The organism is Ruegeria sp. BE1, assembly GCF_056538885.1.
In genome coordinates this window covers 501,975-555,110 of record NZ_JBQFTY010000002.1, presented here as the reverse complement: position 1 = coordinate 555,110, position 53,136 = coordinate 501,975, and the positions used below count along the sequence as shown (strand labels likewise).

Genomic DNA, 53,136 nt, shown 5'->3' with positions numbered 1-53,136 from the left:
AAGGCGCTGGGCCTGCGCCTGCCGCTGCTGTGGCGCTGGGCCGAGGAACGACATTCTTTCCACAACCACCAGTTGGGCCCGGCCACGCGGCACGGCTATCACGCCATGGCGCTGGATGAGACCCGCGAAGTGTTCGAGCCGGTGCTGTGGAAATGTACCCCGGATTTCAAAGGCCATGTGGAACAAGTCTGGTTCCGCGGCACCCACGGAGACGTCGGCGGCCAGTTGAACGGGTTCGAAGAGGCGCGCCCGCTCAGCAACATTTCCCTGATCTGGATGCTGGACAAGGCCGAGATGCACGGTCTGCCTCTGCCCGATGGTTGGCGTGACCGTTTCCCGACCGCCACAACCGGCCCCTCGGTCGGAACATGGCGCGGCTGGGGCAAGATTTTCCTTCTGCGCAAGCACCGGAAAGTAGGGCGTGACCGGTCCGAGAGGCTGCATGTCTCAGTCTCACCTGATGATCTGCCGGGCTGGGTGCCAATGCCGGATTTGCCCTCGCATCCGGCGCAATAGGTTAATCGAACAGAACTGTGGGCTGGCCCTGCGTATAGGCCTGAAATGCGGCCGAAATGTCGGCGTGAATATTTCTGGTCAATGATAGCTCGGGCATTGCATCCTCGGCAAAAAAGGCGGCCTCGCTGGTTTCAACCCCCGGCTGCGGAGTGTCTGCACCAACCTCATTACACAGGAAAAACAGCTTATAGAAATCCCGCGCGTCAGGCGGGTAGGGATGCCGTGCCTTGTGACGCAGGGCGTAAAGGTACCTCGCCCGGACGTGCAGCCCGGCTTCTTCTAAGACCTCACGCTCGATGTTCTCCGCCGGTGAGCTGCCGATATCTGCAAACCCGCCAGGCATGGCCCATTTGCCGTCGCTGTGTTCGCGTACAAGCAGGATGCGCCCCTCACGAATGACCGCACCGCGGATGTCGATGCTGGGCGTGGCATAGCCACCCGTATGCGGTGGGAACAGTCCGATGATTTTGGAAAGTGGCACGTTGCCGAGATCCGCCAGCATGGCCCGCGCCATCCCGGCGATCTCATCATAACGTTCGCGGTCAAACGGGTCTTTGGAAAAGTGCTGGCCGGTTTCGGCCAGCGCCAACAGGCGTTTCGCACGGGTCAGCCAGGTATCCTCTGTCGCAGCCGGATCCTGGTGCACAGCCTTTACCGCCGCCGATCCCGGCGCGAACTCATCGGTTGGAAGGCCACGCCGACATGCGCCTCGCAATAGGGTTTACCTGCTTCAACCGGCAGGCCACAGAACCAGAAATCCTCGGTCGCGGGGTCGCCGACGGGCCATTTGCAGGTTTTCTCGGTCAGCTCCATCAGTGTCAACTTCTTGGCCTTTTTCTCGATCTCGTTGACCTTGGCCAGCGCCTCGGGGCTGATTTCGTTGGCCGAAGGCTGTGGCGGCAGGGGCTGACCAGCCGGGATGATCTGACGGCGGGCAGGCACGGCAGGCTTGGTTTCGGCCGCCGGCGCAGGGGCCGGGCGCGCGGGTTCGGTTTTGGGCGCGGGTTTGGGCTTGGCCTCGGCCTTGGGCGCGGGCGCCGGTTTTTCCTTGGGCTCGGCCTTGGAGGGTGATGCGCCCGTGGCGCGGTTCGACAGGCCCAGACGGTGCACCTTGCCGATCACCGCGTTGCGGGTCACACCGCCCAGTTCCTTGGCGATCTGGCTGGCCGACTGGCCCTCGCCCCACATTTTTTTCAGCAGCTCTACACGCTCGTCAGTCCAGGACATCATTTGCCTTTCAAAAGCGGAAAGCGGCCCCGGATTCGGGCCGCCTTGGGAATTCGTCTCAGCCCCCTATTCTAATCACTGCCGCCCGAGTTACAAGCGGTCTTCGAATCAGGTATGGGGCTCCTATGCAGAATCTTACGGATCAGGATGCGCGCCGGTTTGGTGCGGTGAATTGGCTGGGGCTTTTTACGCTGGCTCAACGCGAAACGATGCGGTTTATGTCCGTGTGGACACAGACTGTTATGGCCCCTCTGGTCACGGCAGGATTGTTCCTGATGATCTTCACGATCGCCGTGGGGCCGGGCCGACCGGATGTCATGGGGGTGCCGTTTCTGATCTTTCTGGCCCCGGGGATCATGATGATGACGGTGATCCAAAATGCATTTGCCAACACGTCTTCGTCGATCATCGTGGCCAAGGTGCAGGGCAATATCGTTGACACGCTGATGCCGCCGCTGTCGCCGCTGGAAATCCTGCTGGGCTATCTGGCGGGGGGTATTGTCCGCAGCTCTTTGATTGCCTTTGTGTTGGGGGCGGCCTTGCTGGTGTTCTTCTCGATCGTGCCGCAGAATCTGTTCATCACCCTGGTTTTTGTTGTTCTCGGCGCCGCATTCATGGGCGCGCTGGGCGTATTCGCCGGTATTTTCGCCAACAAATTCGACCAGATGGCAGCAATCACCAATTTCATCGTCACGCCGTTGGCCTTTCTGTCGGGGACGTTCTACTCGGTCCAGGCCCTGCCGCCGGTGTTGAATTGGCTCAGCCATCTGAACCCGGTTTTCTATCTGATTGACGGTTTGCGCTATGGGATGATCGGGGTATCTGACAGCTCGCCCTATCTGGGCATGGCAATCTGCGGCGTGTCGACCGTGCTGATCGGCGCTGTGACCTGGCAGATGTTGCGCTCGGGCTATCGGCTCAAGCCGTGACGCTGGCGCGCTTCGCGCCAGACCAGAACCATCCCTCCGGTCAGGATGATGGCCGAACCGATCATGCTGATGCTGTCCGGGACCACGAAGAAGACCACAAAGTCGTAGAAGGCCGCGAAGACCAGCGTGGCATAGCTGATCGGCGCAACAAATGAGGCATCCGCCCGGGCCATTCCGTTGACGAAACACGCCTGCGCGCAGGCCATCAGAACGCCGATGCCGGCCAGTGCCGCCCATTGCGGCGCGGTGGGCATCTGGAACACAAAGCTGACCGCGATGGTCGCAATCGTCAGGCCCATCGCGTTGTTGATCAGCAAAATCTGCAGCGGGATTTCGCGACCCGACAGCTTCTTGATGAATATCAGCTCCATCCCGATCGAGACCGCCGCCGCCAGGGCCAGCAGTGCGGCGGGCTGAAAGCTGTCGGGCGTCGGGCGCAGCAGGATCAGCGCACCGGTCAGCGCGACCCCGGCGGCCAGCCATCGCCAAGGGCCCACGCCCTCTTTCAACAGCGGGACGGCCAGAACCATGGCAAAAACCGGGTTGAGGAAGGAAATCGCGGTGGCATCGGCAAGCGGGATGAACGCGACCGAGGCGAACATCAGCGTGATCCCAACCCACCCGAAACTGGTCCGCCCGATATGCAGCCCCCAATGCGGACGGCTGAACCGCGGGCGCAAAACACCTACTGCGCTGACGATCACCAGAAACGCGAACAGAAATCGCCCATGGCTGATCTGCATCGGATGCAGGGCAGGGCCCAACACATCTGTCCCCAGCGCTTTGGCGAGCAGGGTAGTTCCCGCCATCAGGGCGCTGGCCGCAAGGATCAAAGCAGCGGCAAGGGGCGGGTTGTGCTGAGCAGGCGTCATGCCCAAGCGGTGCGCCAGCCTGAACTGAATAGCAAGCGGCAAATGGACCAGGGCGCAAAAATAGCCCCGCGCAAAATTTCAGGCTTTTCAGAACAGGCGCGGCCCGTTATACGCGCGGCATGATCAAAACCGCTCATATCCTGCGAGTCCGACGCCGACGCTTTGCTGCGTAACCGGCCCGTTTGATCCATTGCGCGCTGTAAATGCGCGTGAACCCCACCAAATCAGTTGACGAACCCGGCCTTCGTGTATCACTCACGGGGCTTAACATATCGAAAAGGATGATCCGATGATCCCGTCCGTTCTGCCGACCTATAACCGCGCGCCCCTGACGTTTGTGAAGGGCGAAGGCGCTTGGCTGACCGAGGCGGATGGCCGACGTTTTCTGGACCTCGGCGCCGGGATCGCCGTGAACGCGCTGGGCCACGCCCATCCCGCGCTGGTCAACGCCCTGACCGAACAAGCCCATGCCCTGTGGCACGTGTCGAACCTCTATCACATCCCGCAGCAACAGGCGCTGGCCGACAAGCTGGTGGAACACACTTTTGCCGACACGGTGTTCTTTACGAACTCCGGCACGGAATCCTGCGAGCTGGCCGTGAAAATGGCCCGCAAGTATTTCTATGACAAAGACCAGCCTGAGCGGGTTGAGATCATCACCTTCGACGGTTCGTTCCATGGCCGGTCCTCGGCCGGGATCGCCGCCGCCGGGTCCGAGAAGATGACCAAAGGCTTCGGCCCGCTGCTGCCCGGCTTCGTGCATCTGACCTTCGGCGATCTCGACGGTGTCACCAATGCCATCACCGAGAACACCGCAGCCATCATGATCGAACCGGTTCAGGGCGAAGGCGGCATCCGCCCGGTCCCCGATGCTGACCTCAAAATCCTGCGCCAGATCTGCGACGAACATGGCCTGCTCTTGATTTTGGATGAGGTCCAATGCGGTGTCGGCCGTACCGGCAAGCTGTTTGCCCATGAATGGGCGGGCATCACCCCCGACATCATGATGGTCGCCAAAGGTATCGGCGGCGGATTTCCCCTGGGCGCGGTGCTCGCCACCGAAGAGGCCGCCAGCGGCATGACCGCAGGCACCCATGGATCGACCTATGGGGGCAACCCTCTGGGCTGCGCCGTTGGCTGCGCGGTGATCGATCAGGTCGCGGCACCTGCGTTTCTCGAAGGCGTCAACCGCAAGGCGGGCCTGCTGCGCCAAAAACTCGAAGGGTTGATCTCCGATCATCCCGACGTGTTCGAAGAGGTGCGCGGCGCGGGCCTGATGCTGGGTCTGAAATGCAAACCCACCAATCTCGACGTGGTGAATGCAGGCTATGACAATCAGGTCATCACCGTCCCCGCCGCCGACAATGTCGTCCGCCTGTTGCCGCCGCTGACCCTGACCGAGGACGACATTGCACAAGCGGTGATCCGTCTGGAAAAAGCAGCGCAACAGGTCGAAGCCAAACTCGAAACCGCCTGATCCTTCTTCTTGTCCCAAATACGGCGGGGGTGTGGGGGCTGGCCCCCACCTGCAACCAGATAAAAGTGAAACGATATGAAACACTTCCTTGATATCCATAAAACTGACGCGGGCGATCTGCGCGGCATGATCGATCAGGCAAGCGCCATGAAACAGGCCCGCCTTGGGCAGCCCAAAGCGGCGCTGGACGCGGAACAGCCACTTAAGGACCGGATGGTGGCACTGATCTTTGAAAAACCGTCCACCCGGACCCGCGTCTCGTTTGACGTCGGCGTGCGCCAGATGGGCGGGCAAACCATGGTGCTGTCCGGCAAGGACATGCAACTGGGCCATGGGGAAACGATCGCCGACACCGCCCGCGTCCTGTCGCGCTATGTTGACATGATTATGATCCGTACCTTTGATGAGACGATCCTGACCGAGATGGCGGAATATTCCGACGTTCCCGTGATCAACGGCCTGACCGATCGCACCCATCCCTGCCAGATCATGGCCGATGTGCTGACATTCGAGGAACACCGCGGCCCCATCGCGGGCAAAAAGGTGGTCTGGACCGGTGACGGCAACAATGTCTGCGCCTCGTTTCTGCACGCGGCGGGGCAGTTCGGGTTCGATCTGACCTTTACCGGCCCCGCACAGTTTGACCCCGAGGAAGAATTCATGGGCTTCGCACGGCAGAAGGGCTCAACAATTGTGGTTGAGCGTGACCCGTTCAAAGCGGTTGAAGGGGCTGATCTGGTGGTGGCGGACACCTGGGTGTCGATGCACGATTCCCAATCCGCCAAGGAACGCCGCCATAACCTGCTGCGCCCCTATCAGGTCAATACCGAACTGATGTCGCACGCCAAACCCGACGCGTTGTTCATGCACTGCCTGCCCGCCCACCGCGAAGAAGAAGCCACATCCGAGGTCATGGATGGCCCGAACTCAGTCATCTTTGATGAGGCTGAAAACCGTCTGCACGCCCAAAAGGCGGTGATGCGCTGGTGCCTTGGGCTTTAACGCCTGCGCACATCCCAAACCCGCAACTTGGTGAGCGCCCGTGCGCTCGCCAACAAAACCAGTATGCAGAGGGCGGTTTTGGTCATAATCTCCATCGTGCCCTCGATCAGCATGGCATGCACAACGCTGCCGATGACGGTGACCAGCGCTAGGCTGGTGTGCCCCAGCCGCCAAACCCGGAACCGCAGCTTTAGACGCTGGCGGTAAATCCCCAGCGCAGCCGCCGCAAAGGCCGCCCACATGGCGGTAACACCCCAGGCCGAAAATGGGGTGGGTGAAACGAACAGCAACGCATCGACAACATCTGGCGGGCTGGTGATCCACAACCCAATCAGATGCACCAGCACGGCCACAACCAGTGTTACACCGACCCGGCGATGCCACCGACGGCTGTTTAGCGGAGACAGCCCGGGCAAATCCCGCGCAGCCAGAAGCGGTTGCAGCAACAGGAGCCCCATGCAGATCACGCCTGCAAATCCTGCGATGATGTAAATGGGATCACGCCATTGCAGCAACGGGCTGTAGGCCGCCGCAATCACAGGAACGGTCAGCGCCAGAGCCAAACCGCTCCAGATCAAAAAGCTGCGCGTCACGAAAGGTCAGATGGGCTGCAGCACAAAATGCGCAGCAAGGGTTGTGTCTTTGGAACTTGCCATAAGGGGCCGCAGAAAGACCGTTTGAAACTCTCCGCTGTCATAGGCCAAATGTGCATGTGGCTGTCCAAAGGCGGGCACGATCTGAGGCATTTCAAGGCGAAACTCACCCTTGGCATCCGTCAGCGTCGCGCCATGGCTTTGCGGGTCACGCTCGTGCCCCTCGGTCGTGTGGGCCCAAATCTGGATACGTTGATTGGGCAGGGGGGCGCCATCCCCCGCGCGGCGCACAGTGCCGGTCATCCAGAACCCACCGCCACCGATCCGCTCTACGATGGGCGCGCCGGGGCGATAGTTGTTGGACCCGCCCCGCATGGACGGCGTCGGCGCAAGCCCCGCTGCGCTTGCAGGGGTCAACAGGCCGGCCGAACCGGTGGCCAGAACGGCACCGCCCAGTGCGATCACAGACCGGCGGGAAAGCGGGGATTGCGTCATGTCAGAACCTCTTGCTGTGCGAAGCCTTTCGTCGGGTTTCCTTAAAGATAGCATGTTCCGCCCCGTTTCCGAGGTCATCCTCACGCGTCTGTGAACGCTGTGGGCGCCCACGATTTATTTTGACGCCGCGCCGAGACGGATGCCATCCTTCCGGCATCGATCTGAAAGGTTGAGATATGGACAATATGCAAACAGTGTCTCCCGAAGAAATCGCAGCTTTCCAACGTGACGGGGCTGTTGTTTTGCGGTCCAAGTTCTCGGGCGATTGGCTGTCTGCGCTGCGTCAGGGGATTGATGCTGATCTTGCCAACCCGACCGATAACTTCACCCGCCACACCAAAGACCCCGACGTACCGGCGTATTTCGAGGATTTTTGGGCGTGGCAGAAAATCCCGCAATTCAAGGATTTCGTCCATAATTCCCCCTGCGCCCCGCTGGCCGCGCAGCTTTTGGGCGCACCGTCGATCAACCTTGTTATGGACAACTGGTTCCTGCGTCAGGCCGGATCGACCTCACGCCCGCCTTTCCATCAGGACCTGGCCTATTTCGATTTCGAAGGCACCATGTGTGTCCTCTGGCTGCCGCTGGAGCCCGTAAGGAAAGAGAATGGTATCGCTTTCGTCAAAGGCTCTCATCTGTGGGACAAGCTGTTCATGCGGGTCCGGTTTGCCGATGGGCATCCCAGCTATGACCCGACAGAGGTTGCCGGGCAGACCTATCATCCACCTCCGGATATCAACGCTGATCCCGGCGCTTATGAGTTGCTGCAGTGGGATATGGAGCCCGGAGATTGCATCTTTTTCGACATGCGGACCCTGCATGGGGGGCTGTCCTCGGTCACGCCCAGTGAAACGGTCCGGCGGTTCACACTGCGGATGACAGCGCCCGACGGGATCATCCGCTATCGCGGTGACTGGGCAAAAGACGAGCGCGCGCAGTTCGAAGCGGCGGGGTATCGGGAAGGGGACCGTATCGACGGTCCGTTTTTTCCAAGGCTTTGGCCACGGGGTTAGGAATAGAAAGCGCGCTGCACCGTTTGTGTGCAAAAATACGGATAACAGTGCGGAAATTCGATCTATATCCTGCATCAGTGAACTGAAGCCATTGAAAGCAGGAGAGCCGGAATGAGTTGGAATCCCACGCACAGCCCCGAATGCCTTTCGGAAAACGCGGCCCTTGAAACCCTGATCATTCCGCGCGCGCGGGACCTTGGCGGGTTCGAAGTGCGCCGCGCGCTGCCTTCGCTCAAACGTCAATTGGTGGGCCCGTTCATCTTTTTGAAGTATAATCGTAAAAACCCTACCACTAAGTAGGCCCGAGGTTGCTTGGTGTGTGCATGAGGTGGTTCGATCTCCTCTTTCGTTCATGTCCTTTCCTGCGTCCTCGGTCAAAGACTTAAACCAAGGGTAACATCGCAGGTACACTTGACCATGATAGGCCTCATCTCCAATAGATCACGCGGAGATATAGGGCCGATCATCTAGGGTGAGCCTGCAGGGATAGCAAAGGCGAAGAACAATGAACGACGGATACGATAGACCTATTGCGTTCAGTTACGTGCGCTGGTCATCTGACCAACAGCGCGACGGTGACAGCTTGCGCCGACAGACTGCAGCGGCAGAGAAATGGTGTGTTGAGAACGGCTACACGCTTTCGTCGTCCAATTTCGTTGATGACGGTGTGTCGGCTTTCGCTGGTCGGAATGCCGGTGCTGACGGTAAGCTAGGAGCCTTTCTGGAAGCCGTGAGGGCGGGGGCAATCCCCAAAAGGTCCACACTCCTAATCGAGAACCTTGACCGTCTTTCTCGAGACAAGATCAGACGAGCGCGGAATACTCTCGAGAACATCCTCGATCTCGACATTGACATCGTCACACTGAGTGATGGAAAAGTCTATACTCGAAAAGACCTCGATTAAGACCCCTTGGTCTCTGTGATGATCCTTTTGACTTTCACTCGGGCAAGAGAAGAGTCCGTGATGAAGTCGAAGCGCCTTACCGCTGCTTGGTCCACGAATACCCAAGATACCATTACTGGCACCCGTGTGCGCTCGTCTCAGACACCGGCATGGATCAAGGTAATTGGTGACCCCAAGACATCCAGAGAGTTCGAGGTGATCGACGACAAGGCTGATCTGGTCCGTGACGTATTCGAGAGATTTGCCAACGGTGACCGCCCTGTCGGTATTGCCCGTGATCTGGCCGCTCAGGGTACCCGCCCGCGTCTTGCCCGCTGACCAAACGTCAGGGGGCCTTGCCCGGCGCGCCTATCCCGGCGATCCTTTGGGTCAAGGAGGGGTGCTATGAAGATCGTGATCGCAGGCGCAGGCAGCATAGGTTGCTATTGCGGGGCGCTGCTGGCCCATGCGGGGCATGATGTGACCCTGCTGGGCCGCGCGCGTGTGCTCGACCCTATTCGGGATCGAGGCCTGACGGTTACGGATTTCGCGAGCCTGAAACGTCACGTACCGGCGCAGACCCTGACCCTCAGCGAAGATCCGGCCAGTCTGGGGGATGCCGAACTGGTCATCGTGACCGTCAAAACCGGCGCGACGGCTGAAATTGCCGCGCAGATAGCCAAAAACGCGCCTGGCTTGGTCCCAGTGCTGTCCTGGCAAAACGGCATGGAGAATGCCCGCATTCTGCGCGCGGCCCTTGCAGGCCATGATGTGCGGGCCGGAATGGTGCCGTTCAATGTGGTTCCGACGGACCCGGGGAGTTTCCACCGGGCGACCTCGGGCGAGATCGTGATCCAAAGCGGGCCGGGGGCGCTGGGGCAAAGCCTGAGCAGCGATGATCTGCCGGTTGTCGAAAGCGATGAGATCGACGCCGTGCAATGGGGCAAGCTGGTGATCAACCTCAACAACGCGCTGAATGCGTTGTCGGGGCTGACGTTGAAACAGCAATTGCTGGATCGGAACTGGCGGTGCCTGATGGCGGATCAGATGGCCGAGGCTCTGGCTGTTCTCAGGGCGGCAGGGCATCCGGTGGCGTCGACTACGCCTCTGCCAGCCTGGATGACACCGCATATCCTGCGGTTGCCGACGCCGGTGTTCACCCGGATCGCGGCACGGATGCTGACTATCGACCCCAACGCGCGGACCTCGATGGCCTATGACCTGATGGCCGGGCGAGCCACCGAAATTGGCAGCTTGCAAGGCGAAGTTGTCCGCTTGGGTGCCGAGGTCAGCGTGGCGACCCCGATCTGTGCCAAAGTCCTCAGGTTGGTGGAACAGGCCCCCAGCGTCGGAATGTCCCCTGATCAGATCGCGCGAAAGGTCAGATAAAGGCCGTCAGGAACAGGAAAATAGTCGCTGACATCGCTGCGGCTGCCGGAACAGTAATGACCCATGCGGCAACGATTGTCATGAAGTGTGAGCGACGGACCAATTTGCGGCGCTGATGCTCTTCGCGGGCCAGCCGCATTTGGGGGGGACGCTGTTGATTTGACTGTTTCCAGCGCCGATCCGAATGCCATTCCCGATAGAACCCAACCCCGAAAACCGCGCCCACCGCGATATGGGTTGAGCTGACCGGAAGGCCCAGCCAACTGGCCACGATCACGGTGATCGCCGCCGACAGCGCCACGCAAAAGGCGCGCATCGGGTTCAGTTTGGTGATCTGACTGCCCACCATGCGGATCAGCTTGGGGCCAAACAGGAACAGGCCAAAAGAAATCCCAAAGGCTCCGATCACCATGACCCATGTCGGGATTGCCACCTTGGATGCGAAATCCCCGAATTCGGCTGTATGGACGATGGCGGCCAGCGGCCCCACCGCGTTGGCCACGTCATTGGCCCCATGCGCAAAGCTCAGAAACGCGGCCGAGATCACCAACGGCAGGCCAAACAGCGTTTTCAGCGATTTGGTGCGGTTCTCCAACCCTTCGGACTTGCGCCGCACCCAGGGCACCGTCACCGACCAGACCAACAGGCCCGAGGCGAGACCGATCAGCAGCGCCATCTCAAGCTCGATCTTGACGATCCGCTTCAAGCCCTTGACCGAGAGATAGGTGGCAAAAGCCGCAGCCATCACGGCCACAAGGATCGGCACCCAGCGCCGTGCTGCGGCGATCTTGTCGTCCTGATACTGGATCTTGGCCTTGATCAGCGCCAGAAACCCCGCGGCAATTACGCCGCCCAGAACGGGCGAGATCACCCAGCTTGCGGCGATCGCGCTCATGGTGCCCCAGCTGACAGCGCTTATCCCTGCTGCCGCGATCCCTGCGCCCATGACACCGCCCACGACGGAATGAGTGGTCGAGACAGGCGCGCCGAACCATGTGGCGATATTGACCCACATCGCAGATGAGATCAGCGCCGCCATCATCGCCCAGATGAACACAGTACTGTTTTGAACCGAGGCAGGGTCGATGATCCCTTTTGAAATGGTCGAGACCACATCGCCCCCGGCCAACAGCGCCCCTGCGCTTTCGGCAATGGCCGCGATGACAATCGCACCACCCATCGTCAGGGCGTTCGCGCCAACGGCAGGGCCCATATTGTTCGCCACGTCGTTGGCGCCGATATTGATCGCCATATAGGCCCCGAACGCTGCAGCTGCGACCACGATCAACCCGCCGTCAGCGCGCCCAAAAAAAACAGCAGCAGCCAGGCCCGCCAGCACGATAAACGCCAGCGCGATGCCAGGGGCCAGCATCGGACGCGACACATAGGCATTGGCGCTTTCAACGCGGGAAATTCGGTGAAGGTCGCTGTCCAGCGCCTGCCAACGGTTTTTTAAGGTCATATTCGAAGGTTTTCACGCAGCTTGGTAGATGACATGGGCCGCTAGAGGGTTTCACCGCGTTAGGCAACAGCATTGCCGTCAGATTGTTGCGGAACCGTTACAATTGCCGCAGCAGGTCGCGCAATTCCGGCTCGGCGACGCGTTCGGCTGCCGTTTGGGGCGTGACCCATTCCCGTCTGCGCTGACCGACCTCGGGGTAGTCTTCTGCCAGTGCCTGAACCTCGACCCGGTAGACAGTTGTCAAGACCGGCTGGGCCGAGCCGTCCTTGAGGATCTTGTCATAGGTGAAGTGGCCGACCGGCGCTTTGGCAGGGCTGGATGCGCGTACGCCAGCCTCTTCCCACGCTTCTTGCAGGGCAGTTTCAGCCCCGTCCTTGCCGTCGATGGGCCAACCTTTGGGAATGATCCAGCGCCCGGTATCGCGGCTGGTGATCAGTAGGACCTGCAGGCCATTTTCACTTTGTCGCGTGCACAAAGCTGCAAACTGCACCCGGCGGGGGCGCAGGAAGATCGGTCTGCCAACCTTTTCCCAGAGTTTTCTCAGCCGTTGCCACATCTTTGTGCCGTTCTGTGACCTTCTATTTTCAAACTGTCGTGACATAACAGGCGGCAGTTTGGTTTACAATGTTTCCGGAGTTCGCCTGATATTTCCTATCGGAAATCGTTTATCCCCGCCTTTTGGCGCGCAGGGTAGGGTCGGCCTGGGTGGGGTCTTCGGGCCAGGGGTGTTTGGGATATTGCGCGCGCATGTCCTTGCGTACATCCGCGTATGACCCTGCCCAGAATCCGGGCAGATCGCGGGTGATCTGGATCGGGCGCTGCGCCGGGGACAAAAGGGTGATTTTCAGCGCCTCGCCCCCCACAACGGGGTGGCGGGTGACACCGAAGAGTTCCTGCAGGCGCACTGAAATCTCGGGGACTGCCCCGCCATAGTCGATGGGCACCTTGCGGCCAAGCGGGGTCTGAAATGCACCCGGTGCGCGGCGGTCCAGCTCTTGTGTCTGGGTCCAGTCCAGACGGGCGCGCAGGGCTGGCAGCAGGTCGAACCGCTTCCACTCTTCGGCATTGCGCACGTTTGACAACATCGGCAGCAGCCAGTCGTCCAGAGTTGCCATCAGCCCTTCGACTGTGAAATCGGGCAGGTCCACGCCCTCTGCGCGAACCAGCTCGACCCGCGCCGCCAGCCGCGCCGCCGCGCCGTCCAGCCGCAAGCCCAGATCGCGCACACCATCAAGCATGGCTTGTGCCACAGCGTCATCGGGCACGTCTTTCCATATCCGGTCGCTGAGGGTGATCGCGCCGAACCTCTCCTGCTGCCGCGCCACGACGCGACGCTCGCGTTTCGACCAGATGCAGCTGTCGACCCATTCGATCTGGTCCGCGAACAGATCGCGGATTTCACGTTCCGAGATCTGGGCCGCCAACCGAACACGCGCCTCACGCGGGTTGCCGTCGGTATCCGTGACCACAAGGTAGGGTGCAGCGGCCAGCGTGTCGCCCGCGTCCAATACAACGCCCTTGCCGCCTGACAGGACATAGCGTGGCACGTCCCCCTTGCGGCGTTGTCCGATCCGGTCGGGGTAGGCCAGCGCAGCCATGGCGGCAGGGCTGAGGTCAGAGGACCCTCCCTTGCCGCGCAGCCGTTTGGTCTCGGCCTTGATCCGATCCACAGCGCCCGCGTTGACCTGCCAGACCCGGTTGCGTTGAAATGCGCGCAGATCACGCAGCGCTTCAAGCCGCAGCAGCATGTCCACCGGCGCGCCTTTCAGCGGATCACGTTCGGCCATCAGCGCGGCCAAAACGGCGGCGTCGGGCCCGGTTTGGACCAGCATATGCCCCAGACGCGGGTGCAGAGGCAGGGCAGACAGGGCGCGCCCGTGTTCCGTGATCCGCCCCTTGGTATCCAATGCGCCCAGCATTTGCAGCAGGGCTTTGGCCTCGGCCAGTGTTCCCTCGGGCGGAGGGGTCAGGAAGGCCAGATCACCCGGCTCAGCACCCCAAAGCGCCAATTCCAGCGACAGGCCGGTCAGGTCGGCAGCCTCGATCTCGGCCGGAGGATAGGCGGCCAAAGCGCCTTCTTCGCCCTTGGACCAGAGCCGATAACAAACCCCTTCGGCCACACGCCCGGCACGGCCCGCGCGCTGGGTGGCCTCGGCCCGTGTCACGCGTTCGGTCACCAGCCGGGACATGCCCGATCCGGGGTCGAACCGCGCCCGCCGGGCCTGTCCCATGTCCACAACCACACGGATGTCGGGAATGGTCAGAGAGGTTTCGGCGATCGACGTGGCCAGCACCACTTTGCGTCCCTCTTTCACCGGCGCAATCGCGGCGCGCTGGGCGGCAAAGGGCATGGCTCCGAACAAAGGGCGCAGAACGCAATCCTTAGACAGTCGACCGGAAAGCGCGCCCTCGGCCCGTCGGATTTCGCCCTCACCGGGCAGAAAAACCAGCACGCCGCCACCGGTTGCGCGCGTGTCGCGTTCGGCCCGAACCACCAGATCGATCAGCGCATCCAGCCGCCGTGCCTGTGCGCCCAAGGGGCGATCCAGCCAGCGGGTTTCAACCGGATAACTGCGGCCCTCCGAGGTGATCAGAGGGGCCCCCATGAGCCGTCCCACAGGTTCGGCGTCCAGCGTAGCGGACATGGCCAGCAGGATCAGGTCATCGCGCAGCGCGCCGGTTACCTCAAGGCACAAAGCCAGCCCCAGATCGGCGTTTAGCGAGCGTTCGTGGAATTCGTCAAAGATCACCGCGCCGATGCCGGGCAGGTCCGGTTCCGATTGCAGCATCCGGGTCAGGATACCTTCGGTCACAACCTCGATCCGGGTGGATTTCGACACTTTCGCCTCACCGCGCACGCGGTAGCCGACCGTCTCACCTGCGCGTTCGCCCAGAGTTTCGGCCATCCGCTCGGCTGCGGCGCGCGCCGCCAGCCTGCGGGGCTCCAGCATCACCATCTTACCTTGGCACAAATCGGCCTCCAGCATCGCCAGAGGCACCCGTGTCGTCTTACCCGCCCCCGGAGGGGCCTGCAGCACAGCGCGGCCCGTAGCCCTGAGGGCCGCAAGCAGGTCGGGAATGGCGTCGTCGATGGGCAGGCGTGTCATGCGGGCTTTATCCGTCAACCATCCGCCAAGGTCCAGTTCCGACGCACTATAAGACTTGGTACTGGACAATACCCGTTTTGCTACGTCATCTAGGCGCAAAAGTCGGGTAGGGGGCATGCAATGGACACCGCTGAGCTGAGCGACAGGATTTTGAACGGCGAGCGTCGCGCGCTGGCCCGAGCCATCACTCTGGTCGAGAGCGGCCGTGCGGATCACCGGGCTCAGGCGGCTGAACTGCTGGGGCATCTGGCCAAGTCCAAACGTCAATCCCTGCGGATTGGGCTCTCGGGCACGCCGGGGGTGGGTAAATCCACTTTTATCGAAAGCTTTGGCATGATGCTGATCGGGCTGGGGCTGCGCGTTGCGGTTCTGGCGGTTGACCCCAGTTCTACCCGGTCGGGCGGCTCAATCCTGGGCGACAAAACCCGGATGGAGCGTCTGAGCCGCGAGAAAAACGCCTTTATCCGCCCGTCCCCCAGCCAATCCCATCTGGGCGGCGTGGCCCGCCGCACGCGCGAGGCGATCGCCCTGTGCGAGGCGGCCGGGTTCGATGTGGTCCTGATCGAGACGGTTGGCGTCGGGCAGTCGGAGACCGTGGTGTCCGAGATGTCGGACCTGTTCCTGCTGCTGCTGGCCCCGGCCGGAGGGGACGAGTTGCAGGGTGTCAAACGCGGCATTATGGAAATGGCCGATATGATTCTGATCAATAAAGCGGACGGAGACCTCAAGGCCACGGCCACAAGGACCTGCGCCGACTATGCCGGGGCCCTGCGTCTGTTGCGCAAACGCCCGCAGGATCCCGAAGGGTTTCCCAAGGCGATGACCGTATCGGCAGTCGAGGAGCACGGGCTTGAGCGCGCCTGGGACGAGATGCAATCCCTGACCCAAGCGCGCCGTGATCTGGGCCATTGGGATGCGAACCGGGCGGCACAGGCGCAGTATTGGTTCGAACAAGAGGTGCGCACAGCGCTGTTGGCCCAATTGTCAACGTCGCAAGCCCGCGCCGACATGGCCCGGTTGGGTGCGCAAGTGCGTGATGGTAGGCTAAGTCCTTCCGTGGCGGCGGATAGGATGTTGGCCGCGCTGATCATTCGCTAATTGCTTGTTTTTTTCAGGCTAATTTCCGCCTAAGGTTGTTGCCCTGGATGCCTTTGCACCAGAAGTGTGGTACTCTCCTCATCTGGGTAGAGGGGACTCACAAGCATGCCCCGGATCAATGGGACAAACGGCGACGACGACATCGACGTCACAAATGACAGCGGGTCTTTGAACGGATCACCGCAGGGGTCTCCGATTGACGATATCCGAGGGCGGGCTGGCGACGACGACATAACCGTCACCGACAGCACGATTGCTGAAAACGTGATCGGCAATGCGGGCAACGACACCATAACCGTGACCAACAGTACCGTCGGCGGACGTGTCGCAAGCGGATCGAATGCCGATACCGTTGATATCAGCGGCTCGACCGTGGGTACCATTCGTTTAGGGGCAGGCAACGATACTCTGACCTTCAGCAGTACCAGCGTCGATCAAGACATCCGGGGTGGCAGCGGCACCGATACGCTGAACCTTCCGGTGGGAACGGTGATCAACGACAACGTCTTTGGCACGATCACCGTCGAAGATGGCGTGGGTTACTCGGTATCCAGTGGTACGTTTACGCTGCCTTCCGGCATCGTCGTGACCTATTCCGCCTTTGAAAATGGCACGGGCGTGCCGTGCTTTACCCGGGATACTGCGATTTTGACCCCGGCGGGCCCGCGCCCTGTGCAGACGCTGCGGATCGGGGACAGGATTCCCGTCATGGGATATGCAGCGCAACCCATCCGCTGGATCGGTCGCCGCGGGTTCAGCCGGAGGGAATTGCTGAGCAAGCCGAAGCTTTGGCCTGTTCGTATTCTGGCAGGTGCTTTGGGAAACAACCTGCCGCGCCGCGACCTTTTGGTGTCCCGTCAACACCGCATGCTGGTGCAGTCGAAGATCGCCGAGCGGATGTTCGGCACGTCCGAAGTACTGATCCCGGCGATCAAGCTTGTCGTTTTGCCGGGCATCTTCGTCGATGACTCGGTTGCCGAGGTTGAGTATTTTCACCTGCTGTTCGACTGCCACCAGATTATTTTTGCCGAGGATGCGCCAACTGAAAGCCTGTTCACGGGTGTTGAGGCGCTGAAGTCGTTGGGGCCCGAGGCCCGGCAAGAGATTTTCGAGATATTTCCGGAACTCGACCAGCTGCGGTTGCAACCGAAACCTGCGCGCTTAATCCCGATTGGAAGACAGCAAGTGCGCTTGCTTGAGAGACATCGCAAAAACCTCAAACCTCTGCTGCAAGGGGTGGCACGCCCGGTTGAAGATATTGGGTTAAAGAATTCGCCTGATCCGTCTTGACCCTTCCGGCGATTCCCACTACACGCATCCAACCAGTTTTCGGGCGCGACTTCGGGTTGCGCCCCTTGTGATTTGGCTGTGGGTATCATGCCCGGCCTCCAGAAACAAAGGAAGAAACCATGTCGCGCCGTTGCGAACTGACCGGAAAAGGCCCGATGACTGGCAACAATGTCAGCCACGCCAAAAACAGAACTCGTCGTCGTTTTCTGCCGAACCTGAACGACGTCACCCTGCAGTCCGAAACCCTGGGCCGTGGCGTCAAGCTGCGCATCTCGGCGGCGGCGCTGCGTTCGGTGGATCACCGTGGTGGTCTGGACGCGTTCTTGGCCAAAGCCAAGGACGAAGAGCTGTCGGCAAACGCGCTGAAAGTGAAAAAGGAAATCGCCAAGGCACAAGCCGCGGCCTAAGTCCTTTCGCACGAAAAAGAATTTAGCCCTGTACCGCAAGGTGCAGGGCTTTTTCGTTGATCTGGCTGTTCCTGAAATGGATATAAGCCTGCCGGATCGGTGACATTGTTCACATACACCCCGCCTTAGATGAATTATGTTTGCTCATATTCATCTGGCGGAGTTTGATCTCATGTCTTTTAAGCTGTCTGACTTTTTAGCCCTGTTGGCGACACGTTTTGGTAAGTCGTTCGGGACATGCTTTCGGATGCAACGACAGGTGAACAGGCTGCATACCAGCCTGACGAAAGGTTCGGTCAAACGACCGGGTCTGGATCGCTGACAAAAACCTCGGCTCACGGGTTTTTGTCGCATCCGACAGCGCTTGAAGCGCGCTGTGCGCCGGGGGTATATCCGACACAGGATGAAATTGGTTCTGAACAGATTCTTGCCTTTTGGACTTGCGCTGCTGGTTATACTGACGGGGCAGGGGTTGGCCGTGTCGCGCGGTGTCGATCAGGTCGCAGGACAGATGGTTCTGTGTACCGGCGAGGGGCCGGTGGTCGTTTATATGGACGCCGAAGGCCAGCCAACAAGCGCGCCGCATTTCTGTCCTGACTATGCGCTGAACCTGCTGGGGGCGATTGATCCCGCCGTGCCTGACCTGCCTGCGGCACCCGTGGCTGCCCGTCTTGCGCCCCAGCGTACAGCTGGCAACCTGATCGCACTTCCTGTCCCTCATACGCCTGCGCGGGCGCCTCCTGTGCTGATGTGAAACCCGATTCCATCAGTTTTCAGCAAGGAGAGGCATAATGTCCTTCACATCCAAAGTCCTGGCCGTATTGGCCGTATCCACCCTGGCAACGTCGGCATTTGCGCAGGGTACAATCACCGTTGATGACGCCTATGCGCGGTCCTCTGGCAAAACCGCCAAGGCCGGGGCGGCGTTTATGATGATCCAGAATACCGGTGACACCGATGATCGTCTGATCGCCGTCAATTCAGATGCGGCGGCGCGGATCGAGCTGCACACCCATGAGGTCGATGACAATGGCGTGGCCAAGATGGTGCATGTCGAAGAAGGGTTCGTGATCCCGGCGGGCGAGACATACATGCTGCAACGGGGCGGAGCGCATGTGATGTTCATGGGGCTGACGGCTCCGTTTGAACATGGTGCGACCGTGCCGGTGACGCTGATCTTTGAGCAGGCGGGCGAATTGGTCCTTGAGGTGCCGGTCGATCTGGAGCGCAAAGACGCGGGCGGGCACGGGTCTCATTCGCATTCGAACTGAGCGAACACCTGTCTTCAGGCCGCGTTGCGGCCGTCATCCATGTGTCAGGTCGGGCTTTGCCCGGCCTGATGTCGTTTCTGAGGGTCGGTTCAGTGATTGACCACGCGCATTGCGACGCGGTCATGGGCAGGTTTGAATCGCGCGGTCAGCCAGAACATCACGGCCGAGAAGGCCAGCGCCCCGAACGCGATTGCCCAGCTGAGCGCGACCATGCCGGTGCCGGGCCAGAAAATCAGCGCCAGACCGATCACCAGCGCCACAATGCCCGAATTGCGGACCGAGCCCGCGTCGGGATGCTGACCCGACATTTGCCGCCAGGCCATCAACGACCCGACGCCCATGATCAGCGCCCACGCGCCCAACAGGAAAAAGGTCAGCCGCGCAACACCTTCGGGCCAGATCAGTAGCACCAATCCGATCAGCAATGCGCCGATGCCGACGCCTCCGATCAGGCCGCGCCGGCCAAAGCCCAGCAGGGTCAGGCCACCGTCCAAAACCAGCATAAACCCCAATAGGCGCAGCAAGAGCGAGATGCTGCCCGTCGGCCAGAACAGCGCGGCAATGCCAAGCGCCCCGGCAAACAACCCGCGCAACAGGAATGTCCACCACAGCCCCGCAAGCTGGTCGCCCAATGCGTCGCGGGCGTCCTGGCTGTCGCTTTCAAGGATTTCTTCGCGTGGGGGTTGAGGGTCTGTCATCGTGCTATTCCGGTTGGTTAGGCCTTTACTATAAACAGCAAAACCCGATCCTGTCTGCCGGAATTGCGGTCAGCGTTGGTCCAGCAGGCGGTCGACCCAATTCGGGACAGTTTCCGAGGCCGGGCCCAGTATGACCTCGTCAAACTGCGATGCGCCCTGCGACGGCTCAAGGTTCAACTCGACGGTCTGCGCGCCCGAGGCTTTGGCCTCGTGCACGAAGGCGGCGGCGGGATAGACCTGTCCTGATGTGCCGATGGCGGCAAACAAGGTGGCGCTGGTCAGGTGGTCGTAAATCGTGTCCATGTGATAGGGCACTTCGCCGAACCATACGATGTCTGCACGCGCAGCCGGGGCGTTGCAGGCGGGGCAGGTATCGCCCACAGCCATCTCGGCCGGGGCGGGCCAACGGTGGCTGCATGCGGCGCATAGCGCGCCTGCCAGAGTGCCGTGCATGTGCAGTACATCCGATGCGCCGCCCGCTTCGTGCAGGCTGTCGACGTTCTGAGTGATGATGACGACCTCACCATCCAATTCCCGCTGCATCCGGGCCAGCGCCCTATGTGCCGCGTTGGGCGCGGCCTCTGCCGCCTTTGCCCGGCGCATATTGTAGAACCGGTGGACCAAAGCGGGATCGCGGGCAAAGGCTTCGGGGCTGGCGACGTCCTGAACCCGGTACCCCTCCCACAGCCCGCCTGCGCCGCGGAACGTGCCCAGCCCGCTTTCGGCGGAAATTCCGGCTCCTGTCAAAATGACGACCTTTTCCATCTGTGCCCCACACGTTACATCTTGGCCCATGACACACCGTATCCTCTTTGTCTGTTTGGGCAATATCTGCCGTTCCCCGGCTGCCGAGGGCGCCTTTCGCGCCCGTGCACCACATCACAGCACGGATAGCGCTGGCACGTCGGGCTGGCATATCGGCAATCCGCCCTACGGCCCGATGCAGGCCGCAGCGCGGGCGCGCGACATCGATCTGAGCGATCTGCGGGCCCGGCAATTCGTGGCCGAGGATTTTGACCGGTTCGATCTGATCATAGGGATGGATGCGGACAATATCCGAAACATCGAACAGCTTCGGCCCGCCGGGAACCAGACGCCGGTTCATTTACTGACGGAATTCGCGCCCGATCTCGGGGCTGACCATGTCCCTGATCCTTATTACACTAGGGATTTCGACGGGGCACTGAATTTGATTGAGGCGGCTGTCGCGGGCCTTGACGCACATCTGGCGGGTTAACCCATCACCTTGAGCCGATCCGTCAGCCAGGGCAGTTGCGCCAGCGCGGGATCGACAATCTGGTTGCGCATCAGTCGGCGCATCATATCAGCAACCTCTTGCGGCACGTGATCGGACCAGTCGGTCCGGGTGAACAGCGAGATTGTCCGCGAGAAATCCCCAAACGGGGCCGGGTGCGCCTCAATCCCTTCGTGAAAGCGGGCGGCCCGCATATATCCAAGCGGAGTGGTGATCGCCCAGCCAAGCCCACGCGCCACCATGGCCATCAGGGCAAGGTGCGAGCCGATCTCGAACCGTTCTTCGTAGTCCAGCCGCTGCCGCGCCAGATGGGCCTCGATCTGGCGACTGATCAGCTGTTCGCGGGCATAGCGCAGGAAGGGCAGGTCCTGAACGGCATTGCTTGCGCCCTTGGGCGTGACCAGAATGAAAGGGTCTTGTACCAGCGGATACTCAACCACGCCTTCCAGCACCTCGCCGGAGTGGGCCGAGACCATCAGGTGCAGGCGCTGGGCCTCAAGTTCCTGAAACAGATCAAGGCTGGGCAGGGTGATCAGCTTGAATTTCGACCGGGTCAGGCTGTCGGCTAGCAGGGTCGCCAACCGAGGGGTCAGGTCATTGTCGAAATCGTCGATCAACCCGATGGAGAGGGTGTTCAGATGCCCCAGATCCATCACCGTCAGTTCGCTTTGGGCCATCTGCAGCTCGGCCAGAACGGCTTCGGTTCGGGCCAGAAAGCTGCGCCCGGCTTGCGTTAGCCGCATGGGTCGCCGCCCGTGATCGACCAGATCGGTGCCAAGGGCGTTTTCCAGATTGCGCAATTGCTGACTGACCGAAGGCTGGCTGAGCCCTGTAATCTCGGCCGCCTGCGCCACCGATCCGGTGCGCGCCAGTGCCTCGAAAACCTCAAGGCCCCGCAGAGTCAGCCCTTTCATCACCATCGCACATCCCTTTCGCTGCGCCTTTTCTGGGGCGCAGGGCGGGTCAGGTCAAGGATTGACAGGGGGTTAGCTGCAGATCGCCTGTGCCATCTGGCCAAAGTTCCGATAGCGATCCCACAGCGCATCATCGCGCGCCGTGCGCGACATCTTGAGTTCCTGCGCCTGATGTGGGTCCGCGAACCATTTGGCGACGGTCTTCTGATCGCTGCGCGTCAGGGCCTGATCAGCTACGTGCTGAATGCAACTGCACCGATCCCGCGTTGCCGCGGACCGGTCCGACGCCAGACACGCCCGCTTGATTTGCGCGGCCTCGACAGCCAGCGGGGTGGTCGCCACAGAGGCGGCGCAAAATGCGATTAAGAGGAACTGTTTCATGCTCATTGCCTCGTTTTGCCTGCCCGGAGGAGTCTAACGCCCCTCTCGGTCTTTGGCAGAGTATGAATCAATCTGGAATCGGGATCAATCATGCGTTGCGAAAAAGTGATTGCGCACAGTCGCGGTTTCTGTCCAAACTTTGCTCTCCCATCGGTAATGGTGCCAAGATGCTGAAAAAATACGGACGCACGTTTCACCTGCCGCAATCACCGGGTGCCACGAGTGACGACAAGATCATGTCCGACACAGCCGATTTGGTATCGGCTGTCGAGGTGGTCTTTACCGAAAAGATGGACGGTGAGAATACAACGATTCACAGCCAAGGGTGTCATCCCCGCAGCATTGATGCGCGGTATCATCCATCAAGGGATTGGGTGAAGGCGTTCGCCGCAGGAATTGCACCACAGCTTGCCGAGGATGAGCGTATTGTCGGCGAATATCTGTTTGCCCGCCATTCCATCGCCTATTCAACGCTGCCCACTTATTTTCTTGGTTTTGCCTGGGTTAAAGGGGATGTTGTTCAGCCTTGGGAAGCAACGCTTTCCCGCTTTGCTGAGCTTGGGGTCCAACCTGTTCCCGAATTACATCGTGGAAAATTCACGCCGGAAACCGTTGATGATGTGATCAAAGGTTTGGATTTGGACAGGCAAGAAGGGTTTGTCGTTCGTACAATCGCGGCTTTCAAGGAAGAAGACATGCCCACGCATCTCGCGAAATACGTTCGCGAAGGGCATGTCCAAAGTGAGACGCATTGGATGAATGCGGAGCTGGTCAAAAACGGGCTGGCCTGACGACACGTGGACCCGACAAACAAAGGGTTTGACGGGATGCGGTCCGACCTTGACCAGCGCCCGTTTTCGAACCATATCCCGTCGCTATGACAGACCTCGCTCATATCCGCAATTTCTCCATCGTCGCGCATATCGACCATGGCAAATCCACCCTTGCTGACCGGCTCATCCAAGAGACCGGAACGGTCAAGGATCGCGACATGAAGGAACAGCTGCTCGACAGCATGGATATCGAGCGCGAGCGTGGCATCACCATCAAAGCCAACACGGTTCGCATCGACTATACCGCCGACAATGGCGAGGCATATGTGCTGAACCTGATCGACACCCCCGGCCACGTGGATTTCGCCTATGAGGTCAGCCGGTCGATGCGCGCGGTCGAGGGCTCGCTGCTGGTTGTGGACTCGACCCAGGGGGTCGAGGCGCAGACGCTGGCGAATGTGTATCAGGCTATTGATGCCGATCATGAGATCGTGCCGGTGCTGAACAAGATCGACCTGCCTGCCTCCGACTGTGACCGCGTGGCTGAACAGATCGAGGATGTGATCGGCATTGACGCGACCGACGCCATTCAGGTCAGCGCCAAGACGGGGCAGGGCATCCATGAGACGCTTGAGGCCATCGTCACCCATCTGCCCGCGCCGCAGGGTACTCTGGACGCGCCGCTCAAGGCGATGCTGGTGGATTCGTGGTACGACGCCTATCTGGGCGTCATCGTTCTGGTCCGGATCATGGACGGCACGCTGAAAAAGGGGATGCGGGTCAAGTTTATGTCGAACGGCACCCTTCACCACGTCGACCGCGTCGGTGTCTTCCGGCCCGAGATGGAGATGGTCGACAGCCTCGGCCCCGGTGAGATCGGGTTCCTTACGGCGTCCATCAAACAGGTCCGCGACACCCGCGTGGGTGACACGATCACCAATGATCGCAACGGGACCGAGGACGCGCTGGACGGGTTCAAACCCGCGCAGCCGGTGGTGTTCTGTGGCCTCTTCCCCGTCGACAGTTCCGAATTCGAAGACCTGCGCGATGCGATCGACAAACTGGCGCTGAACGACGCCTCGTTCAGCTTTGAGATGGAAACCTCGGCCGCGCTGGGCTTTGGCTTCCGCTGCGGCTTCCTCGGGTTGTTGCACCTAGAGGTCATCCGCGACCGCATCGAACGCGAATATGATATCGAGCTCATCACCACCGCACCGTCGGTGATCTATCACGTCTACATGAAAGACGGCGAGATGATCGAGCTGCACAACCCCGCCGACATGCCCGACCCGTCGAAGGTTGACCATATCGAGGAACCGCGCATCAAGGCGACCATTCTGGTGCCCGACGAATATCTGGGCGACGTGCTGAAACTCTGTCAGGACCGCCGTGGTATCCAACTGGACCTGACCTATGCCGGGTCACGCGCGATGGTCGTCTATGACCTGCCGCTGAACGAGGTTGTCTTTGACTTCTACGACCGTCTGAAATCGGTGACCAAGGGCTATGCGTCCTTCGATTATCAGATGACCGGCTATACCGAGGATAATCTGGTCAAGATGTCGGTGCTGGTGAATGATGAACCGGTGGACGCACTATCAACCATGGTCCACCGCGACCGGGCCGAGATGCGGGGCCGGGCGATGTGCGAAAAGCTCAAAGACCTGATCCCGCGCCATATGTTCAAAATCCCGATCCAGGCCGCCATCGGAGGCAAAGTCATCGCCCGCGAGACCCTCTCGGCCCTGCGCAAGGACGTGACGGCGAAATGCTATGGCGGGGATGCCACGCGGAAGCGCAAACTGCTGGACAAGCAGAAGGCCGGTAAGAAAAAGATGCGTCAGTTTGGGAAGGTAGATATCCCGCAGGAGGCGTTTATTTCAGCACTTAAAATGGACAGCTAAAGCTGTCCATTTTAAGTGACGGTGGGCGAAAGCGGTTGGCGCAGCCAACCTGCGTGCCCACACGGTTGGGATAGAAGTAAAACTTCAAGGGGTTAGCTTTATTCTTCCACTTTCATCTCTGACAACATACTGCCCGCCCTCGACACCTATTCGTGCCATCGATCCGTCTTCAATCGTCCAGTGCATATGTCGCCCGGCCCACTTTAGAGTTCCATCAGTAGAGTCAGGCTTGGCGTAGTCGATACGATTTATCTCGAAGCTCTCTTCTGATTTTCGCTCAAAGTTTATTTCTTCGACACAATCCAAGGTTAAGTACCGGTTTGCGTAGCTTGGGACAATTGCAACGTTTGGACCGCGCCCCGTTGCCTGTACGCTTGGGTATATTATACATCCCAACCCTTCTCCTGCTTCAGGGGTGATTGGGAACTTTTTCGTGCCGCCGGTAACGAGGTTTCCGGATAGCACCTTTTCTGCAATCGCAGCGGTTACTTTGTAGTCATTCGAATAGCTATGATGCACTCGGCTACTAAATTTTGTTTCGATGAATGTGTCGATGATCTCTTGTGTTCTACTCGAAGCCAAGTTGGCATGACCTTCTTCTTCCGGAAGTAACTCAAGTGCAAAGAAGTCTTTGGGTGCCACCCATCTGGAAACATAGATCGTTCCATTTGGCTTATCAGGACCAATAACCTCAGTGAATATCGCGCCAAGAACGAAACCACCGTAGAACATAGGATTGCCGGGCGAGTTACAGCGCTGAAAACCGGATACTAATGCCGCAGGCGGAGCTTTCAGATCGTTAATATGATAAAATTTTTTGTCTGATAAGCGTCCTCGATAGATCACTTCATCTTGCGCCAAAGATTTTGCTTTTAGAGCGTAGCCTGTGAAAAGTTCCTCCACTTGTGACTTTAAAGTTTGGTAGTTTGATCGGCTCAAACGCACTGAGTTTATTGCTCTAATAATTTGACGTGCACGTTGCCTTGAGATCTTTGGTTGTTCCAATTTACTCACTCATCTAAATCGGTATATTCAAATGACATTGGTTAGGTTGTGTTACAAGTCGCACAAGCCGTTTATCGGTTAGCGCGGTAAGTTGCACGAAAGTTAAACCACCCGCCCGGCGGCACCGCCGGGCCGCGCCGACCCGCCCCCATGGGGCGGCGCGTTTGCGCCACCCCTCGGGCCGGCGCTGCCCTCAGTTCTTCTAGTTAACCGTTGCAAACGCGTTTGCGCCCCGGGGCTCCGCCCGTTCGGCCCTGAAGCGGTCCACTGGACCGTTTCCGAGACGGGCCTCACCCCCTCGGGTCGTAGCTGCCTAAACATCTGCTGATCACCGAAAATCCCATACATCACCGCAGGTTCTGACCCAGATCAAGGACCGCCCTCGGCCTCCGGCTTAACCTCGGCCCAGACACACAGGCAGCACCGAGGTCCCCATGTCGCCGCTTACATTGATCCTTCATATCTTCCTTGGCTCCACCCTTGCCGGGTCCGCCGTGATTGCGGTTTTGGTCATGGGCTATGCGTCGTGGACGGCCCTGCTGATCGCGGCGGTTGTTGGGTTTGTCGCGGCCTTCCCAGTCTCGTATCTGGTGGCGCGCAAGCTGCAGGGCTGAGTCATCGCCCTGTCAGCGGGCTACATTAACGCTTTGTGAAGCTTCCTTTAGGTAAGTTGTAACCGGTCCTCCCCCTCCCAATCTGTTGAACAAGGCCAATGACGGCCTCAACCTCAGGGAGGAGAGACCATGACCAGATTTATGACTGCCGGAGCAGCCGCTCTGGCCACGAGCCTCACCCTTGCCACCTCGGCCATGGCCGACACGCCGGACCTGCGCGGGACGTGGGTGGGCAGCTACACCACAGTGGGTCCGAACCGGACCACCACCGGTGACGCGCCGCGCTTTAACAGCGCCGAGTGGGTGCTGGATATCCAGAAACAGAAGGACAATGTGTTCTGGGGCCCCAGCAAGTGGCGCTCGAACGCCGCCCAAAGCTGGCGGGTTTTGGATGCGACCGGCACCATCAGTCTGGATGACCCGAACCGGATCAGCATGGTCGAAAGCTCGGCCAATCCCGAGATCGGGGTGAATGCTCTGATCGATGCCCGGTATGAAGACGGCAAAATCTATGCGGATTTCCGTAGCCTGCGTCGTGGAACGACCTACAGCACCGTTCTGGAACGTCAGGTGAACTGAAGCGTCTTCGGCCCGGTCGGTCTGTAGGGGGTACTGGCTGCGATGTTATGCAGCCGATAGTAGGTAATCCCGGCCGGGTCGAAGCGCTTCTCAGGAAATGGAATCAGGGTCGGGCGATCCAAGCGCCCGATGCGACAGGGTCCGGTTGTTTGCAGGCCGGATCGCAGCGATCCAGTTGGACCTCGTGACCCTTCAGCGCGATGTCGTACCGGTTCTGCCGGACCTGGTTCCGTTTCTGCCCCGTGCGGGGGTAATCGAATCGCGTATTTTGGTAATCAGTTGGGTCGCAGGGGGCTGGATACAGACCTTGTTGCGGTTATGCGGCCCGGATTTTGGCCTTGGGGATCTGATCTGACGTGGGCCAAAAAAAGGGGGTCTTGCCTGCGAGCAAAACCCCCTTTGTCACATCAATGATGCGCGGGCGCGAGCCGTGGCGTTACAGTTGTTCCTGCACGTCGGTCGCTGCGCCCTGAATGGCGTCACCAGCTTTTTCGATGTCTTTGCCGGCGCCCTTAGCGGTTTCGCAGGCGGTCAGGGTGAACAGGGCAAGCCCAATCAGAATTGCACGGATCATTGGTGTCTCCATCAGTGTTGGTCACCTGATGCCTAGCAGTTTTCCAATAGCGAAACCAGTACCCTAAGGGTTGTTTGGGCGCGGTGTGGTTCCGACCGGTTCAGCGGGCCATTCTGACGGGGTGCAAGAGCCTGTACCGTCAGGTTTTCTGGTCACCGCAGAACATGTCATGGACCAGTTCCAGCATCCGGCGCGGGCGATCATCGGCCAGACGGTAGTAGATCGCCTTGCCCTCGCGGCGGGGCAGGACCAGACCCTCAAGACGCAGCCGCGACAATTGCTGCGAGACAGCGGCCTGACGGGCAGAGAGCAGTTCCTCCAACTCGGTGACAGATTTTTCGCCGGATACCAGATGGCACAGGATCATCAGCCGACCCTCATGACTGATGGCCTTCAGAAAGTTGGATGCGCGGGCCGCGTGTTCGACCATGTCGTCGAAGGTTTCCGGGGCCGCATCTTGCGAGAGCTGGTGTAGCGCCATTGGTTCTTCCTCGTCTGCCCGGGAACCGGGGTCATGTCGTTCTAGCAGGTCTTTTGATGTAGGGACCTTGGGTACATATCTTGAGCATGTATTTCCATATGCACGGATCAAAATGGCGTGATGTGAAGCGTGAGCAGGGTGCATGTCACGTGGTTTGAAAACTCGGGCTGCGTCCGTGAAACCGCGCCACACAGTACGAAGTCACCGGCCCCCCTTGCAGCCCCCCTGTGGCGACACTAAGACTCGGGTAACGTTTATTCGGGTATTGTCCCGATCCATAGCAAAGCAGGCAGGTTCAAAAATGTTCGATCCAGTTGATACCTATATGAATACGCTCGTCCCGATGGTGGTCGAACAGACCAGCCGGGGCGAACGCGCCTACGATATTTTCTCGCGCCTGTTGAAAGAGCGGATCATCTTCATCAATGGTCCGATCCACGACGGGATGAGCCATCTGGTCGTGGCCCAGCTGCTGCATCTTGAGGCGGAAAACCCCAGCAAAGAGATTTCGATCTACATCAACTCGCCCGGTGGTGTGGTGACCAGCGGTTTGTCGATTTACGACACAATGCAGTATATCAAGCCGAAATGTTCCACATTGGTGATCGGTCAGGCGGCCTCGATGGGGTCGGTTTTGCTGGCCGGTGGTGAGAAAGGGATGCGCTTTTCGCTGCCCAACAGCCGTATCATGGTGCACCAGCCCAGCGGCGGCTATCAGGGTCAGGCCAGCGACATCATGATTCACGCGGCCGAGACGCAGAAACTGAAAGATCGCTTGTATGACATCTATGTACGCCATACCGGCCAGACCAAAAAGGCCGTGGAAAAAGCGCTGGATCGCGACAATTTCATGAGCCCGGAGGAGGCCAAGGATTGGGGGCATATCGACGAAATCGTTGAAAACCGCGCAAAAATGGACGGCGAAGACGCCTGATTGTAGCTTCCTGCGCCACCGGCGCAGGGCGCATTTTGAGATTGTAGCCGCCCCGGTGCTAGCCTAAGCTGCACCAACAGACGGCAAAGGTGGCCCCGGCGTGGGCCGCCAGAGACGAAGCCCGAAAGGTAGAACATGGCGACGAATTCAGGCGGTGACGGCAAGAACACGCTCTACTGCAGTTTCTGCGGCAAGAGCCAGCATGAGGTGCGCAAGCTGATTGCTGGGCCGACCGTGTTCATCTGCGACGAATGCGTCGAACTGTGTATGGACATCATCCGCGAAGAGACGAAGGCCAGCGGCCTGAAATCCTCGGACGGGGTGCCGACACCGAAAGACATTTGTGAGGTGCTGGACGATTATGTGATCGGTCAGGCCACCGCCAAGCGGGTTCTGTCGGTTGCTGTTCACAACCATTACAAGCGTCTGAACCACGCCCAGAAGGCCGGCAGCGATATTGAGCTGGCAAAGTCCAACATCCTGCTGATCGGCCCGACGGGCTGCGGCAAGACCCTGCTGGCGCAGACGCTGGCGCGGATTCTGGATGTGCCGTTCACCATGGCCGATGCAACCACGTTGACCGAAGCGGGCTATGTGGGTGAGGATGTCGAGAATATCATCCTGAAACTGTTGCAGGCGTCGGAATACAACGTTGAACGCGCGCAGCGCGGCATCGTCTATATCGACGAGGTCGACAAGATCACGCGCAAGTCCGAAAACCCCTCGATCACGCGCGACGTGTCGGGTGAGGGCGTGCAGCAGGCGCTGCTGAAGCTAATGGAAGGCACTGTGGCCAGTGTTCCGCCGCAGGGTGGGCGCAAACATCCGCAACAGGAATTCCTGCAGGTGGATACCACGAATATCCTGTTCATCTGCGGCGGTGCGTTTGCTGGTCTGGACAAGATCATCGCGCAGCGCGGCAAGGGCTCGGCCATGGGCTTTGGAGCCGATGTGCGCGACAATGACGAACGCGGAGTGGGTGAGATTTTCAAGGATCTGGAACCCGAAGACCTGCTGAAATTCGGCCTGATCCCGGAATTCGTCGGTCGTCTGCCGGTTCTGGCTACGCTGGAAGATCTGGATGAGGATGCTCTGGTCACCATCCTGACCAAGCCCAAAAACGCTCTGGTCAAGCAATACCAGCGCCTGTTCGAGTTGGAAGATGCTGAGCTGGCCTTTACCGATGACGCGCTGAAAGCGATTGCCAACAAGGCCATCGAACGCAAGACCGGCGCGCGCGGGCTGCGCTCGATCCTTGAGGACATCCTGCTGGATACGATGTTCGAGCTGCCAGGCATGAAAAACGTAACCGAGGTTGTGGTCAACGAAGAGGCGGTTTCATCCGACAAGCAGCCCTTGATCATATACGCGGATGCGGCGGAATCGGCCTCGGCCGGGTAAGATAAAATCACGTTTGCAGAGCGGCGCGGTTCATACCGCGCCGTTTTTCTATGGAGGGTGGCATGAAAATCAGACGCATTTCCTCAGGTGGCGAGTATGAAGCCAAGGTCGGTTACTGCCGTGCGGTGGTGGCCAACGGGTTTGTTTTTGTCGCGGGTACCTGCGCGCAAGGCGACAACATACCCGAGGATATCGTCGGTCAGTGCAAATCGGCCCTTGATGCAATCGGGCGCGCGCTTGCAGAGGCCGGGACGGGATTCGAAAACGTGGTCCGTGTAAACTACTACCTCCCGGATATGACTGAATTCGAGCTGTGTTGGCCGCTGCTGAAGGATGCGTTCGGGGCAAACCCTCCGGCGGCCACGGTTATCGAGTGCAATTTGATAACGCCGCAAGACCGGATCGAGATCGAAGTAACAGCTTATTTGCCAGAAAAGCAGGTGTGACCGTAGGGGTACTGGACCTCGGCATGGCTTTGGTCCATATCTGCAGGAACAGCAATGCCGGAGGCAGCCGATGGGTATCCTGAACAATCTATTGCGGGCCGTTACCTGGTGGAACGGGGCCACCCTGAACACGCAGATTTTCACTGCGCGCAAGGGGGTCAAGGTCGGTGAAGACAACGAAGGCAACGTGTTCTACCGCACGGCAGATGACAGCAAGCGCTGGGTGATCTTCAACGGTGAGGCCGAAGCCAGCCGCATTGATCCCGATTGGCATGGCTGGTTGCACCGCACCTGGGATGAGCCGCCAACCGAAAAGCCTTTGGCGCATAAATCCTGGGAAAAACCGCATCAGGAAAACCTGACCGGCACTGCACTGGCCTATGCGCCTGCGGGGTCTCTTCGCCGCGCCGACCCGATCGAGCGCACCGACTACGAGGCCTGGAGCCCAGAATAAACGAGGCAATCTATGTCGAGCTACAACGTTACCGAAGTTTTTGTCGGTGGTGCCGTATTGGCCTGTGCCGTGGCTTTTGGCGTTTATGCCAGCCAGTCCACTGGCCTGTCGCAAAGCAGCGCGGGCTATCCGCTGGGCGCGTCGTTTCGATCGCTTGAAGGGGTTGGTGTCGGCACAGATGTGCGATTGGCCGGTGTCAAAATTGGCACTGTGACCGGTGTGACGCTCAACCCCGAGACCTATCGCGCGGACACGACCTTTACCATCCGCGACGGCATTCTGGTGCCCGATGACAGTGCCATTGTGATCTCGTCCGAGGGTTTGCTGGGCGGTAATTTCGTCGAGGTCATGCCGGGTGGTTCGCCCTTTTTCTTTGAACCGGGCGATCAGGTCGAGGACACGCAAGGCGCGGTCAGCCTGATTTCGCTGCTGGTGAAATTTGTGGCCGGGGATGGCGGCGAATGAAGCATCTGGCGCTGATTGCAACCTTGCTGGCGGCCACCGGGGCGGTGGCGCAGCAAAAGGTCGAGTCCGGCCCCGGAGCGATACTGCGCGGGTTGGACAAGGTCAGCGGTCAGACCATCGACGTGGAAATGCGCAATACCGAGAGCGCCGAAATTTTTGGTCTGGACGTGGCCCTGGGCGATTGCCGCTATCCGGCCGAGAACCCAACCGGCGACGCGTTTGCCTATTTGACGATCTGGGAAACCGGTAAGCCGGATGAGCTGTTTGACGGCTGGATGATTGCCACGTCGCCTGCGCTGAATGCGCTGGATCACGCGCGTTATGACGTCTGGGTGATCCGCTGTATGACGCCTTCGGGGGATTGAGCCAGCGGCGTGGTGAAGTCTGCGCTGCCTTTTAGGGCACCCTCTAATTCCTTCTGGTATGTCGCGCGGGGTATCTCAATCGCCCCAAGGGATGCTAGATGCGTGGTCAGGAATTGCGTGTCGAACAGTTGGAACCCAGTTTGCCGAAGTCGATCCACCAGATAGGCGAGCGCGATTTTTGACGCGTCCCGCTGACGCGAGAACATGCTCTCGCCAAAAAACGCAGCCCCCAGTGTCACGCCGTACACTCCACCCACCAGATGGCCGCCGTCGCGGATTTCCAGTGAATGGGCGTGGCCTGCGTGATGGATCGTCAGGTACAGCTCGCGCAATTCTTCGTTGATCCAGGTGTCCGCGCGATCTGCGCACCCATCAACGACACCTGCAAAGTCCTGATTGATCGTGACTGAAAATCCGCAATTGCGCATGCGCCGGGCAAGACTGCGCGAAATGTGAAACCCGTCCAGCGGAAAGACGCCCCGTTGTTTGGGGTCAACCCAGAATAGTTCGGCCGCGTCGCGATGTTCGGCCATCGGGAAGATGCCGATGGAATAGCCGTGCAGTAAGAGGTCTGGGGAAAGGCTCATGCAGAATACTCAAAGGGCGAAGGATGGTTGTCCTTCGCCCCTGAAATGTCAGTCGGCCATGTTCTGGGCCAGCCAATGTTCCAGCCAGTGGATGTTATAGTCGCCACTATGCAGATCCGGTTCCTGCAACAGCGCATGGAACAGGGGAACCGTGGTGTCGATGCCGTCGACAATCAACTCGCCCAAGGCGCGCTGCAAACGCGCCAGCGCCTCTGGTCGATCACGGCCCTGCACAATCAGCTTGGCAATCAGCGAGTCGTAGTAGGGCGGGATCGAATACCCGTCATACAGCGCCGAATCCATCCGCACGCCCAGACCGCCGGGCGCGTGATACGCGGTGATCTTGCCGGGGCAGGGCGAGAAGTTGGGCAGTTTTTCCGCGTTGATCCGAACCTCGATGGCGTGGCCGTTGATTTCCAGATCATCCTGACCGAACGACATGTCCTCACCGGCGGCGACGCGGATTTGTTCGCGCACCAGATCGACGCCAAAGATACCCTCGGTCACCGGGTGTTCCACCTGCAGGCGGGTGTTCATTTCAATGAAATAAAACTCGCCGTTTTCATACAGGAACTCGATGGTGCCCGCGCCGATATAGTTGATCTTGGCCACGGCATCGGCGCAGACCTTACCGATTTTTGCGCGTTCTTCAGGGGTGATGCAGGGACCTGGGGCCTCTTCGAACACCTTCTGATGGCGGCGCTGCAAGGAACAGTCGCGTTCACCCAGATGGACCGCCTTGCCTTTGCCGTCGCCAAAGACCTGAATCTCGATATGGCGGGGCGTGGTGAGGTATTTCTCGATATAGACCTCGTCATTGCCGAAGGCGGCCTTGCCCTCGGCCCGCGCGGTCATGAAGGCGCTTTCCATCTCATCGGCATTCATCGCGACTTTCATGCCGCGCCCGCCGCCACCGGCGGTGGCCTTGATGATGACGGGATAGCCGAATTCCTCACCAATGCGCTTGGCATCGGCCAGCGTGGGAACACCACCGTCCGAGCCGGGAACACAGGGCACACCCAGTGCCTTCATCGTATCCTTGGCGGTGATCTTGTCGCCCATGACACGGATATGTTCGGCGGTGGGGCCGATGAAAGTGATGCCGTGATCTTCGACGATCTGCACGAATTCGGCATTCTCGGACAAAAAGCCATAGCCGGGGTGGATCGCCTGCGCGCCAGTGATCTCGCAGGCCGAGATGATGGCGGGTACGGACAGGTAGCTTTGCGGGCTGGGCGGAGGGCCAATGCACACCGATTCGTCCGCCATGCGCACATGCATCGCGTCGCTGTCGGCGGTGGAATGCACGGCAACCGTTGCAATCCCCATCTCGCGCGCGGCGCGGATGACGCGCAGGGCGATCTCGCCTCGGTTGGCAATCAGGATCTTGTCGAACATGGGCCCGCCTTACTCAACAATGACCAGAGGGGTGCCGAATTCCACAGCGTCGCCATCACCCACCAGAATACGCTTGATGGTGCCCGCTTTGGGCGCGTGGATGTGGTTCATGGTTTTCATCGCTTCTACGATCAGCAGCGTGTCGCCTTCGGACACCGATGCACCGACCGAGATGAACGCGGGCGCGCCGGGTTCGGCCTGCATATACACAGTGCCCACCATGGGTGACGTCACTGCACCGGGATGGCTGGCGGGGTCTTCCTGCGCTGCGGGGGCTTCGGCGGCGGCAGGGGCCGGTGCTGCGGCAGGGGCAGCTGCAGGTGCTGCAGCCGGGACCGCAACCTGAACCGGAGCAGCTGCGACCTGGGACATGCGGCTGACGCGTACGTTCAGGCTGTCTTCTTCGCCGTATTCGCGTTTGACCTGCAACTCGGTCAGGTCATTTTCGCGCAGCAATTCAGCCAGTGCCTTGATGAATGCCACATCCGCTTCGTGTTTGGTGTCTGTCATGAGTGTCCTCGACGGTTCCCCTATGCCCGTCTGTTTCGCGCGGGCTTTGGTTTGATTACGCAGCGTTATAAGCCATGCGCACGGTCATGAAAAGCGCAGTCTGCCCTTGTGTGACAAGGGTTTTTGCAAGTTTCCAGGCGCAAATGGAGCTAGAGCGGCATTCCCGAAAGCTTCGCCACCAGTTCGGGCAGTTTGCGGGCGCCGAATTTCTCAAGCAACCGGGCGCGATAGGCTTCGATCGTGCGATAGCTGAGGCCCAGTTCAACGCCGATTTCCTTGGCTGAAAGGCCGCGACAGGACAGGATTGCAACCTCACGCTCGCGGGCGGTTAGCTCGACCAAAGGGCGCTCTTCCGAGATGTCGGAAAAGCTCCAGATACCGTGGCGGAACGGGTCGTCGGGTGTCAGGGATCGCCCGCGCGCCCGGCACCAGAACAGGTCGCTGTTGCGCCGCCGCATGACGCGCTCGTCGGTGTAATAGCCGGTGTCGCGCATCACCTGCAGGCTGCGGGCCCCGATCCTCTCCCAATCAGCGACCGAAGGGTAAAGGTGCAGCAGTGGCATGTTGCGATAGTCTGTAACCTCGCCGCCGAAGGTGCGGGCAAATTGCAGATTGCAGCGCCGAATCACGCGGTTTTCCAGTTCTACAAGGCCGATGGGCGCATATTCGAAGGCGGGGTCGCTCATCCGTGTATCGTGACGGGAATTGAAGGAAATGAGAAGGGGGCGTGACCAGATTCAGGCGTGGATCATCTGGACAGGGTGGTTGCCGGCTTTGTTAATCATGTAAAGGGTCTTTGAAAACTGGTCTTTAACCAATAGAAATACAATGAGAGTTCTGAAAACTGATCAGGACTGAGTGGGACAAGCGCCGCAATAAAGGGGGGTGGACATGCGCGACACGCTGACGGGCAGTCGCATTCGGGAACGGCGTCAGATCGCAGGTTTGCGGCAGGCGGAACTTGCCCGCCAGGTGGGTATTTCCGCGTCCTATCTGAACCTTATCGAGCACAATCGCCGCCGGATCGGAGGCAAGCTGCTGGTCGATATCGCCACCGCTTTGTCCGTTGAACCATCGGTGCTGACGCAGGGGATCGAAGCCACCCTGATCTCTGCCCTGCGCGAAGCTGCGGCCGAGGCGGTGGGTCATGACGCGGAACTGGACAGCCTTGAGGAATTCGCGGGCCGCTTTCCCGGATGGGCCGGCGTGCTGGCGCAGATGCACCGCCGGGTCGTGTCGCTTGAGCGGACGGTGGAAACACTGTCGGACCGGCTGACCCATGATCCGCATCTGGCCGCATCGATGCATGAGGTCCTGTCGACCGCCGCAGCGATTCGTTCAACCGCCGCCATTCTGGCGGATACGCAGGATATAGAACCTGAATGGCAGGACCGCTTTCACAGCAACCTGCATCAGGATGCAGAACGGCTGGCCGAAAGCTCGAAATCATTGGTGGCTTATCTGGATGAGAGCGATTCCGACGGCGAGCATCGCGGTGTACCCATTGAAGATGTCGAAGCGTTTTTTGAGGCCAACGGTCACCATTTTCCCCAGATTGAAACAGGCGGCGCCGAGGCGGAAATCGACCTGAGCGATCTCGAAACCGCCGCGGCAAAGTCGGTAACGCGCGATTTTCTGGACATATACGCAGCGGATGCGCAGGCCATGCCAATCAAACAGGTTCAGGCCGCTTTGGCCGAAGCCCCGCTGGACCCGTTGCAGCTGGCGGCGCGGTTTACTGTGGGCGTGGAAGCTGTGCTGAGGCGCCTTGCTGCGTTGCCTGACGGCTATCTTGGCCGCCCGACCGGATTGGTGGTGTGTGATGCGTCGGGCAGTATCCTGTTCAGCAAATCCGTGCCGGGGTTTGCCATGCCGCGCTTTGGCGAGGCTTGCCCGCTATGGCCCATCTTTCAGGCGTTGAACCGTCCATTGGTGCCGATCCGAAAACGGGTTGTTCAACTGGGTCGTACGGCGGCTGTTTTTGATTGCTATGCCTATGCCTGGCCGCAGCACATATCCGGATACGACGAGGGGCCGGTTTACCGCTCGGCCATGCTGGTCCGTTCCGTCGAGGACGTCGTGCAAGAAGATCAGACCGTGGCGCGGGTTGGGCCAAGCTGCCGTGTCTGCCCCAGCAGCGGCTGCGACTCTCGTCGCGAACCTTCAATTCTAAGCGAAGGTTTTTGACAGTTTCCTGACACTGCGCGTAAGCTGGCCCGGACAGGTTTTCAGATTGATAACGTGTCACGGGGAGGACAGATAATCATGAGCCGTAAGGTTCTGCTAATTGAGGATGAGCCGAATATCGCAGAGGCCATTCGCTTTGTGCTGTCGCGCGAAGGGTGGCAGGTGGAAACCCATGCCGAGGGCAGCGATGCGCTACAGGTGATCCGGGCTGCGAACCCGGACTTGGTGATTCTGGATGTCATGCTGCCAGGCAAAAGCGGGATGGAGATTTTACGCGACCTGCGAGAACTGGAAGAGCTGCAGAGCCTGCCGGTTTTGATGCTGACCGCGCGCGGTCAGTCCCGAGATCGCGAGATGGCCGAAAACGCAGGGGTCAGCCGTTTCATGACCAAACCTTTCTCAAATACCGAGATGCTGACGGCGGTGCGCGATCTGCATGCGCAGGCAACGCAGTCATGACCGCGGGCAAAGACCGACCACCTTCGGGTGCGCGCCCTTCGGTCTTTCTTGAACGGCAGAGCTATCGCAGGCGCAGATTGACGGATGCCGCGCGCCTGCTGCCCGTTCTTGGCGCAGCGTTGGTGACCGTTCCGTTGCTCTGGCCCGATGGCAGTGGCACGGCTGAGGGTGTCACCTTGTCCTCGGCGATCGTATACATATTCACCTGCTGGATCGTTATGATTCTGGTCAGCCTTGTGTTTGGCCTCGCCGCCCGACGCCTGGGGGCCGTTGATGACGCCGAAGCCGAGACGGACAGATGGCAACGCTGAACGTCCTGATACTGGTCTGTCTTGGCTATGTTGTGCTGCTCTTTGGTGTGGCTTTTGCCGCCGACCGTCTGGCCGCTGCAGGGCGAGGCGCATGGCTGCGATCGCCGCTGATTTACACGCTGTCGCTGTCGATCTACTGCACCGCCTGGACGTTTTATGGCGCTGTGGGCAGCGCTGCGCGGTCGGGGCTGGAGTTTGTTACGATCTATCTGGGCCCAACTCTGGTGATGATCAGCTGGTGGTGGGGTTTGCGTAAACTGGTGCGGGTCGGGCGCAGTCAGCGCGTGACCTCGATTGCTGACCTGATCTCGGCCCGCTATGGCAAGTCCAACACGCTGGCTGTTTGTGTGACCGTGCTGGCCGTTCTGGGCGGCACGCCCTATATCGCGCTGCAACTGCAATCCATTACTCTGTCTTTTTCGATTTTCGCCGAGGCCGACCCCTCGGGGTTGTACCGCGAAGGCTCTAGCGTGTTCTGGGTGGCGACCGGGCTTGCGGTGTTCGCCATCCTGTTCGGAACCCGAAACCTGGACGCGAATGAACGGCACCACGGCGTGGTCATGGCAATCGCTTTGGAATCGGTGGTGAAACTCTTCGCCCTTCTTGCCGTTGGTGCCTTTGTCGTCTGGGGCATTGCTGGTGGTGTCGGGCCGATGATTGACCGGATCGATGCCTCGGAAATCAGTCACTGGAATGTCGATTCCGGGCGTTGGATGACGCTGGTCTTCCTGTCAGCCGCTGCATTTGTCTGCCTGCCACGGATGTTTCAGGTCATGGTTGTGGAAAACGCGGATGAGGGCCATCTGCGCACCGCCGCCTGGGCCTTTCCGCTCTACCTGCTATTGATGAGCCTGTTTGTGGTTCCCATCGCTGTGGTCGGTCTGGACCTCCTGCCCGAAGGATCGAATCCGGACCTTTTCGTGCTGACGGTGCCGCTGTCCCAGGGCAATGAGTGGTTGGCGATGCTGTCCTTTATCGGAGGTTTTTCATCGGCCACGTCCATGGTCATCGTGGCGGCGATGGCGCTGTCGACGATGGTTTCGAACCATGTGGTCATGCCAATCTGGCTGAGCCGGCAAGAGGGGGCTGGCTCGGTCTCGGGTGACGTCAGAAACGCGGTGTTGGTGGCGCGGCGGGTGTCGATCGCGGCCATCATGGCGCTGGGCTATTTCTACTATCGCTTGTCCGGCGGCGGCGCGGCGCTGGCGTCAATCGGGTTGATCGCATTTGCAGGGGTTTCCCAGATTCTGCCTGCACTGGTTGGGGGGCTGTTTTGGCGCGGGGCGACACGGACCGGGGCGCTGGTGGGGTTGACCGTAGGCTTCCTGCTGTGGATTTACACGTTGCTGTTGCCCGGTATGGGCGGTGCTGTGATGCCGGATGACGTCGTTCAAAATGGCCTGTTTGGATGGGGTTGGCTGCGCCCACAAGCCCTGTTTGGGATTGAGGGGATGGACCCCATCGTTCACACTGTGTTGTGGTCACTGTCGCTGAACACAATCGCGTTCTGCGTGGCCTCGATGCTCAGCTTCCCAAGCCCGCTGGAGCGTTTGCAGGGCGCGCAGTTCGTTGACGTCTTTGACCATTCGGTCGCGCTGCGGGGCTGGTCGGGTTCCGTTGCACAAAGCGAAGATCTGATGATCATGACCCAACGGATTCTGGGCACGGCCCCCGCGCAGGAATTCTTTCAAGCCGAAGCCAAGCTGCAGGGCGGGCGCACCGGTTTGCCCGAACCCACCCCTGCGTTTCTGGAACGGTTGGAGCGTGAACTCAGCGGCTCGGTCGGGGCGGCCACGGCTCATGCGATGATCGGTCAGATTGTGGGCGGATCGACCGTTTCGGTCGAGGACTTGCTTGCGGTTGCAGACGAGTCCGCCCAGATGCTGGAGTATTCCAATCAGCTTGAGGCGAAATCAGGCGAGTTGACCCGGACCGCCCGCCAACTGCGTGAAGCCAACGCCAAGCTGACCCAAATCTCAGAGCAGAAGGACAGCTTCCTCAGTCAGGTCAGTCACGAACTGCGCACACCCATGACCTCGATCCGCGCGTTTTCCGAGATCATGCGCGACACGGACGGATTGAGTGCGGAAGAGCAGACGCGCTATGCCGCCATCATCCACGATGAGGCCCTGCGCCTGACCCGGTTGCTGGACGATCTGCTGGACCTGAGCGTTTTGGAAAACGGACGCGTCAGCCTGAATGTGGGTGATGACACTTTGCGGTCAGTTCTGGATCGGGCTGTCTCAAGTGCATTGGCGGGGGCAACGCGGCAGCTGACCGTCAAACGCACCAGATCGGCCGAGCGTATTGCGCTGCAAACCGATTTGGATCGGTTGGGGCAGGTTTTCATCAACCTGATCTCGAACGCGCAGAAATACTGTGATGCTGATGAGCCGGTGTTGACGATCTCAGCCCATGATGTCGGGGGGCAGGTCGTGATCGACTTTGTGGACAATGGCAGCGGTATCCCACACGAAGCCCGGTCCATGGTGTTTGAAAAATTCGCGCGTGTCGGCGTCGACAAGGCGGGTGGTGCGGGGCTGGGTCTGGCGATCTGCCGCGAGATCATGCAGCGGTTGGGTGGCGAGATTTCATACCTGCCGGGGCAGGGCGGTGCGGCCTTTCGGGTCAGGTTGCCGCTGGCCTTCCAACAGGCGGCGCAGTGAGGCGTTTGTAAAGGGGTTGGTAACCTGACCCGGGTTAGACCGGATGTCAGACACACCAACCAACAGCGGTTTTCCGGTATGACGCAACCTGTCAGCGCGGCTCTGGCGCGCAAGCTTTCAGTCGGGCAAGAGGAACAGGGCGACAAGCCCCGTTCAGTCCTGCGGGCGTTGCGCCTGGCTTTTGCGCGGGCCGCGGGGGATCGGTTGCAACTTCCGCTTGCGGTAATCGGCGCGCGGCAATCCCATCGAACACCGGAAACTTTGACCGAGCAGATCGGTGAAGATTGGCTGTTGCTGCAATTGGCGAATGACGCAGGGGTGACCGCGGCTGTTTGCATGGATATGGGGGCGGTGTCTGCGATCGTTCAGGTCCAGACCATTGGCGAGGTTCTGGCCGAAGATCCGGCACCCCGTCCCTTTACCCACACAGACGGAGCCATGGCTGCGCCATTGGTCGAAGACGCGCTGGGTCGCGCTGTTGGATTGGTAGAAACGCCTGCAGACCAGGCCAACCTCTCGGGTTTTGAATTCGTAGCGCGTTTCGCAGATTTGCGAACTCTGACACTGGCTATGGCTGAGGCGGCCTATCGCGTGTTTGACCTGACCATAGAACTGGGGGGCGGGTTGCGGCAGGGGCAGATATCGGTCTTTCTGCCGGATCGTGCGGATGATGTCGAAGGTGAGGCGGTGCACGAAGAGGCGGGGCCAAATCTCGAGCAGGCATCAGGTGTATTGCGGGCAGAACTGAACGCTGTGATTTGCCGTATGTCTCTGCCTTTGGCCACGCTGTCTCACCTGAACGCGGGCGATGTTTTGCCCCTGACCGGCGCACGGCTGGACAAGGCAGAGGTTCTGACGATTGACCGGAGCCGCGCTGCGATTGGCCGTTTGGGGCAATGCGGCGGCATGCGCGCGGTCCGTCTGAACGAATACACAACCCCGGCGACGGTCACACAATCCGAAGCCCTGGAATTCACCGAGGCCCGTTCGACAGCGCTGTCCAGGCTGGATCCCGATCTTGCTGCAACGACCGAAATCACACAGACTCAAATCCCCTTTGATCCATCAGCGGACAGCACAGGCGATGATCTGAATTTTGAAGACTCGGAACAGATGGTCGCAGAAATCTCGCAACTGGCGGGTCTGAGTCTTTCGGACACAAACCCGGACGATCGGTGATTGCTTAGCCAGAGTTGCCGCGGATCTGATCCAGGGCGGGGCGTAGATTTTCCAACGCGTAGCCTGCCTTGGTGGTGGCATCCAGAATGTCGTCCGTGCTCATCCGGTCGCATTGACCCAAGGCCCACACCACCGAACAGCGCGTGCCTGACGCACAATAGGCCAAAACCGGACCGTCGCAGGTTTCGGCGAGTTCGCGTTGCAGCGCAACGTTCTCGGGCGTCATGGTCTGATGCGTCAGCTCCAGCACCTCGTATTCCAGACCCGCGGCACGCACAGCCTCGCCGATGGCGTCGGATTGCAGATCGGCCGGGACTTCGACATTGGGCCGGTTGCAGATCACTTTGACAAAACCGGCCTCGGCAATGGCGGGAACATCCTCGACCGTGATTTGCGGTGAGACGGCGTAGCGGGGGGTAATCGGGCGAATCTCCATGGCAATTGATTAGGCCGCGTTTGCAACGCTGTCCAGTTTCACGCCAAGGGTCGGGGCCGCATACATCCCCGCGATCATCGACAGCAGAAAGACAACCCCGCCAATCCCGCCATAGCTGATCGACGCGAGGGCAGGGCCGGGGCATAGCCCGGACAGGGCCCACCCCATGCCAAACAGAACGGACCCTGCGATCAAACGGCGATCCAACTCGGGCGCGGCAGGGCGCGGAAACTCTCCGCCGGTCAAAGGCTGCCGGTGCGCCGTCAAGCGCCACGCAACCAGCATCGGCAGGATGGCGCCGCCCATGACAAAGGCCAGTGTCGGGTCCCATTCCCAGAAAAAATCCAACCAACCCTGCACCTTAGTGGTGTCGGTCATCCCTGATAACAACAGGCCCGTACCGAACAAAGACCCTGCAAGCAATGAAATCAGATTGCGCATCAGATCAACCCCAACACATGACGAAACAGGGTCAGCGTCAGCACTCCGGCCCCGATATAGATCAGGGTGGCGACGATGCCGCGCAGCGAGAACCGGGAAATCCCGCAAACCCCGTGACCCGAGGTGCAACCGTTTGCGATGCGTGTCCCGGCCCCCACCAGCAAACCCGCGATGATCACAACTGCGAGATTGCCGGTCAGATGAGTTTGGGGAGGAGGTGAGATCAGGAATTTCAGCAACAGCGGCGCGCCGATTAGACCCGCCAGAAAGCTCAGCCGTTCCAGTGATCGGTCGGTCTTGTCGATCAGCCCGCCCAAGATGCCGCTGGCCCCCATGATGCGCCCGTTGCCCAAGAGGTAGAGCGCGGCCCCCAATCCAATCAATAGGCCCCCGCCGAAGCCCCATATCCAGTCCATGTGCATAATGCTGTGATCCCGCGTTAAAGCTTGTTGATGGGCAGTTTCAGAAACACATCGCCTTGTTCATCGGCCGGAGGCATCTGACCCGCGCGCATATTGACCTGCAGCGACGGCAGGATCAGGCGCGGCATGCCTAGCGTCGCATCACGGGCATTCCGCATCTGTACGAATTCCTCGACGGGGCGGCCCTGGCCTATATGTACGTTCAGGGCCTTTTGTTCGCCCACAGTGGTTTCCCACGCATATTCGTCCCGCCCCGGAGCTTTGTAGTCATGACCCACGAACACGCGGGTGTTGTCGGGCAGGGCCAGTATTTTCTGAATCGAAGCATAGAGCGTCTCGGACGACCCGCCGGGAAAGTCGCAGCGCGCGGTTCCGAAATCCGGCATGAACAGGGTATCGCCGACAAAGGCCGCATCGCCGATTACATAGGTCAGACACGCAGGCGTATGCCCCGGCGTATGCAGAACATCGCCCCGCATCTGGCCAATGTGAAAACTGTCGCCCTCGCGAAACAGCGCGTCGAACTGGCTGCCGTCGCGCTGGAACTCGGTCCCTTCGTTAAAGATTTTGCCAAAGGTTTCCTGAATCGTCACGATCTGATCCCCGATCCCGATCTTGCCGCCCAGTTCCTGCTGAAGGTAGGGGGCTGCCGACAGATGATCGGCGTGGACATGGCTTTCCAATATCCACTCAACCCGCAGATCGTTCTGACGGATATAATCAATGATCTGATCGGCTGATCCCGTCTGTGTCCGCCCCGAAGCATGGTCAAAATCCAGCACACTGTCGATGATCGCGCAGGCAAGCCCTTCGGGTTCCTGCGCAACATACGAGACGGTAAAGGTCTCGGGGTCGAAAAACGCTTTTACTTTGGGTGTCATTTGGTCCTCCGACTGTGTGTGCTATTCATATATTAATTGCGGAATGTGATGTAATCAACACTGCGTGACTTGATGCCGGTCAAAGCAGAATACGCAAAAACCGAGTAAAGTTTGATCAGAATGCGCCCAGCGGCTGTAACCGTGGGCCAAACAGGCGGTTTCCTGCGCGTTCGTCCGCTATCCTGTGCAGGTCTTAAAACCGTTACCTATATCAGGATAAGTGAAGCTATTAGGGAGGATGAAATGTCAGCAGTCAATTTGTACTCTGAAGCCGAACAACTGGAGCAAAAGCTGCAAGGTGCCTGCCTTGATACGCGTCTGGCGCTTCAGCCAAGTGTCACCAAAGTGATCGAACGCATGCGCCAACAGGGTATGCATGTGCCATCGCGCCTGCGCCGTCTGGATGCCGCGCTGTGCGAGGACGCAATGGAAGCTCAGTTCGATAATCTGCCCATCTGAGCCGGGTCATCAGCCGAACGAAATCCCCACGATCACGACCATCAGGCCAATGACCGACAGAAAAAGCGAGGCCAAATTCCAGGGCAGAACGCTTTGAACCATGGCGCGCAGCTCATCATCCGACAGCCCGGATTTGCGCGCCTTCATCACACGAAAAATACACCAGACCAGTCCCAGAAGCCCGGCAAGCGACAGGGCGGCACCGCCCCAGGTGATGTATTCGAACATGGGTCCCCACATTTTCTTGTGACCTGCCTCAGCGCTTAGCCGAGAACCTGTGTACGTACAAGCCCGGGGGTGATAGGGCGCTTGCGGCGCGCGCGGCGGCAATGTATCCGGCGTAGAGCCCGCCGGGACAGCATCTGAAATCCACCTCTGGGAGAGACGTAAATGGAAGACATGACCGAAGATCAGGCCTCTGCCAACTATCGTGTGACCGCAGGCGAACTGCGCCAGTTCATCGAACGGTTCGAGCGTCTGGACGCCGAAAAGAAAGATCTGGCAGAGCAGCAAAAAGAGGTGATGGCCGAGGCGAAAGCGCGCGGCTACGATACCAAGGTCATGCGCAAGGTCATTGCCCTTCGTAAGCGGGACAAGGACGATATTGCCGAGGAAGAAGCCGTGCTTGAGATGTACAAAGAAGCGCTGGGTATGAGCTGATTCAGCCTGCCAGTTTTGTCAGACTGAAAACGATCTTGCGCCCTTTGAAGCATCACAGTCTTTGAGGGCGCATGAATTTCTTACTGCGGGCTGTTTGTAAAGCGTTTGCGAGGCCAAGGGTGATCTAGGGCTGAATAACCCTTACACCGGACATATTGGCCAGGCGCTCAATATCCTGGTCGTACAATTCGGAAAACGCATCGACGATGTCGGTGCTCCAACCCGGAAAGTCCAACTCTTCCTCGATGCTGTCTGGCAACGCGTGTTCTTCAAAAACATGCGCCAGATCTTCGCGTAAGGCTGCTGGGCTTGCCACATTGCTTTGTGCGGTCAGGGAATGAATCTGGTTTTTGCCGGTCTCGTCCAGCAGGGACAGAAGCAGATCATGCTCGTCCTGAACCGGTGTGTCTTTGTCAAGCCCTGCGACGGCACGCATGATGTCACCCCATACAAAGGGCGTATCCTCAAAGCTCCACAACGTGACTTTGACATTGGGGGCCAAGTCGCGGATGTCCTCGACCATACCGATCCAGCTCAGGCAGCTGAGATCGGTGTTTCGAAGCGCATCGGCGCGCTGCTCTTCCGGCAACAGCATCAGCAGTTTGGGCAACAGGCTGCCCGGGTTTCTCAGCGCCATGAACAACTCGACCGAGTGATCCTGAAAGCTCTGTTCCAGAAACGCCATCCGACGGCCTGCATAGGGATATAGCTGCCCGTTCGACAGCGCGGTTTCGGGGGCGCCGGCAAAGTGTGCGGTTGAATAGATGACACGTTTGGTATCTTTGCCGGCAGGTAAGAGACCTTTCAGGTCCTGGTGAGGTACCGGTTCAACGGGTTCGGCATCCACTGTGTCCAGGGCGGGCTTGAACGCAAGTTTATACCGGCGATGACCAAAATACGTGACACCATTTGCGATCACCTTGCTTCTGTTCTTTTTCAGCGAGTTCAACACCCGCCCTTCGTCGGTAAACGCCGCCCCAGCGTGGATGACAACCTGCATTTTGGGTTCTGTTCTCTGGCTTTTCGCTTTGTTTTCGGGGTTACAGGCTGCGGCCCGAACAGTCAAATCTGCGCGTTTGTTCAGAGCGCAATTGTTGATTGCGCGTAGAAGGAAAAAACTCGACCCTATCACGAAAATATAGGCTTGCAGTCGCGCACAAGAGAAAGTAATCGACACCCAGTGCCCCTATAGCTCAGCTGGTAGAGCAACTGATTTGTAATCAGTAGGTCCGCGGTTCGAGTCCGTGTGGGGGCACCATTTAATTCATAAAAATTAAAGCCTTACGGAAATGACGCGGTGCTTCTGGTAATGCATTCGTGCGAAAGCAGACATATAGCAGACATTGCGCGATTCACATTCAGTACATCCTCGCATCTCGCTCCTTGATACGTCTTGTAAAGCTGGGCTCGGAAGAAACTCTTGTTTTGTAACGGGATTTTCCATTTATTTTCAGCGTGTTGATATGCTTTGATATGAAAGTATGCAGTTGATTGAGATTTCAAAAGCTAATCTTTGAAGAAATCCTCAGAGTCGCCGAGATCGTTTGCGATGGAAACGGCACCAGCCGCTTGCGCCAACTGAACGGCATCAAAAAAACAGGGGATGGTCACGTCTCGCGAGAATGCTTGCAGTTCATTTTCGGAGGGGATGAGTGATGTATCCAGACGGGCTTGCGCTTGTATCAAAGGCATCTCTGCCAGATGCCCCAAAAGTTGGAAAATTCGTGTCGCGGCCTTTGGGTGTGTGCGGCCCTCAGGGGAGTTTTTTGCGTCTTCCAGTTCGATCAGCATCATTATGCCTGAGATTGCCAACACCTTTTCACGCAACTCATCCCAACTGTCAGAAATGTAAGCGCCTAGCAGTATATCGGTGGCTTCATGATCTGCCTGCATTTCGAGACAAAGAGGAGCTAAATGGCGAAGGTCGTAACGGATGACATCAAGAGTATGGGGCTCCTGACGGGACCGTTGCGCAACGCCAAATTTGTTCGCTAGGTCGAAATGACCTAAGTCGAAGTGGCTTAATTCGTGCAGCACTAACCAAATTGATGCAGTTTGGATCCGACTACAAACAAGCCTATCTTCCGCGCTTTCTAAAAATTGTCCGCCAGTGCGGTTTAGTGAGTAGCTGCTCCAGAATTCTCTGATACGCACCTCTAAGCCCGTCGATATCTCCAGCTCTAGCCCACGTTCCCTACGCTCAATAGAAGCCCAGAAGCGAGAGTCTTCAGTAATAATCTGCCGTACGCGCAACGGGTTACTGGTAAAGTGGGTAGAGCGTATTCGTAAGGCTTCAGAAAGTGTTGCGTCGGACTGGCTTGTCAAAATTTTCGACATGCATTTGCTTTCAAACGATAAATCAACACAACTTTAATTCCTAAGTAGCTGCAGTTGCTCTACTCAAAAGTATTTTGGAGACGCGACGTCACTGTATGCCGAGCGGTATTTCCGCGTTGGACCATTTTCCCTTCTCATTGTCCGTCGGAATGTGAGGTCGTACCTGTTCAACGCTGCGAACAAATAATTGAGGGGGATCGACTGCCATATTCCAAATATGGAATACATAAGCATCGCCGATTTGATCGGCTTTTTTCCACTCGTTTCTTGAAAGGTAGAAGCGCAGTGGTGAGGCGATGGTTGATTTAACTTCGATCATCTTATTGACTTCAACACCGTCGTTTAAATCGTATGAAAGTACATCGTAACCTGCATAGTTGTCGTCAAGCCCTTTCCATTCAGGACGTCTATCGATCCCGAGAAGTGTTAAGCGCTCAATCTCAGAATCTATTGTCAGACTCTCCGCAATCCGCGCCTGCGCCATCTTTTCTACGTCTGTAGCCAATCTTGAGTGAGCTAGAATATCGTCCCACCAAGAAACTACTTCTCTACTGGGGGGGGCTTTCAAAAGACCAGCAGCAGCAAACACATCAAGGTCATCATCGCGGCTTTTTGAGCTTTCAACAAGTGAGCCGATGAAGCGCATACGACCCTGCCTCATCGATCTTGCCCATATTGGTTGATGTCTGACAACTACTGCTTTGATACACTCTTGATAGAATGGTTCGCCGTCAATTGCGCAATTTGGTTCAACGCTGTCGTGAAGATGTATTGCAGCGTCCATGTCCAAGCTTTCTGCATCAGCCTCAACTTTTTTGACAAGTTCTACGATGTCCAAAACTCTCAATTCTGGGTGGTTAATGGTGTACTGGCGAATAAGGCGCAGTCCCTCAAAGCATGCGAGCGAAAAAAGGCGCTCTGTAGATGGAACTACGGTCATAGCTGCTCTTCAGAAAATTCAGGAGCCCGATTTTCTAGTTCTGTGATCAGATCAACAATGTCCTGAATGCCAACGTCATAGTCGATTGGATCGTCTGCTTGTTCCTCATCATATGCGATTTCATGCAGGTCAGGATCGTCCAGAAGTTCCTGCATATTTCGAATTTTCTCAGTCAGTCGCCTACTGACGGACACATCAATGCTGCCGATTTCCGCTGGAGCACGACTGCGATACACATAAATGTTGGTTTCTTGATCTTCAGGCAAACCAAGGCGGTGTATTCGATCTATCGATTGAAGATAGTGTGTGGATACATAGCTCCGATCTAAGTACAGGGCGTTGTGGCAAACCGTATGAAGGCTTATCCCTTCCCCCGCTGCGGCTGGGTTTGCAATCAATACTGAACAGTTATCATCTTCATGAAAGCGTTTGATCTTGCCTTCGCGCGTTGCAGGATCATCTTTGGATCCAGACGGCACACCACCATGGATAAAAACAGGATTTATATCCGCGAGTGAACTATCAAGGCTGTGAATCGTGCCTGTGAAGATAGTCCAAATAACAGATTTTTCTCCGCGTTGGGCAAGTTCTCGTGCATGCTGCATCACTGCACGCATTTTGGGTGAATGTCCTTCATCGAGTACGGCCTCAACAATTGAGGACGAAATCTCGACATCATCGTTTGCCATGGCATTCAACGCGAGGGTAGGGCTCACAGACAACTGTAGTAGCCTCATTGCGGATCTACGTGCCTTGAGAATCTGTACCTCGTTCAACCCTTCTGAGGCGCTCTTGGCATAGTTTCGTAAGAACTCATCTCGAACGATTGAGTACAATGCCAATTGTCCTTCTCCCATATCGAAATCCGGGAAATGGCGCTTTGCATCAGGTAGCTTGAGCTCCTTTTTTGTTGTTCTAACGTATAGATTTCCCAGAACGTCACGTGGAGGCTTTCCAAGCGCAATCTCCCGCCCCAGCCCCTGACCTGGCCATAGGAACTCCAATTGAGATTCAATATCTGATGCCGACTGCGGCATGGGCGTCCCCGACAAGATATCTCGTCGTACTGGAAGGGAAGAAATGCCCAATAGAAACGATCCGCGTTGGGAAGCCCAGCCTGCTTTCATCCTATGGGATTCATCCAATACTAAGTGGGTGGGTGTGCTTGCTATATGATTAGCTAAAATGGCTTGTTGCCGTATCGCCATATCATACGAAATTATGAAGCGCCTTGCTCCAGAGGCTAGGGCAGTCGTTGTTTGCTCTTCACCTTTGTCGAGAACAGTGAATTCTTCGCCAGCATTGTCGGGTGCATCTTCGCTGATACATTCACCCACGATGTCCTTCCAAGCTTGGAAGGCGGCTTTTGGAGCCACAACAATCAAATGCTGATCTGGCTCACATACAAGCATGTGTAGTGCGAATGTAACGGTTGTTTTTCCTGCCCCGGGTACAGAAAAATTGGCTCCATTTGACAGACTGAGAAGGTGCGAAATGTCCCTTAGCTGAAATGATTTGAGCTTTCGTTTAGTGAAGCCGTATCCAAGAAGCTTTTCTTCGATTTCTTCTTCGGAAAGTACCTCTTTAGGTTTTTTCGTGCGTAAACTACGCACGGCTTGTACTTGTTTTGCGAACTCGGCGAGTTTCGCTTTGGCCGCTTCTGTCGGGCTAAAACGAAAATGGTAGTCAGTTTGTGCGGAACGGGTTCCAAACTCACGAACTACAGTAAGAGTGTCTGGCCATGAAAGGCGGATGCTGTTGGATGAGCTTTTATGTTCAATACCACGAGATAAGATAAGCGATTTGATATGCCCCCAGACGGAGGCGTTCACGTTCTCAAGCGATATGGTTAATTCGCCCTCATTGTATTGATTTACGTCAACAGTGACTTTCGCTAGGTCATCAGTCGTCACCAGTTCTATCCCCTTGAGACGTACTGGTTTCTAGCGCTTTGCTGACATCTCTTTCCAGCCTACTGAGGATGTCACCAATTGCGGAAATCTGTTTTAGCATCGGGTTGTAGGTATTTGAGCCAGCGGTTGAAATGTCGATAGCAGCCAATTTCGAGTGAACCTGTCCCAGCGATTTTAGTGCTGCGTCTTTTCGCTTCTTCCCCTTTTCGCGCTCAATCGCCGTAACACATGCATCAACTAACGCCTCGATCGCATCATCTTTGGATTCAGGTTCACGGAGCGCGTTTACAAAAGGGCTGTAGTTGAGAACTTCTTCATCGTCATCAAGCGCAAAGTCAAATTCACCATAATCTTCTGTTTCGGCTTTCGAGAGCTCTATTCCCAACTCTTCAGTAACAGATTGCACAACTTGTGGTGCAAGCTTCCCAAATGCAGCATTGAAGTTGTAAATACGGCCAGAAAACCGATCAGCATTTTCAAAAACGGACCAAGCTATTGCGCGGCTTGCACTCTGCAATTGCGCATCCTGCGGCCCAATTTGTTTGGGAATGTCTTTGAATAGTTGTTCGCCATCATCCGCAACGAGAGCATATTGACCGGGCTTTTGTGCCCAATCGGACAGATACAACTCTGCCTCTTCTAATGCTTGAAGAAGATTTTTGATTTCTGCGGGCTTACGTCTAAGCTGATTGGCAACTTGATCAACTGATCGCCCTTTTTGACGTTGGCGGCGAACCAACTGAGCTTCACCAACCCAATCATAATCCAGTTTTGTTTGAGGGCGTGCCTGAAGCGCAGCCTCTACATCATCAATATCGTCAGCAGACGCATCAGATGGTAGTACTGCACACTTGACGTGTGAAAACTTAGAGAACTGCGTGGGATCATTTGAGTACAGGTCCCGCATTGCACTCAAACGTCGGTTCCCGTTTACAACCACTCCAGTCGACGTAACTAATAGGGGATCGCGCTGTCCTTCGGTGGTTAGGATTTCATCAATATTTGCCACCGAAGCTTTGGCACTTTTTGTGATTTTCCTTAAGATAGCGTGCTGTTCATGTTGCGCTTCGGTGGATTCCTGGCCTTTCGAAAAGTAGGTGGTTCCTAGACCTTTCTTAGCGATGGCGTTCTGTTGTTCAGAAAATGTACGGCAGTTGGCCATGCGATATACAGGAAGGCCAATGTCAAGCACCACGACTTTGAGGTCTATGGCTTCTCCCCGAAAATCATCCAGACGGTCAGTTCGCTCTGATGCTTCTAGCGCTTTGGAGATGATGGCTTGTCGTTCGGAGCGCGGTTTAACGTGTATTTCAAAAGTCATTTAGGCCTCAATCAAATGCAACAACCAACAGCGGCAATGTTATTACCCGGTCAAACAGTTTAAGCTCTCTAATTACGCGCTCAGCGTATGCTATGTTATCGCCCATTTTTTTGGCTGCTTCTTGTGTGGGTAGAGCGAGAGCCGCAGTTTCTATTCGACCTGATTTGTACAAGTATTCCAGTTTAAGTAGGTCGTAAGGCGCACGGCTCATATTGCCAGTTTGTAATTGAAAGGCCATATCTTCTTTCAACGAGAAGACTTTGATCATGGAGTCGCTATCCAGTCTAACGTCCAGCGCCCAACCATCGTTTAGAAACTCGTTTTCGACATGCTCTCGAATTTCTCCTGTACATCCTTTGGCAATCTTGATTGCCGGAGCTTCGAAGACATCAGTGAGCCACTCTTTCAATTCTCGCTTGTCCCATTCTGAACCGGCGCTGTGGTGTTCTTCGTATGTGTAGGCTAATTTCATTTTTTAACTTTGGCTTTAGGATCATAAACTGGTTTGTTCATCGGACGAGTGCGAAGATTACCCGCTCGAAACTGATGCACTCGGTCCCACGCTATATCGATGTAACCTTGGTCCAGATCGCATCCGTAAGCATTTCTTCCGTGCTTTAGTGCAGCTATCGCTGTTGAACCAACGCCCAAATACGGATCCAGAACACTAGCTCCCTCATTTGTTAGCGACAGCACGAGACGTTCTACAAGGCCCACAGGGAATTGGCAGGGATGATCCGTTTTCTCGACGTGGTTGGATTTTACATTTGGAATATCCCAAACATCAGATGGGTTTTTTCCCAGAGGATTGCTAGATAACTTTCCTTTGTTGGGACCTTTGAAATGTTTCTTGTTTGGGTACTTGGTCGGGACCCTTACGGGATCAAGGTTGAAGATGTAGTCATCAGATTTTGTGAACCATAGAACGGTTTCGTGGCGTCCAGAGAACCGTTTTTGACAATGCAGGCCATGTCCGAAAGTCCAAACCATACGGTTGCGCAACTGGAGACCATGATCTTTGAAAATATGGTACAACAGAATATCCAGTGGGAACACTTCGCCACTGTCAACATGGTTTCCTACTTGCCAACAAATAGAACCTTTTGGGTTTAGTAGGCGAACGGCTTCTGCGATGCACGCCGCTTGTTCTGCTATATAGACATCCTGTGAACGGCGCTTCTCGTATTCCTTCCCGATGTTGTAGGGAGGGGAGGTAACAATCAGATCCATAGATTCGTCTTCAAGTTCTCTCATGAATTTGAGGTTATCTTGACACTTGATGTGAGCGTTTGCGTCTCGCTGTAGTCGCTCAACCCCCGCTACAGTACTGATTTTTCTTCTTGGACTTGCCGTCAACTCCTGCTCCAATCCCTCTTACGCATGTTCTTCTATTGTTCTATGCTGATATTGTGCCTGAGTTCGCCGCGCTTGTGAAGTGGATTTTGACTATATTTAGGCATCTTACACAGGTTTGTCCCAACATGATGGGGCCGGTGTTTGATTTGTGGGTGCCCTAGTTTCCCAGATTCAGCATATACATGCATTCATATGCTCATATCGCCTCGACCCATTCGGGCACCTAGGTTCGCACGAGGAAAGCCCGGCTGGAAAACCAGCGGCACGTGAGTTCCTCGTCTCGTCGTCTGTTCCGCACGGTGCCGATCTGCTCGCCACGTTCGCGTGAAGTTCAACCGGAATTACTGATATTCTTGAAATTTTAGTCAACAGACTTAACGTACTTGATCTTTTCCAATA

At 57.9% G+C, this 53,136-nt stretch carries 64 protein-coding genes, 1 tRNA gene and 1 pseudogene (2 of these 66 running past the window's edge); 34 read left to right on the top strand and 32 right to left on the bottom strand.

All coding sequences use genetic code 11. From position 1 onward, the window contains the following. Positions 1-516: the 3' portion of a DUF2235 domain-containing protein gene (locus ACR0J5_RS09050; protein ID WP_480652487.1), read on the top strand. The gene continues 561 nt to the left of window position 1, outside the view; 516 of the gene's 1,077 nt are visible here — the last part of the coding sequence; its start codon lies off the left edge, out of view; its stop codon occupies positions 514-516. Between the two features lies 1 nt (position 517). Here the strand turns inward: ACR0J5_RS09050 and ACR0J5_RS09045 are convergent, their stop codons facing one another. Next, a complete protein-coding gene (locus ACR0J5_RS09045) occupies positions 518-1,162 on the bottom strand; it encodes an NUDIX hydrolase (protein WP_480652485.1) in 645 nt (214 codons plus the stop codon). Positions 1,163-1,167: 5 nt separating this feature from the next. After that, positions 1,168-1,743, bottom strand: a complete 576-nt coding sequence (locus ACR0J5_RS09040) for a GcrA family cell cycle regulator (RefSeq protein WP_480652483.1) — start codon at positions 1,741-1,743, stop codon at positions 1,168-1,170. 125 nt (positions 1,744-1,868) lie between these two features. Here ACR0J5_RS09040 and ACR0J5_RS09035 point away from each other — a divergent pair, with 125 nt between their 5' ends. Continuing rightward, on the top strand, positions 1,869-2,672 hold the full coding sequence (locus ACR0J5_RS09035; protein ID WP_480652481.1) for an ABC transporter permease: 804 nt from the start codon (positions 1,869-1,871) through the stop codon (positions 2,670-2,672). Here the strand turns inward: ACR0J5_RS09035 and ACR0J5_RS09030 are convergent. Then, complete coding sequence (locus ACR0J5_RS09030; RefSeq protein WP_480652479.1) at positions 2,654-3,544, bottom strand: DMT family transporter; 891 nt, start codon at positions 3,542-3,544, stop codon at positions 2,654-2,656. The genes ACR0J5_RS09035 and ACR0J5_RS09030 overlap by 19 nt on opposite strands. Positions 3,545-3,833: 289 nt before the next feature. Here ACR0J5_RS09030 and ACR0J5_RS09025 point away from each other — a divergent pair, with 289 nt between their 5' ends. Both ACR0J5_RS09025 and argF read left to right on the top strand, forming a co-directional pair. Then, entirely contained in the window at positions 3,834-5,021 is a 1,188-nt protein-coding gene (locus ACR0J5_RS09025; protein WP_480652477.1) for an acetylornithine transaminase, read from the top strand. Between the two features lie 75 nt (positions 5,022-5,096). Beyond that, positions 5,097-6,023 (top strand): ornithine carbamoyltransferase, encoded by a 927-nt coding sequence (argF, locus tag ACR0J5_RS09020; protein ID WP_480652475.1) that lies wholly within the window; start codon positions 5,097-5,099, stop codon positions 6,021-6,023. Here argF and ACR0J5_RS09015 read toward each other — a convergent pair. Both ACR0J5_RS09015 and ACR0J5_RS09010 read right to left on the bottom strand, forming a co-directional pair. Further along, complete coding sequence (locus ACR0J5_RS09015) at positions 6,020-6,616, bottom strand: ferric reductase-like transmembrane domain-containing protein (RefSeq protein WP_480652473.1); 597 nt, start codon at positions 6,614-6,616, stop codon at positions 6,020-6,022. The genes argF and ACR0J5_RS09015 overlap by 4 nt on opposite strands. Before the next feature lie 6 nt (positions 6,617-6,622). Next, positions 6,623-7,111 carry a twin-arginine translocation pathway signal gene (locus ACR0J5_RS09010; protein WP_480652471.1) on the bottom strand — a complete coding sequence of 163 codons (489 nt, stop codon included), beginning with the start codon at positions 7,109-7,111 and terminating at the stop codon, positions 6,623-6,625. A 185-nt stretch (positions 7,112-7,296) separates the two neighbouring features. Between ACR0J5_RS09010 and ACR0J5_RS09005 the strand changes: the two genes are divergently transcribed. From ACR0J5_RS09005 to ACR0J5_RS08985, 5 genes and pseudogenes are all read left to right on the top strand, one after another. After that, a complete protein-coding gene (locus tag ACR0J5_RS09005; RefSeq protein WP_480652470.1) occupies positions 7,297-8,124 on the top strand; it encodes a phytanoyl-CoA dioxygenase family protein in 828 nt (275 codons plus the stop codon). A gap of 111 nt (positions 8,125-8,235) precedes the next feature. After that, positions 8,236-8,388 (top strand): annotated as a pseudogene (locus ACR0J5_RS09000) (pirin family protein); the annotation flags it as partial. Positions 8,389-8,629: 241 nt separating this feature from the next. After that, the gene (locus tag ACR0J5_RS08995; protein ID WP_480652468.1) at positions 8,630-9,028 is read left to right on the top strand and encodes a recombinase family protein; all 399 of its coding nucleotides are present in this window, start codon (positions 8,630-8,632) and stop codon (positions 9,026-9,028) included. 60 nt (positions 9,029-9,088) lie between these two features. Continuing rightward, positions 9,089-9,346 (top strand): hypothetical protein, encoded by a 258-nt coding sequence (locus tag ACR0J5_RS08990; RefSeq protein ID WP_480652466.1) that lies wholly within the window; start codon positions 9,089-9,091, stop codon positions 9,344-9,346. A gap of 66 nt (positions 9,347-9,412) precedes the next feature. Beyond that, positions 9,413-10,396 (top strand): 2-dehydropantoate 2-reductase, encoded by a 984-nt coding sequence (locus ACR0J5_RS08985; RefSeq protein ID WP_480652464.1) that lies wholly within the window; start codon positions 9,413-9,415, stop codon positions 10,394-10,396. Here ACR0J5_RS08985 and ACR0J5_RS08980 read toward each other — a convergent pair. The 3 genes from ACR0J5_RS08980 to hrpB all read right to left on the bottom strand — a co-directional run bounded on the left by ACR0J5_RS08980 (position 10,389) and on the right by hrpB (position 14,965). Next, complete coding sequence (locus tag ACR0J5_RS08980) at positions 10,389-11,858, bottom strand: inorganic phosphate transporter (RefSeq protein WP_480652462.1); 1,470 nt, start codon at positions 11,856-11,858, stop codon at positions 10,389-10,391. The two genes, ACR0J5_RS08985 and ACR0J5_RS08980, sit on opposite strands and share 8 nt — an antisense overlap. A gap of 97 nt (positions 11,859-11,955) precedes the next feature. After that, positions 11,956-12,414, bottom strand: a complete 459-nt coding sequence (locus tag ACR0J5_RS08975) for an NUDIX hydrolase (RefSeq protein ID WP_480652460.1) — start codon at positions 12,412-12,414, stop codon at positions 11,956-11,958. 109 nt (positions 12,415-12,523) lie between these two features. Beyond that, a complete protein-coding gene (gene hrpB, locus ACR0J5_RS08970) occupies positions 12,524-14,965 on the bottom strand; it encodes an ATP-dependent helicase HrpB (protein WP_480652457.1) in 2,442 nt (813 codons plus the stop codon). Positions 14,966-15,085: 120 nt separating this feature from the next. Here hrpB and meaB point away from each other — a divergent pair, with 120 nt between their 5' ends. The 5 genes from meaB to ACR0J5_RS08945 all read left to right on the top strand — a co-directional run bounded on the left by meaB (position 15,086) and on the right by ACR0J5_RS08945 (position 19,031). Next, positions 15,086-16,063, top strand: a complete 978-nt coding sequence (gene meaB / locus ACR0J5_RS08965) for a methylmalonyl Co-A mutase-associated GTPase MeaB (RefSeq protein WP_480652455.1) — start codon at positions 15,086-15,088, stop codon at positions 16,061-16,063. A 105-nt stretch (positions 16,064-16,168) separates the two neighbouring features. Beyond that, positions 16,169-17,353 (top strand): Hint domain-containing protein, encoded by a 1,185-nt coding sequence (locus ACR0J5_RS08960; RefSeq protein WP_480652453.1) that lies wholly within the window; start codon positions 16,169-16,171, stop codon positions 17,351-17,353. A gap of 119 nt (positions 17,354-17,472) precedes the next feature. Next, positions 17,473-17,760 (top strand): 50S ribosomal protein L28, encoded by a 288-nt coding sequence (gene rpmB, locus ACR0J5_RS08955; protein WP_085794823.1) that lies wholly within the window; start codon positions 17,473-17,475, stop codon positions 17,758-17,760. 427 nt (positions 17,761-18,187) lie between these two features. Continuing rightward, positions 18,188-18,514 (top strand): hypothetical protein, encoded by a 327-nt coding sequence (locus tag ACR0J5_RS08950; protein WP_480652451.1) that lies wholly within the window; start codon positions 18,188-18,190, stop codon positions 18,512-18,514. 37 nt (positions 18,515-18,551) lie between these two features. Then, positions 18,552-19,031 carry a copper chaperone PCu(A)C gene (locus tag ACR0J5_RS08945; RefSeq protein ID WP_480652449.1) on the top strand — a complete coding sequence of 160 codons (480 nt, stop codon included), beginning with the start codon at positions 18,552-18,554 and terminating at the stop codon, positions 19,029-19,031. An 89-nt stretch (positions 19,032-19,120) separates the two neighbouring features. Here the strand turns inward: ACR0J5_RS08945 and ACR0J5_RS08940 are convergent, their stop codons facing one another. Both ACR0J5_RS08940 and ACR0J5_RS08935 read right to left on the bottom strand, forming a co-directional pair. Beyond that, entirely contained in the window at positions 19,121-19,729 is a 609-nt protein-coding gene (locus ACR0J5_RS08940; protein ID WP_480652447.1) for an HdeD family acid-resistance protein, read from the bottom strand. A 69-nt stretch (positions 19,730-19,798) separates the two neighbouring features. After that, on the bottom strand, positions 19,799-20,494 hold the full coding sequence (locus ACR0J5_RS08935; RefSeq protein ID WP_480652896.1) for an NAD-dependent deacylase: 696 nt from the start codon (positions 20,492-20,494) through the stop codon (positions 19,799-19,801). 28 nt (positions 20,495-20,522) lie between these two features. Here ACR0J5_RS08935 and ACR0J5_RS08930 point away from each other — a divergent pair, with 28 nt between their 5' ends. Then, positions 20,523-20,966: a low molecular weight protein-tyrosine-phosphatase gene (locus ACR0J5_RS08930; protein ID WP_480652445.1), complete on the top strand. Its 444-nt coding sequence runs from the start codon at positions 20,523-20,525 to the stop codon at positions 20,964-20,966. On the opposite strand, the gene ACR0J5_RS08925 is transcribed toward ACR0J5_RS08930, so the two are convergent. Beyond that, a complete protein-coding gene (locus tag ACR0J5_RS08925; protein WP_480652443.1) occupies positions 20,963-21,904 on the bottom strand; it encodes a LysR family transcriptional regulator in 942 nt (313 codons plus the stop codon). The two genes, ACR0J5_RS08930 and ACR0J5_RS08925, sit on opposite strands and share 4 nt — an antisense overlap. Before the next feature lie 66 nt (positions 21,905-21,970). After that, the gene (locus ACR0J5_RS08920; RefSeq protein WP_480652441.1) at positions 21,971-22,279 is read right to left on the bottom strand and encodes a hypothetical protein; all 309 of its coding nucleotides are present in this window, start codon (positions 22,277-22,279) and stop codon (positions 21,971-21,973) included. 62 nt (positions 22,280-22,341) lie between these two features. On the opposite strand from ACR0J5_RS08920, the gene ACR0J5_RS08915 reads away from it, so the two are divergent. After that, entirely contained in the window at positions 22,342-23,070 is a 729-nt protein-coding gene (locus ACR0J5_RS08915; RefSeq protein WP_480652439.1) for an RNA ligase family protein, read from the top strand. An 86-nt stretch (positions 23,071-23,156) separates the two neighbouring features. After that, positions 23,157-24,956: a translation elongation factor 4 gene (gene lepA / locus ACR0J5_RS08910; RefSeq protein WP_480652437.1), complete on the top strand. Its 1,800-nt coding sequence runs from the start codon at positions 23,157-23,159 to the stop codon at positions 24,954-24,956. A gap of 84 nt (positions 24,957-25,040) precedes the next feature. Here the strand turns inward: lepA and ACR0J5_RS08905 are convergent, their stop codons facing one another. Then, the gene (locus ACR0J5_RS08905) at positions 25,041-25,970 is read right to left on the bottom strand and encodes a hypothetical protein (RefSeq protein ID WP_480652435.1); all 930 of its coding nucleotides are present in this window, start codon (positions 25,968-25,970) and stop codon (positions 25,041-25,043) included. A gap of 425 nt (positions 25,971-26,395) precedes the next feature. Between ACR0J5_RS08905 and ACR0J5_RS08900 the strand changes: the two genes are divergently transcribed. From ACR0J5_RS08900 to ACR0J5_RS08890, 3 genes are all read left to right on the top strand, one after another. Further along, positions 26,396-26,575, top strand: coding sequence for a CTP synthetase (locus ACR0J5_RS08900; protein WP_480652433.1), 180 nt, complete (start codon positions 26,396-26,398; stop codon positions 26,573-26,575). A gap of 129 nt (positions 26,576-26,704) precedes the next feature. Beyond that, positions 26,705-27,154, top strand: a complete 450-nt coding sequence (locus ACR0J5_RS08895) for a hypothetical protein (RefSeq protein WP_480652431.1) — start codon at positions 26,705-26,707, stop codon at positions 27,152-27,154. 184 nt (positions 27,155-27,338) lie between these two features. Continuing rightward, a complete protein-coding gene (locus ACR0J5_RS08890; RefSeq protein WP_480652429.1) occupies positions 27,339-27,509 on the top strand; it encodes a hypothetical protein in 171 nt (56 codons plus the stop codon). Between the two features lie 81 nt (positions 27,510-27,590). Here ACR0J5_RS08890 and ACR0J5_RS08885 read toward each other — a convergent pair whose 3' ends face one another. Next, a complete protein-coding gene (locus tag ACR0J5_RS08885; RefSeq protein ID WP_480652427.1) occupies positions 27,591-27,728 on the bottom strand; it encodes an entericidin A/B family lipoprotein in 138 nt (45 codons plus the stop codon). A gap of 139 nt (positions 27,729-27,867) precedes the next feature. Continuing rightward, complete coding sequence (locus ACR0J5_RS08880; RefSeq protein ID WP_480652426.1) at positions 27,868-28,209, bottom strand: ArsR/SmtB family transcription factor; 342 nt, start codon at positions 28,207-28,209, stop codon at positions 27,868-27,870. Positions 28,210-28,510: 301 nt separating this feature from the next. On the opposite strand from ACR0J5_RS08880, the gene ACR0J5_RS08875 reads away from it, so the two are divergent. From ACR0J5_RS08875 to ACR0J5_RS08850, 6 genes are all read left to right on the top strand, one after another. After that, a complete protein-coding gene (locus tag ACR0J5_RS08875; RefSeq protein ID WP_480652424.1) occupies positions 28,511-29,143 on the top strand; it encodes an ATP-dependent Clp protease proteolytic subunit in 633 nt (210 codons plus the stop codon). A gap of 135 nt (positions 29,144-29,278) precedes the next feature. Then, the gene (gene clpX, locus ACR0J5_RS08870; RefSeq protein ID WP_480652422.1) at positions 29,279-30,544 is read left to right on the top strand and encodes an ATP-dependent Clp protease ATP-binding subunit ClpX; all 1,266 of its coding nucleotides are present in this window, start codon (positions 29,279-29,281) and stop codon (positions 30,542-30,544) included. Positions 30,545-30,606: 62 nt separating this feature from the next. Beyond that, positions 30,607-30,990: a Rid family hydrolase gene (locus ACR0J5_RS08865; protein WP_480652420.1), complete on the top strand. Its 384-nt coding sequence runs from the start codon at positions 30,607-30,609 to the stop codon at positions 30,988-30,990. A gap of 70 nt (positions 30,991-31,060) precedes the next feature. Then, a complete protein-coding gene (locus tag ACR0J5_RS08860) occupies positions 31,061-31,444 on the top strand; it encodes an NADH:ubiquinone oxidoreductase subunit NDUFA12 (protein WP_480652418.1) in 384 nt (127 codons plus the stop codon). A 12-nt stretch (positions 31,445-31,456) separates the two neighbouring features. Next, on the top strand, positions 31,457-31,909 hold the full coding sequence (mlaD, locus tag ACR0J5_RS08855; protein WP_480652416.1) for an outer membrane lipid asymmetry maintenance protein MlaD: 453 nt from the start codon (positions 31,457-31,459) through the stop codon (positions 31,907-31,909). Continuing rightward, on the top strand, positions 31,906-32,274 hold the full coding sequence (locus ACR0J5_RS08850) for a DUF2155 domain-containing protein (RefSeq protein ID WP_480652414.1): 369 nt from the start codon (positions 31,906-31,908) through the stop codon (positions 32,272-32,274). The genes mlaD and ACR0J5_RS08850 overlap by 4 nt, the downstream gene beginning before the upstream one ends. Here the strand turns inward: ACR0J5_RS08850 and aat are convergent. From aat to ACR0J5_RS08830, 4 genes are all read right to left on the bottom strand, one after another. Further along, complete coding sequence (gene aat, locus ACR0J5_RS08845; RefSeq protein ID WP_480652412.1) at positions 32,229-32,861, bottom strand: leucyl/phenylalanyl-tRNA--protein transferase; 633 nt, start codon at positions 32,859-32,861, stop codon at positions 32,229-32,231. The genes ACR0J5_RS08850 and aat overlap by 46 nt on opposite strands. A 48-nt stretch (positions 32,862-32,909) precedes the next feature. Next, on the bottom strand, positions 32,910-34,259 hold the full coding sequence (gene accC / locus ACR0J5_RS08840; protein ID WP_480652410.1) for an acetyl-CoA carboxylase biotin carboxylase subunit: 1,350 nt from the start codon (positions 34,257-34,259) through the stop codon (positions 32,910-32,912). Between the two features lie 9 nt (positions 34,260-34,268). After that, complete coding sequence (gene accB, locus ACR0J5_RS08835; RefSeq protein ID WP_480652407.1) at positions 34,269-34,769, bottom strand: acetyl-CoA carboxylase biotin carboxyl carrier protein; 501 nt, start codon at positions 34,767-34,769, stop codon at positions 34,269-34,271. 149 nt (positions 34,770-34,918) lie between these two features. Continuing rightward, positions 34,919-35,455 carry a LuxR C-terminal-related transcriptional regulator gene (locus ACR0J5_RS08830; RefSeq protein WP_480652405.1) on the bottom strand — a complete coding sequence of 179 codons (537 nt, stop codon included), beginning with the start codon at positions 35,453-35,455 and terminating at the stop codon, positions 34,919-34,921. A gap of 205 nt (positions 35,456-35,660) precedes the next feature. Here ACR0J5_RS08830 and ACR0J5_RS08825 point away from each other — a divergent pair, with 205 nt between their 5' ends. From ACR0J5_RS08825 to ACR0J5_RS08805, 5 genes are all read left to right on the top strand, one after another. Next, on the top strand, positions 35,661-36,956 hold the full coding sequence (locus ACR0J5_RS08825) for a short-chain fatty acyl-CoA regulator family protein (protein ID WP_480652403.1): 1,296 nt from the start codon (positions 35,661-35,663) through the stop codon (positions 36,954-36,956). Between the two features lie 78 nt (positions 36,957-37,034). Then, positions 37,035-37,415, top strand: a complete 381-nt coding sequence (locus ACR0J5_RS08820) for a response regulator transcription factor (protein ID WP_480652401.1) — start codon at positions 37,035-37,037, stop codon at positions 37,413-37,415. Then, the gene (locus tag ACR0J5_RS08815) at positions 37,412-37,726 is read left to right on the top strand and encodes a hypothetical protein (protein ID WP_480652399.1); all 315 of its coding nucleotides are present in this window, start codon (positions 37,412-37,414) and stop codon (positions 37,724-37,726) included. Before ACR0J5_RS08820 ends, ACR0J5_RS08815 begins: the two co-directional genes overlap by 4 nt. After that, complete coding sequence (locus ACR0J5_RS08810) at positions 37,714-40,392, top strand: ATP-binding protein (RefSeq protein ID WP_480652397.1); 2,679 nt, start codon at positions 37,714-37,716, stop codon at positions 40,390-40,392. The genes ACR0J5_RS08815 and ACR0J5_RS08810 overlap by 13 nt, the downstream gene beginning before the upstream one ends. A 78-nt stretch (positions 40,393-40,470) precedes the next feature. Continuing rightward, complete coding sequence (locus ACR0J5_RS08805; RefSeq protein WP_480652396.1) at positions 40,471-41,571, top strand: FliM/FliN family flagellar motor C-terminal domain-containing protein; 1,101 nt, start codon at positions 40,471-40,473, stop codon at positions 41,569-41,571. Positions 41,572-41,575: 4 nt separating this feature from the next. On the opposite strand, the gene ACR0J5_RS08800 is transcribed toward ACR0J5_RS08805, so the two are convergent. The 4 genes from ACR0J5_RS08800 to ACR0J5_RS08785 are packed head-to-tail and all read right to left on the bottom strand — an operon-like array spanning position 41,576 to position 43,751. Further along, the gene (locus ACR0J5_RS08800; protein WP_480652394.1) at positions 41,576-42,007 is read right to left on the bottom strand and encodes a protein tyrosine phosphatase family protein; all 432 of its coding nucleotides are present in this window, start codon (positions 42,005-42,007) and stop codon (positions 41,576-41,578) included. A gap of 9 nt (positions 42,008-42,016) precedes the next feature. After that, the gene (locus ACR0J5_RS08795; protein WP_480652392.1) at positions 42,017-42,448 is read right to left on the bottom strand and encodes a DUF6691 family protein; all 432 of its coding nucleotides are present in this window, start codon (positions 42,446-42,448) and stop codon (positions 42,017-42,019) included. Then, positions 42,448-42,870: a YeeE/YedE family protein gene (locus ACR0J5_RS08790; protein WP_480652390.1), complete on the bottom strand. Its 423-nt coding sequence runs from the start codon at positions 42,868-42,870 to the stop codon at positions 42,448-42,450. The genes ACR0J5_RS08795 and ACR0J5_RS08790 overlap by 1 nt, the downstream gene beginning before the upstream one ends. A gap of 17 nt (positions 42,871-42,887) precedes the next feature. Then, the gene (locus ACR0J5_RS08785; RefSeq protein WP_480652388.1) at positions 42,888-43,751 is read right to left on the bottom strand and encodes an MBL fold metallo-hydrolase; all 864 of its coding nucleotides are present in this window, start codon (positions 43,749-43,751) and stop codon (positions 42,888-42,890) included. 243 nt (positions 43,752-43,994) lie between these two features. Between ACR0J5_RS08785 and ACR0J5_RS08780 the strand changes: the two genes are divergently transcribed. Beyond that, positions 43,995-44,210, top strand: coding sequence for a hypothetical protein (locus tag ACR0J5_RS08780; protein WP_480652387.1), 216 nt, complete (start codon positions 43,995-43,997; stop codon positions 44,208-44,210). Positions 44,211-44,219: 9 nt separating this feature from the next. Here the strand turns inward: ACR0J5_RS08780 and ACR0J5_RS08775 are convergent, their stop codons facing one another. Continuing rightward, on the bottom strand, positions 44,220-44,438 hold the full coding sequence (locus ACR0J5_RS08775; protein ID WP_480652385.1) for a hypothetical protein: 219 nt from the start codon (positions 44,436-44,438) through the stop codon (positions 44,220-44,222). Between the two features lie 162 nt (positions 44,439-44,600). Between ACR0J5_RS08775 and ACR0J5_RS08770 the strand changes: the two genes are divergently transcribed. Continuing rightward, entirely contained in the window at positions 44,601-44,870 is a 270-nt protein-coding gene (locus ACR0J5_RS08770) for a DUF2312 domain-containing protein (protein ID WP_480652383.1), read from the top strand. Positions 44,871-44,994: 124 nt separating this feature from the next. Here ACR0J5_RS08770 and ACR0J5_RS08765 read toward each other — a convergent pair whose 3' ends face one another. Next, the gene (locus tag ACR0J5_RS08765; protein WP_480652382.1) at positions 44,995-45,870 is read right to left on the bottom strand and encodes a hypothetical protein; all 876 of its coding nucleotides are present in this window, start codon (positions 45,868-45,870) and stop codon (positions 44,995-44,997) included. 182 nt (positions 45,871-46,052) lie between these two features. Here ACR0J5_RS08765 and ACR0J5_RS08760 point away from each other — a divergent pair. Beyond that, positions 46,053-46,128 (top strand) — tRNA-Thr (locus ACR0J5_RS08760). Positions 46,129-46,376: 248 nt separating this feature from the next. Here ACR0J5_RS08760 and ACR0J5_RS08755 read toward each other — a convergent pair. From ACR0J5_RS08755 to ACR0J5_RS08725, 7 genes are all read right to left on the bottom strand, one after another. Continuing rightward, entirely contained in the window at positions 46,377-47,207 is an 831-nt protein-coding gene (locus ACR0J5_RS08755; protein WP_480652380.1) for a hypothetical protein, read from the bottom strand. A gap of 88 nt (positions 47,208-47,295) precedes the next feature. Beyond that, on the bottom strand, positions 47,296-48,147 hold the full coding sequence (locus ACR0J5_RS08750; protein WP_480652378.1) for a protein NO VEIN domain-containing protein: 852 nt from the start codon (positions 48,145-48,147) through the stop codon (positions 47,296-47,298). Beyond that, the gene (locus tag ACR0J5_RS08745) at positions 48,144-50,060 is read right to left on the bottom strand and encodes an SNF2-related protein (protein ID WP_480652376.1); all 1,917 of its coding nucleotides are present in this window, start codon (positions 50,058-50,060) and stop codon (positions 48,144-48,146) included. Before ACR0J5_RS08745 ends, ACR0J5_RS08750 begins: the two co-directional genes overlap by 4 nt. Further along, positions 50,050-51,381 carry a ParB N-terminal domain-containing protein gene (locus ACR0J5_RS08740; RefSeq protein ID WP_480652375.1) on the bottom strand — a complete coding sequence of 444 codons (1,332 nt, stop codon included), beginning with the start codon at positions 51,379-51,381 and terminating at the stop codon, positions 50,050-50,052. Before ACR0J5_RS08740 ends, ACR0J5_RS08745 begins: the two co-directional genes overlap by 11 nt. Before the next feature lie 7 nt (positions 51,382-51,388). Next, the gene (locus tag ACR0J5_RS08735; protein WP_480652373.1) at positions 51,389-51,853 is read right to left on the bottom strand and encodes a BglII/BstYI family type II restriction endonuclease; all 465 of its coding nucleotides are present in this window, start codon (positions 51,851-51,853) and stop codon (positions 51,389-51,391) included. After that, a complete protein-coding gene (locus ACR0J5_RS08730) occupies positions 51,850-52,635 on the bottom strand; it encodes a DNA-methyltransferase (RefSeq protein WP_480652372.1) in 786 nt (261 codons plus the stop codon). Before ACR0J5_RS08730 ends, ACR0J5_RS08735 begins: the two co-directional genes overlap by 4 nt. A 476-nt stretch (positions 52,636-53,111) precedes the next feature. Continuing rightward, a protein-coding gene (locus ACR0J5_RS08725; RefSeq protein WP_480652370.1) for a cysteine hydrolase family protein crosses the window boundary here: on the bottom strand, positions 53,112-53,136 show its 3' end. The gene runs 476 nt beyond the window's last position; the window shows 25 of its 501 coding nt (coding positions 477-501); its start codon lies beyond the right edge, outside the window; its stop codon occupies positions 53,112-53,114.

What these genes read in the sequence shown, in the direction of transcription:
- meaB (WP_480652455.1), top strand. Translation starts at nt 15,086, where the DNA reads ATGGACACCGCTGAGCTGAGCGACAGGATTTTGAACGGCGAGCGTCGC.
- ACR0J5_RS08735 (WP_480652373.1), bottom strand. Translation starts at nt 51,853, where the DNA reads ATGAAATTAGCCTACACATACGAAGAACACCACAGCGCCGGTTCAGAA.
- ACR0J5_RS09035 (WP_480652481.1), top strand. Translation starts at nt 1,869, where the DNA reads ATGCAGAATCTTACGGATCAGGATGCGCGCCGGTTTGGTGCGGTGAAT.
- ACR0J5_RS09030 (WP_480652479.1), bottom strand. Translation starts at nt 3,544, where the DNA reads ATGACGCCTGCTCAGCACAACCCGCCCCTTGCCGCTGCTTTGATCCTT.
- ACR0J5_RS08960 (WP_480652453.1), top strand. Translation starts at nt 16,169, where the DNA reads ATGCCCCGGATCAATGGGACAAACGGCGACGACGACATCGACGTCACA.
- ACR0J5_RS08785 (WP_480652388.1), bottom strand. Translation starts at nt 43,751, where the DNA reads ATGACACCCAAAGTAAAAGCGTTTTTCGACCCCGAGACCTTTACCGTC.
- ACR0J5_RS08900 (WP_480652433.1), top strand. Translation starts at nt 26,396, where the DNA reads ATGTCGCCGCTTACATTGATCCTTCATATCTTCCTTGGCTCCACCCTT.
- ACR0J5_RS09040 (WP_480652483.1), bottom strand. Translation starts at nt 1,743, where the DNA reads ATGTCCTGGACTGACGAGCGTGTAGAGCTGCTGAAAAAAATGTGGGGC.
- clpX (WP_480652422.1), top strand. Translation starts at nt 29,279, where the DNA reads ATGGCGACGAATTCAGGCGGTGACGGCAAGAACACGCTCTACTGCAGT.
- ACR0J5_RS08880 (WP_480652426.1), bottom strand. Translation starts at nt 28,209, where the DNA reads ATGGCGCTACACCAGCTCTCGCAAGATGCGGCCCCGGAAACCTTCGAC.
- ACR0J5_RS08765 (WP_480652382.1), bottom strand. Translation starts at nt 45,870, where the DNA reads ATGCAGGTTGTCATCCACGCTGGGGCGGCGTTTACCGACGAAGGGCGG.
- ACR0J5_RS08730 (WP_480652372.1), bottom strand. Translation starts at nt 52,635, where the DNA reads ATGAGAGAACTTGAAGACGAATCTATGGATCTGATTGTTACCTCCCCT.
- lepA (WP_480652437.1), top strand. Translation starts at nt 23,157, where the DNA reads ATGACAGACCTCGCTCATATCCGCAATTTCTCCATCGTCGCGCATATC.
- ACR0J5_RS08850 (WP_480652414.1), top strand. Translation starts at nt 31,906, where the DNA reads ATGAAGCATCTGGCGCTGATTGCAACCTTGCTGGCGGCCACCGGGGCG.
- ACR0J5_RS08945 (WP_480652449.1), top strand. Translation starts at nt 18,552, where the DNA reads ATGTCCTTCACATCCAAAGTCCTGGCCGTATTGGCCGTATCCACCCTG.
- ACR0J5_RS08815 (WP_480652399.1), top strand. Translation starts at nt 37,412, where the DNA reads ATGACCGCGGGCAAAGACCGACCACCTTCGGGTGCGCGCCCTTCGGTC.
- hrpB (WP_480652457.1), bottom strand. Translation starts at nt 14,965, where the DNA reads ATGACACGCCTGCCCATCGACGACGCCATTCCCGACCTGCTTGCGGCC.
- ACR0J5_RS08925 (WP_480652443.1), bottom strand. Translation starts at nt 21,904, where the DNA reads ATGGTGATGAAAGGGCTGACTCTGCGGGGCCTTGAGGTTTTCGAGGCA.
- ACR0J5_RS09005 (WP_480652470.1), top strand. Translation starts at nt 7,297, where the DNA reads ATGCAAACAGTGTCTCCCGAAGAAATCGCAGCTTTCCAACGTGACGGG.
- ACR0J5_RS08915 (WP_480652439.1), top strand. Translation starts at nt 22,342, where the DNA reads ATGAATCAATCTGGAATCGGGATCAATCATGCGTTGCGAAAAAGTGAT.
- ACR0J5_RS08940 (WP_480652447.1), bottom strand. Translation starts at nt 19,729, where the DNA reads ATGACAGACCCTCAACCCCCACGCGAAGAAATCCTTGAAAGCGACAGC.
- ACR0J5_RS08930 (WP_480652445.1), top strand. Translation starts at nt 20,523, where the DNA reads ATGACACACCGTATCCTCTTTGTCTGTTTGGGCAATATCTGCCGTTCC.
- ACR0J5_RS08750 (WP_480652378.1), bottom strand. Translation starts at nt 48,147, where the DNA reads ATGACCGTAGTTCCATCTACAGAGCGCCTTTTTTCGCTCGCATGCTTT.
- ACR0J5_RS08975 (WP_480652460.1), bottom strand. Translation starts at nt 12,414, where the DNA reads ATGTGGCAACGGCTGAGAAAACTCTGGGAAAAGGTTGGCAGACCGATC.
- ACR0J5_RS08980 (WP_480652462.1), bottom strand. Translation starts at nt 11,858, where the DNA reads ATGACCTTAAAAAACCGTTGGCAGGCGCTGGACAGCGACCTTCACCGA.
- ACR0J5_RS08875 (WP_480652424.1), top strand. Translation starts at nt 28,511, where the DNA reads ATGTTCGATCCAGTTGATACCTATATGAATACGCTCGTCCCGATGGTG.
- ACR0J5_RS08770 (WP_480652383.1), top strand. Translation starts at nt 44,601, where the DNA reads ATGGAAGACATGACCGAAGATCAGGCCTCTGCCAACTATCGTGTGACC.
- ACR0J5_RS08800 (WP_480652394.1), bottom strand. Translation starts at nt 42,007, where the DNA reads ATGGAGATTCGCCCGATTACCCCCCGCTACGCCGTCTCACCGCAAATC.
- accC (WP_480652410.1), bottom strand. Translation starts at nt 34,259, where the DNA reads ATGTTCGACAAGATCCTGATTGCCAACCGAGGCGAGATCGCCCTGCGC.
- ACR0J5_RS08990 (WP_480652466.1), top strand. Translation starts at nt 9,089, where the DNA reads ATGAAGTCGAAGCGCCTTACCGCTGCTTGGTCCACGAATACCCAAGAT.
- ACR0J5_RS08865 (WP_480652420.1), top strand. Translation starts at nt 30,607, where the DNA reads ATGAAAATCAGACGCATTTCCTCAGGTGGCGAGTATGAAGCCAAGGTC.
- ACR0J5_RS08895 (WP_480652431.1), top strand. Translation starts at nt 26,705, where the DNA reads ATGACCAGATTTATGACTGCCGGAGCAGCCGCTCTGGCCACGAGCCTC.
- ACR0J5_RS08885 (WP_480652427.1), bottom strand. Translation starts at nt 27,728, where the DNA reads ATGATCCGTGCAATTCTGATTGGGCTTGCCCTGTTCACCCTGACCGCC.
- ACR0J5_RS08985 (WP_480652464.1), top strand. Translation starts at nt 9,413, where the DNA reads ATGAAGATCGTGATCGCAGGCGCAGGCAGCATAGGTTGCTATTGCGGG.
- ACR0J5_RS08995 (WP_480652468.1), top strand. Translation starts at nt 8,630, where the DNA reads ATGAACGACGGATACGATAGACCTATTGCGTTCAGTTACGTGCGCTGG.
- ACR0J5_RS08810 (WP_480652397.1), top strand. Translation starts at nt 37,714, where the DNA reads ATGGCAACGCTGAACGTCCTGATACTGGTCTGTCTTGGCTATGTTGTG.
- argF (WP_480652475.1), top strand. Translation starts at nt 5,097, where the DNA reads ATGAAACACTTCCTTGATATCCATAAAACTGACGCGGGCGATCTGCGC.
- accB (WP_480652407.1), bottom strand. Translation starts at nt 34,769, where the DNA reads ATGACAGACACCAAACACGAAGCGGATGTGGCATTCATCAAGGCACTG.
- ACR0J5_RS08920 (WP_480652441.1), bottom strand. Translation starts at nt 22,279, where the DNA reads ATGAAACAGTTCCTCTTAATCGCATTTTGCGCCGCCTCTGTGGCGACC.
- ACR0J5_RS08825 (WP_480652403.1), top strand. Translation starts at nt 35,661, where the DNA reads ATGCGCGACACGCTGACGGGCAGTCGCATTCGGGAACGGCGTCAGATC.
- aat (WP_480652412.1), bottom strand. Translation starts at nt 32,861, where the DNA reads ATGAGCCTTTCCCCAGACCTCTTACTGCACGGCTATTCCATCGGCATC.
- mlaD (WP_480652416.1), top strand. Translation starts at nt 31,457, where the DNA reads ATGTCGAGCTACAACGTTACCGAAGTTTTTGTCGGTGGTGCCGTATTG.
- ACR0J5_RS08775 (WP_480652385.1), bottom strand. Translation starts at nt 44,438, where the DNA reads ATGTTCGAATACATCACCTGGGGCGGTGCCGCCCTGTCGCTTGCCGGG.
- ACR0J5_RS08830 (WP_480652405.1), bottom strand. Translation starts at nt 35,455, where the DNA reads ATGAGCGACCCCGCCTTCGAATATGCGCCCATCGGCCTTGTAGAACTG.
- ACR0J5_RS08860 (WP_480652418.1), top strand. Translation starts at nt 31,061, where the DNA reads ATGGGTATCCTGAACAATCTATTGCGGGCCGTTACCTGGTGGAACGGG.
- ACR0J5_RS09010 (WP_480652471.1), bottom strand. Translation starts at nt 7,111, where the DNA reads ATGACGCAATCCCCGCTTTCCCGCCGGTCTGTGATCGCACTGGGCGGT.
- ACR0J5_RS08805 (WP_480652396.1), top strand. Translation starts at nt 40,471, where the DNA reads ATGACGCAACCTGTCAGCGCGGCTCTGGCGCGCAAGCTTTCAGTCGGG.
- ACR0J5_RS09025 (WP_480652477.1), top strand. Translation starts at nt 3,834, where the DNA reads ATGATCCCGTCCGTTCTGCCGACCTATAACCGCGCGCCCCTGACGTTT.
- ACR0J5_RS08790 (WP_480652390.1), bottom strand. Translation starts at nt 42,870, where the DNA reads ATGCACATGGACTGGATATGGGGCTTCGGCGGGGGCCTATTGATTGGA.
- ACR0J5_RS08755 (WP_480652380.1), bottom strand. Translation starts at nt 47,207, where the DNA reads ATGTCGAAAATTTTGACAAGCCAGTCCGACGCAACACTTTCTGAAGCC.
- ACR0J5_RS08740 (WP_480652375.1), bottom strand. Translation starts at nt 51,381, where the DNA reads ATGACTTTTGAAATACACGTTAAACCGCGCTCCGAACGACAAGCCATC.
- ACR0J5_RS08820 (WP_480652401.1), top strand. Translation starts at nt 37,035, where the DNA reads ATGAGCCGTAAGGTTCTGCTAATTGAGGATGAGCCGAATATCGCAGAG.
- rpmB (WP_085794823.1), top strand. Translation starts at nt 17,473, where the DNA reads ATGTCGCGCCGTTGCGAACTGACCGGAAAAGGCCCGATGACTGGCAAC.
- ACR0J5_RS08795 (WP_480652392.1), bottom strand. Translation starts at nt 42,448, where the DNA reads ATGCGCAATCTGATTTCATTGCTTGCAGGGTCTTTGTTCGGTACGGGC.
- ACR0J5_RS08935 (WP_480652896.1), bottom strand. Translation starts at nt 20,494, where the DNA reads ATGGAAAAGGTCGTCATTTTGACAGGAGCCGGAATTTCCGCCGAAAGC.
- ACR0J5_RS08780 (WP_480652387.1), top strand. Translation starts at nt 43,995, where the DNA reads ATGTCAGCAGTCAATTTGTACTCTGAAGCCGAACAACTGGAGCAAAAG.